The 43,971-nt window shown below is 56.5% G+C and carries 44 protein-coding genes (1 of these 44 cut by a window edge); 32 read left to right on the forward strand and 12 right to left on the reverse strand.

From position 1 onward, the window contains the following. Positions 1 to 23: the final stretch of a signal peptidase II gene (gene lspA / locus ACFO1S_RS26525; RefSeq protein ID WP_204604186.1), read on the forward strand. 436 nt of this gene lie to the left of the window's left edge; only the last 23 of its 459 coding nucleotides appear in the window; its start codon lies beyond the left edge, outside the window; it ends in the stop codon at positions 21 to 23. Between the two features lie 67 nt (positions 24 to 90). On the opposite strand, the gene katA is transcribed toward lspA, so the two are convergent. Further along, on the reverse strand, positions 91 to 1,548 hold the full coding sequence (katA, locus tag ACFO1S_RS26530; protein WP_204604187.1) for a catalase: 1,458 nt from the start codon (positions 1,546 to 1,548) through the stop codon (positions 91 to 93). A gap of 219 nt (positions 1,549 to 1,767) precedes the next feature. Between katA and ACFO1S_RS26535 the strand changes: the two genes are divergently transcribed. The 4 genes from ACFO1S_RS26535 (at position 1,768) to ACFO1S_RS26550 (ending at position 5,128) form a co-directional block, all read left to right on the forward strand. Continuing rightward, on the forward strand, positions 1,768 to 2,367 hold the full coding sequence (locus ACFO1S_RS26535; RefSeq protein ID WP_204604231.1) for a P-loop nucleotide/nucleoside kinase family protein: 600 nt from the start codon (positions 1,768 to 1,770) through the stop codon (positions 2,365 to 2,367). A gap of 176 nt (positions 2,368 to 2,543) precedes the next feature. Next, positions 2,544 to 3,179, forward strand: a complete 636-nt coding sequence (locus ACFO1S_RS26540; RefSeq protein WP_204604188.1) for a YqaA family protein — start codon at positions 2,544 to 2,546, stop codon at positions 3,177 to 3,179. A gap of 83 nt (positions 3,180 to 3,262) precedes the next feature. Beyond that, positions 3,263 to 3,469 (forward strand): hypothetical protein, encoded by a 207-nt coding sequence (locus ACFO1S_RS26545; protein ID WP_204604189.1) that lies wholly within the window; start codon positions 3,263 to 3,265, stop codon positions 3,467 to 3,469. 141 nt (positions 3,470 to 3,610) lie between these two features. Beyond that, the gene (locus ACFO1S_RS26550; protein WP_204604190.1) at positions 3,611 to 5,128 is read left to right on the forward strand and encodes a glycosyltransferase family 39 protein; all 1,518 of its coding nucleotides are present in this window, start codon (positions 3,611 to 3,613) and stop codon (positions 5,126 to 5,128) included. A gap of 85 nt (positions 5,129 to 5,213) precedes the next feature. On the opposite strand, the gene ACFO1S_RS26555 is transcribed toward ACFO1S_RS26550, so the two are convergent. Then, positions 5,214 to 6,068, reverse strand: a complete 855-nt coding sequence (locus ACFO1S_RS26555) for an aldo/keto reductase (protein WP_204604191.1) — start codon at positions 6,066 to 6,068, stop codon at positions 5,214 to 5,216. A 213-nt stretch (positions 6,069 to 6,281) separates the two neighbouring features. On the opposite strand from ACFO1S_RS26555, the gene ACFO1S_RS26560 reads away from it, so the two are divergent. From ACFO1S_RS26560 to ACFO1S_RS26580, 5 genes are all read left to right on the forward strand, one after another. Next, positions 6,282 to 7,496 carry an ROK family transcriptional regulator gene (locus ACFO1S_RS26560; protein ID WP_204604192.1) on the forward strand — a complete coding sequence of 405 codons (1,215 nt, stop codon included), beginning with the start codon at positions 6,282 to 6,284 and terminating at the stop codon, positions 7,494 to 7,496. Continuing rightward, positions 7,483 to 8,436 (forward strand): ROK family protein, encoded by a 954-nt coding sequence (locus ACFO1S_RS26565; RefSeq protein ID WP_204604193.1) that lies wholly within the window; start codon positions 7,483 to 7,485, stop codon positions 8,434 to 8,436. The genes ACFO1S_RS26560 and ACFO1S_RS26565 overlap by 14 nt, the downstream gene beginning before the upstream one ends. 364 nt (positions 8,437 to 8,800) lie before the next feature. Further along, positions 8,801 to 9,514, forward strand: a complete 714-nt coding sequence (locus ACFO1S_RS26570) for a polyphosphate polymerase domain-containing protein (RefSeq protein ID WP_204604194.1) — start codon at positions 8,801 to 8,803, stop codon at positions 9,512 to 9,514. Between the two features lies 1 nt (position 9,515). Further along, on the forward strand, positions 9,516 to 10,217 hold the full coding sequence (locus ACFO1S_RS26575; protein ID WP_204604195.1) for a DUF4956 domain-containing protein: 702 nt from the start codon (positions 9,516 to 9,518) through the stop codon (positions 10,215 to 10,217). A 15-nt stretch (positions 10,218 to 10,232) separates the two neighbouring features. Further along, positions 10,233 to 12,239, forward strand: coding sequence for a CotH kinase family protein (locus ACFO1S_RS26580; RefSeq protein ID WP_378127877.1), 2,007 nt, complete (start codon positions 10,233 to 10,235; stop codon positions 12,237 to 12,239). Between the two features lie 719 nt (positions 12,240 to 12,958). Here the strand turns inward: ACFO1S_RS26580 and ACFO1S_RS26585 are convergent. Then, positions 12,959 to 14,035, reverse strand: coding sequence for a phosphodiester glycosidase family protein (locus ACFO1S_RS26585; RefSeq protein WP_204604196.1), 1,077 nt, complete (start codon positions 14,033 to 14,035; stop codon positions 12,959 to 12,961). Continuing rightward, the gene (locus tag ACFO1S_RS26590) at positions 14,032 to 14,472 is read right to left on the reverse strand and encodes a hypothetical protein (RefSeq protein WP_204604197.1); all 441 of its coding nucleotides are present in this window, start codon (positions 14,470 to 14,472) and stop codon (positions 14,032 to 14,034) included. The genes ACFO1S_RS26585 and ACFO1S_RS26590 overlap by 4 nt, the downstream gene beginning before the upstream one ends. A 273-nt stretch (positions 14,473 to 14,745) precedes the next feature. Here ACFO1S_RS26590 and ACFO1S_RS26595 point away from each other — a divergent pair, with 273 nt between their 5' ends. From ACFO1S_RS26595 to phnE (ACFO1S_RS26630), 8 genes are all read left to right on the forward strand, one after another. After that, positions 14,746 to 15,609 (forward strand): DUF72 domain-containing protein, encoded by an 864-nt coding sequence (locus ACFO1S_RS26595; RefSeq protein WP_204604198.1) that lies wholly within the window; start codon positions 14,746 to 14,748, stop codon positions 15,607 to 15,609. A gap of 19 nt (positions 15,610 to 15,628) precedes the next feature. Next, positions 15,629 to 16,615 (forward strand): Gfo/Idh/MocA family protein, encoded by a 987-nt coding sequence (locus tag ACFO1S_RS26600; RefSeq protein WP_204604199.1) that lies wholly within the window; start codon positions 15,629 to 15,631, stop codon positions 16,613 to 16,615. Positions 16,616 to 16,969: 354 nt separating this feature from the next. Continuing rightward, the gene (locus tag ACFO1S_RS26605) at positions 16,970 to 17,308 is read left to right on the forward strand and encodes an ArsR/SmtB family transcription factor (RefSeq protein WP_204604200.1); all 339 of its coding nucleotides are present in this window, start codon (positions 16,970 to 16,972) and stop codon (positions 17,306 to 17,308) included. Positions 17,309 to 17,336: 28 nt separating this feature from the next. Beyond that, a complete protein-coding gene (locus ACFO1S_RS26610; RefSeq protein ID WP_204604201.1) occupies positions 17,337 to 17,852 on the forward strand; it encodes an SRPBCC domain-containing protein in 516 nt (171 codons plus the stop codon). Between the two features lie 27 nt (positions 17,853 to 17,879). Further along, positions 17,880 to 18,254 (forward strand): VOC family protein, encoded by a 375-nt coding sequence (locus ACFO1S_RS26615; RefSeq protein WP_204604233.1) that lies wholly within the window; start codon positions 17,880 to 17,882, stop codon positions 18,252 to 18,254. A gap of 289 nt (positions 18,255 to 18,543) precedes the next feature. Next, positions 18,544 to 19,326, forward strand: coding sequence for a phosphonate ABC transporter ATP-binding protein (phnC, locus tag ACFO1S_RS26620; RefSeq protein ID WP_204604202.1), 783 nt, complete (start codon positions 18,544 to 18,546; stop codon positions 19,324 to 19,326). Continuing rightward, positions 19,313 to 20,110 carry a phosphonate ABC transporter, permease protein PhnE gene (gene phnE, locus ACFO1S_RS26625; protein WP_204604203.1) on the forward strand — a complete coding sequence of 266 codons (798 nt, stop codon included), beginning with the start codon at positions 19,313 to 19,315 and terminating at the stop codon, positions 20,108 to 20,110. The genes phnC and phnE (ACFO1S_RS26625) overlap by 14 nt, the downstream gene beginning before the upstream one ends. Continuing rightward, positions 20,107 to 20,934, forward strand: a complete 828-nt coding sequence (gene phnE, locus ACFO1S_RS26630) for a phosphonate ABC transporter, permease protein PhnE (protein WP_204604204.1) — start codon at positions 20,107 to 20,109, stop codon at positions 20,932 to 20,934. The genes phnE (ACFO1S_RS26625) and phnE (ACFO1S_RS26630) overlap by 4 nt, the downstream gene beginning before the upstream one ends. A 95-nt stretch (positions 20,935 to 21,029) precedes the next feature. On the opposite strand, the gene ACFO1S_RS26635 is transcribed toward phnE (ACFO1S_RS26630), so the two are convergent. Next, positions 21,030 to 22,043 carry a phosphate/phosphite/phosphonate ABC transporter substrate-binding protein gene (locus ACFO1S_RS26635; protein ID WP_378127881.1) on the reverse strand — a complete coding sequence of 338 codons (1,014 nt, stop codon included), beginning with the start codon at positions 22,041 to 22,043 and terminating at the stop codon, positions 21,030 to 21,032. A gap of 160 nt (positions 22,044 to 22,203) precedes the next feature. Here ACFO1S_RS26635 and ACFO1S_RS26640 point away from each other — a divergent pair, with 160 nt between their 5' ends. Further along, complete coding sequence (locus ACFO1S_RS26640) at positions 22,204 to 23,799, forward strand: bifunctional metallophosphatase/5'-nucleotidase (protein ID WP_204604205.1); 1,596 nt, start codon at positions 22,204 to 22,206, stop codon at positions 23,797 to 23,799. An 18-nt stretch (positions 23,800 to 23,817) separates the two neighbouring features. Then, positions 23,818 to 24,456, forward strand: a complete 639-nt coding sequence (trhA, locus tag ACFO1S_RS26645) for a PAQR family membrane homeostasis protein TrhA (protein ID WP_204604206.1) — start codon at positions 23,818 to 23,820, stop codon at positions 24,454 to 24,456. Positions 24,457 to 24,461: 5 nt separating this feature from the next. Here the strand turns inward: trhA and ACFO1S_RS26650 are convergent, their stop codons facing one another. Beyond that, the gene (locus ACFO1S_RS26650) at positions 24,462 to 27,080 is read right to left on the reverse strand and encodes a winged helix-turn-helix domain-containing protein (RefSeq protein ID WP_204604207.1); all 2,619 of its coding nucleotides are present in this window, start codon (positions 27,078 to 27,080) and stop codon (positions 24,462 to 24,464) included. Between the two features lie 281 nt (positions 27,081 to 27,361). On the opposite strand from ACFO1S_RS26650, the gene ACFO1S_RS26655 reads away from it, so the two are divergent. From ACFO1S_RS26655 to ACFO1S_RS26705, 11 genes are all read left to right on the forward strand, one after another. After that, a complete protein-coding gene (locus ACFO1S_RS26655; protein WP_204604208.1) occupies positions 27,362 to 28,030 on the forward strand; it encodes a pentapeptide repeat-containing protein in 669 nt (222 codons plus the stop codon). 91 nt (positions 28,031 to 28,121) lie between these two features. Next, positions 28,122 to 29,138 carry an ABC transporter substrate-binding protein gene (locus ACFO1S_RS26660; protein ID WP_378127883.1) on the forward strand — a complete coding sequence of 339 codons (1,017 nt, stop codon included), beginning with the start codon at positions 28,122 to 28,124 and terminating at the stop codon, positions 29,136 to 29,138. A 4-nt stretch (positions 29,139 to 29,142) separates the two neighbouring features. After that, positions 29,143 to 29,922: an ABC transporter ATP-binding protein gene (locus ACFO1S_RS26665; protein WP_204604210.1), complete on the forward strand. Its 780-nt coding sequence runs from the start codon at positions 29,143 to 29,145 to the stop codon at positions 29,920 to 29,922. Continuing rightward, entirely contained in the window at positions 29,903 to 30,703 is an 801-nt protein-coding gene (locus tag ACFO1S_RS26670; RefSeq protein WP_204604211.1) for an ABC transporter permease, read from the forward strand. The genes ACFO1S_RS26665 and ACFO1S_RS26670 overlap by 20 nt, the downstream gene beginning before the upstream one ends. 142 nt (positions 30,704 to 30,845) lie before the next feature. Next, a complete protein-coding gene (locus tag ACFO1S_RS26675) occupies positions 30,846 to 31,148 on the forward strand; it encodes a hypothetical protein (RefSeq protein ID WP_204604212.1) in 303 nt (100 codons plus the stop codon). After that, positions 31,145 to 32,545 carry an aldehyde dehydrogenase gene (locus ACFO1S_RS26680; protein ID WP_378127886.1) on the forward strand — a complete coding sequence of 467 codons (1,401 nt, stop codon included), beginning with the start codon at positions 31,145 to 31,147 and terminating at the stop codon, positions 32,543 to 32,545. The genes ACFO1S_RS26675 and ACFO1S_RS26680 overlap by 4 nt, the downstream gene beginning before the upstream one ends. 69 nt (positions 32,546 to 32,614) lie before the next feature. Further along, positions 32,615 to 33,760, forward strand: a complete 1,146-nt coding sequence (locus tag ACFO1S_RS26685; protein WP_204604213.1) for an amino acid deaminase/aldolase — start codon at positions 32,615 to 32,617, stop codon at positions 33,758 to 33,760. Continuing rightward, entirely contained in the window at positions 33,757 to 35,061 is a 1,305-nt protein-coding gene (locus ACFO1S_RS26690; RefSeq protein ID WP_204604214.1) for a D-arabinono-1,4-lactone oxidase, read from the forward strand. Before ACFO1S_RS26685 ends, ACFO1S_RS26690 begins: the two co-directional genes overlap by 4 nt. Positions 35,062 to 35,103: 42 nt before the next feature. Next, complete coding sequence (locus tag ACFO1S_RS26695; RefSeq protein WP_204604215.1) at positions 35,104 to 35,589, forward strand: DUF1904 family protein; 486 nt, start codon at positions 35,104 to 35,106, stop codon at positions 35,587 to 35,589. Positions 35,590 to 35,612: 23 nt separating this feature from the next. Beyond that, complete coding sequence (locus ACFO1S_RS26700) at positions 35,613 to 36,551, forward strand: metallophosphoesterase family protein (protein ID WP_204604216.1); 939 nt, start codon at positions 35,613 to 35,615, stop codon at positions 36,549 to 36,551. A gap of 35 nt (positions 36,552 to 36,586) precedes the next feature. Then, complete coding sequence (locus ACFO1S_RS26705) at positions 36,587 to 36,850, forward strand: DUF1294 domain-containing protein (protein ID WP_204604217.1); 264 nt, start codon at positions 36,587 to 36,589, stop codon at positions 36,848 to 36,850. Between the two features lie 113 nt (positions 36,851 to 36,963). Here the strand turns inward: ACFO1S_RS26705 and ACFO1S_RS26710 are convergent, their stop codons facing one another. From ACFO1S_RS26710 to ACFO1S_RS26720, 3 genes are all read right to left on the reverse strand, one after another. After that, the gene (locus ACFO1S_RS26710; RefSeq protein ID WP_204604218.1) at positions 36,964 to 37,809 is read right to left on the reverse strand and encodes a hypothetical protein; all 846 of its coding nucleotides are present in this window, start codon (positions 37,807 to 37,809) and stop codon (positions 36,964 to 36,966) included. A 77-nt stretch (positions 37,810 to 37,886) separates the two neighbouring features. After that, complete coding sequence (locus ACFO1S_RS26715; RefSeq protein ID WP_204604219.1) at positions 37,887 to 38,390, reverse strand: bactofilin family protein; 504 nt, start codon at positions 38,388 to 38,390, stop codon at positions 37,887 to 37,889. A 1-nt stretch (position 38,391) separates the two neighbouring features. Next, complete coding sequence (locus tag ACFO1S_RS26720; protein WP_204604220.1) at positions 38,392 to 39,411, reverse strand: peptidoglycan DD-metalloendopeptidase family protein; 1,020 nt, start codon at positions 39,409 to 39,411, stop codon at positions 38,392 to 38,394. Positions 39,412 to 39,605: 194 nt separating this feature from the next. Between ACFO1S_RS26720 and ACFO1S_RS26725 the strand changes: the two genes are divergently transcribed. Then, entirely contained in the window at positions 39,606 to 40,706 is a 1,101-nt protein-coding gene (locus ACFO1S_RS26725; RefSeq protein ID WP_378127887.1) for a ParM/StbA family protein, read from the forward strand. 132 nt (positions 40,707 to 40,838) lie between these two features. On the opposite strand, the gene ACFO1S_RS26730 is transcribed toward ACFO1S_RS26725, so the two are convergent. From ACFO1S_RS26730 to ACFO1S_RS26740, 3 genes are read right to left on the reverse strand one after another with little or no spacing between them, the layout of a single operon-like run. Then, the gene (locus ACFO1S_RS26730; RefSeq protein WP_204604221.1) at positions 40,839 to 41,513 is read right to left on the reverse strand and encodes a TetR/AcrR family transcriptional regulator; all 675 of its coding nucleotides are present in this window, start codon (positions 41,511 to 41,513) and stop codon (positions 40,839 to 40,841) included. Between the two features lie 43 nt (positions 41,514 to 41,556). After that, on the reverse strand, positions 41,557 to 42,618 hold the full coding sequence (locus tag ACFO1S_RS26735; RefSeq protein ID WP_204604222.1) for an ABC transporter permease: 1,062 nt from the start codon (positions 42,616 to 42,618) through the stop codon (positions 41,557 to 41,559). Continuing rightward, positions 42,615 to 43,355: an ABC transporter ATP-binding protein gene (locus ACFO1S_RS26740; RefSeq protein WP_378127897.1), complete on the reverse strand. Its 741-nt coding sequence runs from the start codon at positions 43,353 to 43,355 to the stop codon at positions 42,615 to 42,617. Before ACFO1S_RS26740 ends, ACFO1S_RS26735 begins: the two co-directional genes overlap by 4 nt. Positions 43,356 to 43,971 lie beyond the last annotated feature (616 nt).

The following is a 43,971-nucleotide window of genomic DNA, read 5'->3' on the forward strand; positions in this document are numbered from 1 at the left end:
CGGCGAAACGCAGCGCCCCGTGAAATACGAACAGCCCGACATGGTCGGGCTGTTCGTATTTCAATTCTGTAGGCAAGCGAGGAGGGGCGGTCAATTCTCGGGTACGCTTAAGCCAAGCCCTTCCGCTACCCGCCTGCCGTACTCCGGATCGGCCTTATAGAAGTGGCCGATCTGCCGAAGCTTGATCTCGGCTTTCTCGACGGGCAACATGGCGCCGACGATGTTGCGAACGAGGCGCGCGCGCTCTTCCTCGCTTAACAGCCGGTACAAATCGCCCGCTTGGGTGTAGTGATCGTGGCTGTCGTAGTCGACGCTGTCGGCTTTGCCGGATACCTCGTATGCAGCCGGCTTGGCCGTCTCGGACTGCGCAGGGCCCCCGTAGCTGTTGGGCTCGTAATAGACGGAGCCTCCGCCGTTGCCGTCGGCACGCATTTGACCGTCGCGCTGGTAGTGGTTCACTTCCGATTGCGGCCGATTGATCGGTAGCGAATTATGGTTGGCGCCGACGCGGTAACGATGAGCGTCGGAATAGGCGAACAGGCGGCCCTGAAGCATTTTGTCGGGAGACGCCTCGATGCCCGGCACGAACGATCCCGGGGAGAACGTCGCTTGCTCGACCTCGGCGAAGTAATTGTCGGGATTGCGGTTGAGCACCATCTGTCCGACCTCGATCAGCGGATAGTCCTTCTGGGACCAGACCTTCGTAACGTCGAACGGATCGAACCGGTAGGTGTCGGCATCCTGAAGCGGCATGATCTGAACGTACAGCGTCCACGAAGGAAAATCCCCGGCCGCGATGGCGTTGAAGAGATCCTCGGTATGGTAGTCCGGATTCTCGCCGGCAAGCTTGGCCGCCACGTCGACATCCAAATTCCGGACGCCCTGATTCGTCTTGAAATGGTATTTCACCCAGACGGCCTCGCCGTGCGCATTGACCCATTTGAACGTGTGGCTGCCGAAGCCGTGCATATGCCGGAGAGTGGCGGGAATCCCCCGGTCGGACATCAGAATGGTCACCTGATGCAGGGATTCGGGAGATAGCGACCAGAAGTCCCATACGGCGTTCGGATTTTTCAGGTGGGTTTGGGGATGGCGCTTTTGCGTATGGATGAAGTCCGGGAACTTAATGGCGTCGCGGATGAAGAAGACAGGCGTATTGTTGCCGACCAGATCGTAATTTCCTTCGTCGGTATAGAATTTCACGGCGAAGCCGCGCGGATCGCGCACCGTGTCGGCCGAGCCCAGCTCGCCGGCCACCGTGGAGAAGCGAATGAACATGGGCGTGCGCTTGCCCGGCTTCGCCAAGAAGGAGGCTTTCGTATAGGAGGACAGATCGTTCGTCGCCTCGAAATAACCGTGCGCGCCTGCGCCTTTGGCGTGAACGACGCGCTCCGGCACACGCTCCCGATTGAAATGGGCGAGCTTCTCCAAGAGGTGCACGTCCTGAATGAGCGTAGGGCCGCGCGAGCCGGCCGTCATGGAGTTCTGGTTGTCTCCGACTGGAGCGCCCCAGCTGGTCGTCAATTTGTTGTGCGGTGAGTGTGTCATCGAATCACTCCTGATTTAGAATTAATCTAAATATAATAATAACGCCCAGAAATAAATAATCAATACTATTTTAGAATTATTATAATTTAATAATGATTTGATTGTAGTTCGTAATCGCAGGAGCTGAGGAAGATGAGCCGTATTCCAGCCTATGGGCTTGTTCGCCGGAATATACTTGCGGCTGCCGCAACATTTTCAAACAAGACGGGAGCATTCGATATGGCCAAGCTGGTTTTCTTTGTCGGAGGGGCGGGAGCGGGCAAAACAACGTTGGCCAAGGCGTTGGCCTCCAAGCGCCGCGCAGTCGTACTGGATATGGATACGCTGCTTCGACCGGCGGCGGTCGCGCTCATGACGCTCGCCGGACTCGATCCCGATGATCGGGATTCGCCGGAGTACAAGCGGCTTTGCCGCGATCTAGGGTATCGCATCACTATGGATGCTGCATGGGAGAATATCGGGGTGGGTAACGATACGTTCGTCATCGGTCCTTTTACGAAAGAAACGGACGATCCGGACTGGATAGAGAGGGAACTGGCCCGCAGCGGCGTGCCCGCGTCCGAGGTGGAAACGAAGCTCGTGCTCGTACATCTGCCAAGCCAGGAGGCCTACCGCCAACGGATTGAGCACAGGTCTACGGCAATAGACCTATGGAAGCTGGACAATTGGTCGGAATTCAGCCGTTCTCTGGCGCCCAGAACGCCGAAGTGGAGACTGCCCGCCTCGTGCATGCTCAGATACGACAATTCCCGGCCGTTTGATGAAACGCAGCTTTCTCTTCTGGAGGCATTCGTGTACGAGGAGCGGGATCGCGAATGAATCCTGCGATTTTTCGAGAAGAATGGGCAACCTTTACTGGGAAAAATACGGACTTTAGTCTAATATGAAACTAGACCTCAACAAATTGAGTATATAGTCATATGGAGTTAGCATGTAACCTAGGAGGAGAACATCTTAAATCGATAAACAGATCGTTTGGATAGGAGCAGTCATCTATGTTTCATGACATTATCGACGCTTTGATGGAATTCGGCATTTGGGGACTCTTCATACACTCTTTCGTCGATGCGGTCTTCTTTCCAATCCCGGCTTTTTTCTTGCAGGTGCCCTTAAGCTTGCTGGATCCGTCGAATGCGCTGTGGCTGGCTACTGTCGGCTATATTGCTTGTTTGCTTGGAACGCCGTTCGGATACCTCATTGGCAAGCTGCTCGGGCATTCCGTGCTTAACAAGCTGCTCAAAAAATCGTGGGTAGACGCGGCGACGCGGATGTTCAAGAAAAGCGGGGAAGCGGCCATATTGGTCGGCTCGTTCACGCCTATCCCCTTCAAGGTGTTTACGATTTTGTCCGGTTGCTTGAATTTCCCGCTATGGAGGCTGCTTATCTACGCAGCGGTAGGCCGCGCGGTGAAGTTTTATGCGGTAGGCCTGCTGTTCTATTACTATGGTCGTACGGCTGAGGGCATGGTGAAGGATGTTTCCCTCTACATCGCCGCAATCGCCATTCCTGTAGTCGTCATCTTTTTGCTGGTAAAGCGCAAGTACGGCAAGAAAAAGGAAAATCCAGAAGAGCTGCCCGTCGCCCCTAGTGAATCGGACCAACCGTTATCGGAGGAGCCGCGACGGGGATGAGCGATAGGGTACGGAAGGGCTGTCATAAGGGGCTCCGGATGTTGTAGAATAGACGGGAAGAGCCATAGATGGGGTGAATTTGGATGAGCGACAAAGATAGGAGCCCGGGCGATGCCGGCACGGGAGAAGCGAGCAAGCCGAGTCAGGCCGAGGCGATCAAGCGCATTCTTGAGCGAAAGAAGCAGGCCCAGCGTCAAGGCGGCAATTCCGCTTATTCCACTCAAACGAAACAAATGAAAACTCAAATCCATAAAGTGCAGAACAACCAGAAACGGCGCACGGGGGTTTAAGAGAACGGCCCGGGCCTGCGCAGAGGAGAATACCGGAGGGCTGCTCTATTCGGGCGCGCCTTCCGCATGAAGTGGAAGCTCCGATACAGGAGCTTCTTTTTTTGTTCATGATCAGAAGGGCGGAGAGGAGGCAACGATAAAATGAATGAAAAGCTGCCGGGGCCGACAGCCGTCGGGAGGCTACTCCTCTGGTGCGGCTTCGTGTTTTTTGCCGGGATCGTCCTGTTCTCGCTTGGCGCAAGCCTTACGAGAATGAACAACTTTGAGCCGGTTGTCGGGATAGCGCTGGGCATGACTCTGATGTTGATCCTGGGCTATCGCGCGCTGAATCGTCCGGCTTGGCGGCCAAGCTTTCCGGTATTTCTAATGATTGGCGCTTTCGGCTTGCGGGCGGCCTGGGTATGGATCACGCCTACGCAGCCGACTTCGGACTTCAAGATGATGTATGATTCTGCCGTTAAAGCGGCGGCGGGAGACTTCTCGTTCGCGGCTATGGATTATTATATCCGCTGGGTTTATCAGCTGGGTTATACGCTGTATCAGGGGGGAGTCGTCCGGCTGTTCGGGGAATCGCTGCTGCCGCTGAAGCTGGCCAACGCGGTGTGCGAGACGCTGACCGTGTGGCTCGTCTATCGGATGACGGCCAGCATGTTCGGAGAGACGAGCGGACGGATTGCGGGCTTGCTGTATGCGATCTACCTGCCGAACATCCTGATGTGCTCGGTGCTGACGAACCAGCATCTCTCCACGCTGTTTTTTGCGGCCGGATGCGCGGCAGCCGTAGCGCCTCGAAGAAGAAGCGGGATCGGAGGCGTGATCGCGGCGGCGCTTTGCTTCGCGCTTGGCTCCGCGTTTCGGCCGATGGGCGCTTTCTATGTTGCGGTATTTTTGATTTTTCTAGGGCTGCATGAAGCGGCGAGAAAGCGGAAGGAGGGGAGCGGCTCCTTCCGGAAGAGATTGGCCGTGAAAGGGACCGCCTTCGTAGCCGCCTATTTTCTCGCGCAGCAGCTCATTGCCTATTCGCTGATCGCTTCGGGGGTTACGGAGCTGAAGCTGCATGCCGGCCGGGAGCCGTATTGGAAGTTCATGGTCGGCCTGAACGCGGAATCGAATGGGCAATGGAACGCGAAGGACGCGAACCATGTCCTTGCCTTTCCATTGGGACCGGAGAGAGACCAGGTCGAGCGGGATATTCTGCTGGAGAGATTAGCCGACCCGCTGGAGATCGCGGCGCTAATGGTGAAAAAATGGGTCTTAATGTGGGCCGGTCCGGACGATTCGATTTATTGGAGCCTCGGGACGGTGGCGCATTCCTCGGACTGGAACATTCGCTTGGCTACAGTGGAGCGCGCTCAGTACGTCGTCTATGCTTTCTTCGGCAGCTTGGCAATGCTTGCTCTGCTTCTCCGGCGGCATGGCGGCAATGGAACCGGGGCCAGCGGCTTTGTCCCGGCGATGTATCTGCCAATGCTGGTGCTGCTCGCTTATGCAGCTTTGCATGGGCTCATCGAGATTCAAATCCGGTATCGGCTGGACGTCATGCCTTTCATGATTGCGCTTGCCGGCTTCGGCTGCGCGTGCGCGGGACATTGGTTTTCCACGAAGCGATCCTCCGCAATCGGCAGCAAGGCGGGGAATCCGCCCTCTGTCTCCGTCTAGCGAAACGGGAATAAACGGGAATAAGAAAGCTCCGCTTAACGGCTTGCAAGCCGCTAAACGGAGCTTTTGGCATAGGAAAAGGGCTTTAGAAATTAAAATTGTCCGGGTCCGCGCCAACCCGTTCGTTTTTGTTCAAATTGTCGATCAGGCTCATGTCCTCCGCGCTTAGCTCGAAGCCGAACAGATCGGCGTTCTGGATAATGCGCGGTTCTTGAATCGATTTCGGAATTGTGACGATGCCGCTTTGCAGATTCCAGCGCAAAACAATCTGGGCCGTCGTTCGGCCATATTTGGCGGCGAGGGACTGGATGACCGCATCGTTCAGCACGCGACCTTGAGCGAGCGGAGACCAGGCCTCGATCTGAATGCCTTTGGCCTGCGCGTACTCGCGCAGCTCGACCTGCGACAAGTAAGGATGAAGCTCCACCTGATCCACGGCCGGAATGAATTCCGCGTCCTCCAGTATATCCTCCAGATGATGGACGTGGAAGTTGCTGACTCCGATTGCGCGGACCTTGCCCGACTTGTAGAGCTGCTCCAGCGCTTTCCAGGTTTCTTTGTATTTTCCTTTGACGGGCCAGTGGACGAGATAGAGATCCAGGTAGTCGAGGCCCAGCTTCTTCAAGCTAAGGTCGAATGCGTCCAAGGTCGTCTGGAAGCCCTGATCGGCATTCCATACTTTCGAGGTGACGAAGATGTCCTCCCTCGGCACGGAATATTGTTGAATCGCTTCGGCCAAAGCTTGTCCGACGCCTTCCTCGTTCTTATAGACGGCGGCGGTATCGATGCTCCGATAGCCGTGCTTGATTGCGGTTTTTACGGAATCGATGACTTCCCGGCCTTCTTGTACCTTGAACACGCCGAGTCCGAACCACGGCATCTGAACGCCGTTGTTCAGCTTCACTGAATCTTGCAGATGTTGGGCAACCGTTGGGCTCATTTACATGCTCCTTTCGAATGCATAGCGTATTAAACAGATCAGACGGGGAATAAGACGATTATTCCTATCGCTTATTATAGAGCAATTGCTTCCCCGGTTCAAAAGCGACGGAAAAGACTTGTTCCCGGCCTTCCCATGCGGCTATAATAATCTTGAGATAATTATTTCAGTGAGTGAAATAATTCTGGGGAAAACCGGAGGGATGTCCTTATCGTGCGCTTGAAAGCGAATTTGCAGCTGATGAAAGAGATGAATCTGGCCACCGTCCTGCACCTGATCCACCGCGAGGGACGCCTCACTAGGGCCGAGCTGACGAAGCGAACGGGCTTCAGTCCGGCGACGGTGTCCGCCTTGGTAGAAGAGCTTATTGGGAGCGGCTACGTGCAGGAGGTTGGGGAGAAACCCTCGGCTGGAGCGGGACGGAAGGCCATCTCGCTGCAAATCGACAAGAATGGAGGCTGCGTCGCGGGGGTTGCCCTGGGCAAAGCGGAAATGGTTTGCACGGTGTTGAATCTGTATGGCGAGCCCGTCGCGGAGTATAGAACGCCTTATCGTCCGAATGACGAGCCTCTGGCGCAGCAAGTGCAGGCGGCGATCAAGAGCTGCATGCAACGGGTCGAGACCGTGAACCCGGCGCGGCTGAAAGGCATCGGCGTCTCCGTGCCCGGGATTGTCGACGAAAACGGGAAGACGGTGCTTTTCTCCAGCACGCTGCGGCTTGCCCAATTAAAGCTGGGAGAAGCGGTCGAAGCCGGCTTCCCGGGCGTTCCGGTCCGGATCGTCAACGATGCCAATGCCGCCGCTTTTGCGGAGCATTATTCGGGAGCGGGCAAGGATAAGGAGAGCCTGATTTATTTTACGATTCACGAAGGGGTCGGCGCGGGCATCATCGTACGCTCGCAGGTGCATTCGGGCTTTCGCGGAGGAGCCGGGGAGCTGGGCCATCTTGTCGTCGATCCGCAGGGCGAGCGCTGCAATTGCGGCCAACGAGGCTGCCTGGAGACCGTGCTGACCCGTCCGTATATTCTGGCGGATTGCCAAAGGAAGGCCGTAGAACAAGGCGTGAAGGCTCCCGGAGATTTCGAAGAGCTGCTTGTCCGCTATGAACGGGGCGAGCCGTGGCTGGAGCCGATCTTCGAACGGATCCTGCATGAGACGCTCCGAATGATCGCCGTTTCGGTCAGCCTCGCCAGTCCGGAGGTCGTCGTTCTCGCAGGCTGGCTTAATCGCTCCGCGAAGCTTACGAGTCGGCTTCGGGAGGCGCTGGATGCTTCTCCGTTCCCGCTGAGGTTCACGAGCGACAGGGTTCTGACGGCCAAGTACGGAGAGCAGGCGGCTTTGCGCGGAGCGGCGACCTTGATGCTTCATGATCTATTTCGCGCACCTGATCTGGGTGGGCCTGGAGGTTATTCGAATGGAGAAAAATAAGGTGTATGCCGGGATCGATCTGGGCGGCACGAAAATTCTTGCGGTCGTACTGAACGAGCAAGGCGCTGTCGTCAATCAGGCAGAGACTCCGACGCAAGCGCAGGAGGGCTCCGAGGCCGTTATCTCGAAGATCATCGGCTTGCTGCGGGATTGCTTGTCTTCATCCCATCAGTTGGAAAGTATCGGCGTTGCGACTGCGGGCACGTTAAACGCGCGCGACGGCATTGTCGCCTATGCTTCGAATCTGGGCTGGAGCGACGTCCCTCTCGGCAAGCGGCTGGAGGAGGCGTTCGGGGTTTCGGTTAATCTGGAGAACGACGCCAACGCGGCCGCCTACGGCGAATGGGCGGTCGGCGCGGGCAAGGGAACGCAGCATTGCGTTTATGTCACCGTATCCACCGGAATCGGAGCAGGCATCATCAGCTCCGGCCGATTAATTCGCGGCAGAGACAACAGCGCCGGCGAGTTGGGCCATATTACCGTCGATATGAACGGACCCCGCTGCCTATGCGGCAATGTCGGCTGCCTGGAGCTATACGCCTCCGGTACGGCGATCGGCCGAAGGGCGGCAGAGCTGGCTGCCGCATATCCGGCCAAGGCTTCGGCGCTGCTGGCGAAAGCGGCCGGGGGCGCAATGACGTCCCGCCACGCGGCGGAAGCGGCGACGGAGGGAGACGAGCTGGCCCTGCAAGCCCTCAGAGAGGCGGGGAGCGCTCTGGGCAACGGACTGGTCAGCATCATTCATGTTATGAATCCCGAGGTCATCGTGATCGGCGGGGGAGCGGCGGGGATCGGCGCGCCGTTGCTGGAGCCGATGAAGGAAGCGCTCGCCGATCGGGGCATCTCGTCCATGACGACGGGCGTTCGCTTCGCCAGCCCGATCCTGGGCAAGGAAGCGGGCGCGATCGGAGCGGCACTGCTGGTTGCGGACCAGCGCTAGCGGAAGATCCGGGAAAGGCTGCGTCAATGTCGTATATTCGACATTGATGCGGCCTTTTTTTGTTGGCCTCCTTCATCCTCATCCGATCGCGCGATACAAAACGTGTGCCGCCGTGCATAAGGCCGGGGGAGCCGTTTTTACTTGAACGATCAGACAGGAAAAGAATAAGACCTCCTTCATCCTCATCCGATCGCGCGATACAAAACGTGTGCCGCCGTGCCCAAGGCCGGCGAAGCCGTTTTTACTTGTTTTCAGCAAATCCTCAGCCCCGGTTCAGGTGCGTTTCATTAAATCTTAAGCAGATCATCATTAACGCTGTGTAAAGTGGTATCCGTAACGAAGAACGGACGGAGGGGGCATGGCTTTGAATGCCGGACTGAAATACCGCCACGAGCTCAAGTATTACATGAACCGGGGCCAATACGAGGTAATGAAGCGGCAGCTGAGAGGGCTCCTCGCGCAGGACAAGCATGCGGGCGCTTCGGGCGATTACCACATCCGAAGCCTGTACTTCGACGACATCGACAACAAGGCGCTGCACGAGAAGCTGGCCGGGGTACGGGATCGCGAGAAGTATCGGATTCGCATCTACAATCGCTCGGACAAGGTCATTCATCTGGAGAAAAAAATCAAGTTCAACGATTACGTCTCCAAGGTGAAGGAATCGTTAAGCCGGGAGCTGTACGATTCGATCATGGCGGGGAATTACGAGCCGCTGCACGATCCTTCGCGGCCGCTGCTGGCGGAGTTTTATTATCAGCTGAAAAACAGGCTGCTGCGGCCCAGGGTTATCGTCGACTATGAACGAGAGGCATACGTATGCGGCGCAGGCAATGTGCGGATTACGTTCGACAAGCAGCTGCGTACTGGCTTGAATCAGGTTGATATTTTCAATCCCGGACTGGCGACGATTCGCGCCTTCGATGACGATATCACCGTTTTCGAAGTGAAGTTCGACGAATATTTGCCCGAATACGTGCGCACGGCCATCCAAACCGGAGGGCTGGTCAGACAATCCAATTCCAAGTACGTCATATGCCGCAAGCTGATTAAATTCAATTCCTGGGAGGACCAATAACATGGATACGAATACGGAATCGAAAACCACCTTCACCGACGTCATCAAGAAGTCGGTGCTCGACAACTTCTCGACGGACATCGACTTGAGCAAAATCCTCATTACGCTGCTCATTTCTTTTTTTGTCGGCTTGTTTATTTACGTGCTGTATAGACGAATCTTCAGCGGCATTCTTTATTCGAAGAGCTTTAACGTGTCGCTGATCGGAATGACGCTCATTACGTCCATGGTCATCATTGCGATCAACTCGAATCTTGTACTGTCCCTCGGGATGGTGGGCGCGCTCAGTATCGTAAGGTTCAGGACGCCGATCAAGGACCCGACGGATCTGATCTTCCTTTTCTGGGCTGCGGCCGCCGGCATCGTGACAGGCGCGGGCTTCTATTCGCTGGCGATTGTCGGCTCGGCCATCGTGGGGCTTGTGCTGTTCGTCTTCGTGAAAAAGGCGACGTTCGAGACGCCGTACCTGATGGTCGTAAACTGCGACGGCGACGGGAGCGAGCAGGCGCTCGTCAAGAGCCTGCATAGCCTCGTGAAGCGATATAACGTAAAACAGAAGACGGTGACTCCCGGCAATATCGAGATGACGCTGGAGGTTCGTCTGCAGGGGCAAGAAACGCAGTTCGTCAACCAGATTGCAGAGCTCAGCGGGGTCAAGAATGCCGTGCTTATCAGCTACAGCGGCGATTATGTATCTCAATAACGGAAGGTGAGGAGTATGAGCTCTAAGGCCTATTTTCCCATGCTGGTCAGCTTCTTCGCCCTGGTGCTGGTCAGCGCTGTCCTCTGGGATGCCAGCGCTCCGGGAAGAGGGACATACCTGTTGTCCGTTTCCGCCGCAGGCGAAGAGAACGGGCTGGATCGGGAAGTGTTTCCGAAGGATAAGGTGGTCGACGTGAAGATAACGATCGACGAGGCCGACTTCCATGCGATGCTGGACAATGCTTCCGCCGAGGAAATGCACATGGCCTCGGTCGAATACAACGGAATCAAGCTCGACAATATCGGCATCCGCACGAAGGGCAACCTTTCGCTGCGCAGCGTCGTGAGCTCCGATTCGGACCGCTACAGCTTCAAGCTGAGCTTCGATGAATACATTTCGAGCCAGACGCTGCAGGGCATCAGCAAAATCAATTTGAACAACAACTACAGCGACGCGACTTATATGCACGAGTTTCTGACCTACGAGCTGGCGGAGGAGATGGGGCTTCCCACTCCCAAGTATTCATACGTGAACGTATACGTCAACGGCGAGCTGTGGGGCTTCTATCTGGCGATCGAGCAGGTCGGCGACGCTTACTTGGAGCGCAACTTCAGCAACGTATACGGTGCGTTGTACAAGGCGGAATTCGGAGGCGGCTTCGGCGGCGGAGGGAATGGGGCCGGCGCGGGAGGCCGCTCGTCGGGCGGCGGCGACCTCGTCTGGCAGGGCGACGATCTCGATTCTTACCCGAGCCTGGTGCAGAAGTCGAAAAAATCCAATGGCGACGTCCTGATCGACATGCTCGATGAATTGAACAACGGGACGGATTACGAGCGGGTGCTAGACGTCAACAATGCTTTGCAGTATATCGCGTTGAATGCGGTATTGGTGAATATGGACAGCTATCTGGGCTCGAATCAGCAAAACTATTATTTGTACGAGGATGACGGCGTTTTTTCGGTGTTGCCGTGGGACTACAATATGTCGTTTGGCGGGATGGGCGGTGGCATGGGCGGCGGCTCGGAGCAGATCATGATCGACGAGCCGACCCAAGGGGCGCTCGCGGAGCGGCCGCTCGCCGCCAAGCTGCTGGCAGTCGATGCGTATAAAGAGAAGTATCATGAAATCATTCGCGAGATGGTTGAAGGGTATTTGTCGGACGAGGCCTTCGCCAGTCGGGTGGGCGAGCTTCAGGAGATGATTTCGCCTTACGTGCAGTCGGACCCTAGGCCGTTTTACAGCTATTCGCAGTACGAGAGCGCGATCCCCGAGCTGTTGTCGTTCACGCAAAGCCGAGTCGCCAACGTGGCCGGACAGCTGGACGGCACCATCGCCTCCTCTGGGGACGGTAGCGGCAGCGGAGGCGGCATGGGAGGCGGCATGGGAGGAGGAAGAGGAGGCTTCGGCGGTTTTGGCGGGATGCAGGGGCAGAACCGCGTACAGGGGCTCCAGGACGAAGGTGCTTCAGGTCAAGGCTCGGAGCAGGGCGCGCGGCAGCCGCAGATTCCGGAAGGGCAGGCGAATCGGCAAGTGTCGCGAAGCGGCGGAGAAGTGGCCGCTTCTCAAGGGGGGATCGTGCTGGCCGCCGATACGAGCGGTGCCGCAACGAATCGGAACGGGGACGGACAGCAAGTCCCGCCGAATGGACAGGAAGGGCAAGCTCCCGAAGGTCGTAACGGCGCCGGTTCCGGCGGCAGAGGCGGTCAGGCGCCCAACGGCCAGACCGTCCCGGGCCAGAACGGCCAAGGCCAGAACGACGAGGGGATGAACGGCCAAGCTCAGAACGGTCAAGGCCAGAACGGCTTCGGCGGTCCGGGCGAAGGAGGAGGATTCCCCGGTGGGCAGGGCGGCTTCGATCGCGGGCCAGGCGGCTTCGGAGGCATGCCGGGCATGGGCACAGGCACAGCTTCCAATACGCAAGAGGCTGGAAGCTATAAGGCTGCGGCGACGACGGGGATCGCGCTTGTCGTTCTTCTACTGGCGGGCTTATTCATCGCATTGTACAAACGCAAGCGGCTCTAGCTGGACCAATAAAAGCCTAACTACGGAGCTGTTCCATAAGTGAACTTATGAGCAGCTCTTGCTTTTCTCACTCTATTAAGCTTTTAACGGGGTTGTATCTCCTTCGTATTCAGGTCAGCCAGATATTTCTGGTTGGCCTATTTTTATAGGCATTCTATGATGGCGGTAGCCGGGAGAACGCGTGTCTCCTTGGGGAGATTACCCCGTACCGGAATCAGTTCTCCCACTACTTCCAATGACCATGTTTGGGCGGGTTGGGGCTTGAGACCTCGTATAACAAGCGATGATATGGGTTTGGAACCATTGTGGGATTGCCGGCTATATTCACACTAGGAGGAGATGAGGCGGGACTTTACACAAAATTATTGACAGACCCTGGAGATCTGAGCATGGATAAATTATAAAACCAAATTCCGTTAGTTTGGCTTTGCAGCACTATTCCGCTCCTCACCTTCTCCGTGCGGGCAGTTAGTTTGGCTTTGCAACACTATTCTGCTCCTCACCTCCTCAGTGCGGGCAGTTAGTTCTACTTTGCATCACTATTCCGCTCCATTTTCCTTCGAAGTTCTACTAAATATGAAAGCAAAACTTCGGCTGCCTATCTTTTTTGGTGCCTTAAACAGGTGGAAAAATAAAAAATAGAAAATGAATGCCGATTCTGCCACATACGCAAAGAAGGAGATTTCCTATCGGATCTCCTTCTTTGCGTATGTACAGGTTTACTTGAAAAACAAAAAATTCGTCGGCAGCTTACGAAGCTGGCCGTCGGAGGGTTGATTGATGACGCGGCCGTTCCAGACGAGCGAGGTTGAGCCGCCGCCGTCGAGATTGTAGCCGTTAACCGCCCCGTAGCGCTGCAGCAGAATCTGCATCTCGGCGAGCGTCGCGCCGGAGCTGCCTTGCTCGTTGTAGCCGTCGACGACCAGGAACAGCAGCTGATCGTCCTTGTAGTTCGCGATTACCGTGCGGGGAGCGCGCTTCGGGCTTGTCTGCCATTTGGACGGAATTTCCGTCTTGCGCCCGTTCTGGAGCAGCACGGGCACGAAGGAGGCTCCGAACTTGGGGCTTTGCGCATCCAATTGCGATTTGTCCGTGTACTTGCCGCCGATCAGCTTGTTGCTCTGGCTCAGGCCGACGAAGAACAAATCCTTGAAGGTGGCCTGAAACCCGCTGACATAGTCGCCGTTCACGATCGTAGTGCTCAGCGGATAACGCTTGCCCCCGCTGTCCGCGAAGCCGCCGCCGTTCACGCCGATGGCCGCATTCGTGCGCTTGACGGCTTCGAGCGTCGTCTCCGAGCCGCCGTTCTCGTCCTTGCCGAGCACAAGCTGCATGGCGTCGTCTTGCTTCAGCTTGATTTTCAGCGCGTAGGAACGGAAGTTTTGGGTATTCACATAAAACAATTGCGCTTGAAGCCGATCCGACTGAATCGTAGAGGCGGGCTTGCCCAGCTTCGCCGTAATGCGCCGATCGTAGATAAGATGCGGCCTTGCGGCTTGCTTGGAGGCTATAGCGGCAATCTGGTTCATGTCGGCATTGGTTTTGTTGTATAGCGAGATTTGCTTGCGGATCGATTGCCCGGTTCCTTGCGCCAAGACTTCAGCGTGATCCAGCCCCTCCAGCGATTGCACGGCAGCCGCGTCCAGATCGACCGAATGGACGGAGGGACTCGGATAGGCCTCCTCTGACAGCTTCAGCGCGACCGTGTCCGAGAGCATCCAGATCAGCAGGCCAAGGAATGGAGTGCAGGCCAGCAGAAGCGTTCGGTTAAACAAGCGAATGGAGGCTGCGCTCATTTCAGCACGTCCAAATTGCGCTTAAGCTCGTTCAACTGTTTCTTGACCTCCGCGAGCTGCGTGTACAGCTTGTTGCTATTGTCTGTCTTGGAATCCGCGTTATCCTTGGCGAACGTCAGCAGCTCGTTTAAGGTTTGAATTTTGCTTTCCATCTGGGTCAGCTGCTCTTTGTAGTCGTTCTCCATCCAGGTCATCCGCGCATCGTAATCCTTCTGCATAGCGGCAATCTGACCGGCGGTCTGGCGTTCCAAATCAGCGGATACCTGCTCCTGTATACGATCGGAGTACCATTTGGCCCCGGTGATCCCGCCCGCGATCAGGATAAGCCATAATAGGGCAAAAAAGAGCATGGCGCCCCGGCGCTTCCGTCTGGGCGCTCTCTCCGGATAAGTGTCGTGTTGTACGGTTTGCGTCGTTTCCAGTCCGGTTTCTCTCATTTTCTCTACTTCCTACACCTCTCTTGTTGTCCATTGACATCCGCAGACATCAGATTAACTTGTCGAAATAAGAACGCAGGACAAGCGATAAAGTTGCACCTGTCATGGGATTGTAACATACTTTTCGGCGCTGCTGGCATGCGGGTTCCTATCCATCTTTTACAAGACTGAATCCTGCTTCGCAGATCGGCGAACACTTGCTGCGAGCGGCGGAAAGCAGTAGACTCGACGTTAAGACCTGTTGAAGCGCTAACGGAAGAAGGAGGCGTCGCGATGATTGCCGTCGGATTGGCAGGATGGGGAGATCACGACTCGCTGTATCCGGGCAGGACGGCGGCCAAGGACAAGCTGAAGGCTTATGCCGGGCAATTCTCCGTCGTGGAGATGGACAGCTCGTTCTACGCGGTGCAGCCGCCGGACCGAATGGCTCGTTATGCGGAGGAAACCCCTGCGGGGTTCCGATTTGTCGTGAAAGCCTATCAAGGGATGACCGGGCATTTGCGGGGCAAGCCTTATTACGAGAAGGACAGCGAGATGTACAGCGCTTTTCGGGACAGCCTCGCGCCGCTTCGGGAGGCCGGCAAGCTTGCGGCCGCCTTATTCCAATATCCGCCCTGGTTCGACTGCACGCTGGAGAACGTCCGCCTGCTGCGCGAGACGAAGAAGCGAATGGAAGGTTTTCCGTGCGCGATCGAGTTCCGGCACCAAAGCTGGTTCGAGGCCGAGTACAGGGAGAAAACGCTGGCCTTCATGAGAGACGCGGGCTGGATTCATAGCGTCTGCGACGAGCCGCAGGCGGGGATCGGATCGGTTCCGGTCGTTCCCGTGGCGACAACGGCGGATTTGACACTTGTTCGGATGCACGGGAGAAATGTTGGCGGGTGGAATCAGAGCGGCAACGCGAATTGGCGAGAGGTTCGGTACTTATACGATTACAGTCTGGACGAGCTGTCCGAATGGCAAGAGAGGGTAAGAGGGCTGCTCGGGCAATGCTCGGCCGTCGCCGTCATCTTCAATAACAATTCCGGCGGCCATGCGGCGGGCAACGCCAAGCAGTTCATGAAGCTTCTCGGGCTGCCGGTTCAAGAGCCGCCGCTCGAAGAGCATCCGGAACAGCTGGATTTGTTTAATTTATAGCGAGAAGGGGCGTTCATGCATGCTGAGATTCGGAATAGTAGGAACCAATTGGATTACGGAAGATTTTATAGATGCGGCAAGATCGGTCGAAGAGATCGGATTGGCCGCAGTATATTCCCGAACGCATGAGACGGGGCAGAGCTTCGCGAATAAGCACGGCATCCCCAAAGTATATACGAGCCTGGAGCAGTTCGCCGCCGATCCGGAGCTGGATGCGGTCTACATTGCGAGTCCGAATTCCTTGCACGCCGAGCAAGCGATCCTCTGCATGAATCAGGGCAAGCACGTGCTGTGCGAGAAGCCGCTCGCTTCCAACGCACAAGAGGTTCGGCGGATGACGGGTGCGGCTAAGGCTAACGACGTTCTGCTGCTGGAGGCGATGAAATCGACCTTTACGCCGAATTTCCTGGCGATTCGCGACAATCTGCATAAGATCGGAACGGTGCGGCGCTATTCCGGGAGCTATTGCCAATACTCCTCGCGCTACGACAAGTACAAACAAGGGGAGCTGCCTAATGCGTTTAATCCGGCATTCTCCAACGGCGCTTTGATGGATCTTGGCGTATATTGCCTCTATCCGCTGGTCGTTCTCTTCGGCGCTCCTCGAACGGTCCAGGCGAGCGCATTCCTGCTGTCTTCCGGCGCCGATGGCGGAGGCAGCTTGCTGCTGGGCTACGAGGGAATGGATGCGATCGTCCATTATTCGAAAATCGTGGATTCCCAGGCGAACACCGAAATCCAGGGAGAGAACGGGACCCTCGTCTTTGATAAAATCAGCCGGCCGGACAAGGCGTACATTCGTTACCGGGACGGTTCGATCGAGGATTTGACGCAGCCGCAGCACTCTAACGCGATGTATTACGAAGTACGCGAGTTCGCGGAGCTCTTGAGGAGCGGCCGGCGGGAATCCGACATGAACACCTACGATGTTTCCTTGAAGGTGATCGAAGTCATGGATGAAGCGCGCAGACAGACGGGGATCGTCTACCCTGCCGATAAGGAATAGAGCTTCATCGTTAATTGAATTAATCCAGTCTATAGCCACCTATTTAGAAGCAAATTAGAATTAATTGCTCTATTTAGGGGGTTTTATTTACGATACAGGCTTTATAAGTTTCACGTTTATCCTTCTCTGAATCGTCTCCGCAAAGCTTCTCCGGCTGTCGGAGGACGACGAAGGCGTTTTTTCTTGTTAAGCGATCTACGGCGTCAGCATGAAGCGACAAGAGAATTCCTAAGTTCTTTTTCATATTCCTTGACGGGAATATTCCCTTTTGTGTATATTATAAACATAGGATGAAAACAATCCTGATTCAAGGAGATGATTAAATAAGGAATCGACAGAGGTGAGTAACCTGTCATGAAAAGGTCCGAAATGGACATAACAACGCTGAGCGCTTTGGCTGAACCAAATCGTATGAATATCGTCCAACTGTTGCGCGACGGTCCTCTGACCGTGGGTGAAATCGCCGATCGTCTAGGGCTTCGTCAACCGCAAGCGTCGAAGCATTTGAAGGTACTTAGCGATAGCGGAATCGTAGAAGCGCAAGTCGATGCGAACCGCCGGATCTATAAGCTCCGGTCTGAGCCCTTCCAAGCGATGGATTATTGGGTGCAGTCGTTCCGGCACATTATGGAAGACCGCCTGGAGAGCTTGGACAATTACTTGCGCGAGCTGCAGAATAAGAAACAACGATAATCTCATTGAAGCAGGAGGAGGATTAACAATGTCTAACAACGCAATGGTTTCGAGAGTAGAGAACGATCGAGTGCTGGTGCTGGAACGCGTATTCGATGCGCCGCGCGACCTTGTATTTCAAATGTTCAAGGAAGCCGAGCATCTCAAGCGTTGGTGGGGACCGAAAGGCTGGGAGGTTCCTGCGTGCGCCATTGATTTCCGTCCGGACGGCGTGTGGCACTACTGCATGAAGTGCGTCGATCGGAATCAAGGTCAATTTTACGGCATGGAATCGTGGGGGAAAGGCATCTATAAAGAAATTGTCGAGCCGGAGAAAATCGTCTACAACGATTACTTCTCGGATGCCGAAGGAAATATAAACGAGTCCCTGCCAGCGACCCTGACCACGTTGGAGTTTATCGATCTGGGCGGCAAGACCAAATTGATTAACCGATCCGAATATGTGTCTGCCGAGGCCCTTAAAACCGTTATGGACATGGGCATGATGCAAGGAATCACCGAAACATGGGATCGCTTGGACGAGCTGTTGGAGTCGCTTAAGTAAAGTATTCCAAACGAGGAGTGTTTAATGATGATTAACAAAATTGGCCAAGTGATGTTGTACGTGAATAACCAAGACGAATCCAGAGATTATTGGACGGAAAAACTAGGCTTCGAGGTCATTGCGGAAGAAACCAATGGTCCGATGAGATGGATTGAAGTCGCGCCTAAGGGTGCAGCGACCAGTATTGTTCTTCATAGTAAAGAGCTCGTTGCCAAGATGAATCCCGGTATGAATCTCGGAACGCCATCTATCATGTATTACACGGATAATTTCGATGAGCTGTACAGCGATCTGAAGAACAAAAGCATTAAGGTCGGAGAAATTGTGGAGCTTCCCTCCGGCAGAGTCTTTAACTTCGCGGATAATGAAGAAAATTACTTTGCGGTCATGGAAAAGAAATAAGACGGTTCAACAAATTACGGCGGCAGTCTAGGACTTTATTGTCCATGGCTCCCGCCGTTTTTTGCAGTCGGGTTCTTACTTGTTCAAGCGATGCAGGATAAGGTTAACGCTATTCGAGAAATAACGGCGATTTGGATGAGCTTAATGTAAGCTTGTTATAAAAAATGTAAATGGAGCGTTAAATTTCTAAAAGCCATAGGATTGCTTCGCATCGCAACGAACTAAAGGAATGAGGGCGTTTGCGCCCGACAGCATCAGACATTCTTTTTATCGGAGGTTGCGGAAGCACATGATACGGTTTAATCAAGTCAGCAAGGTGTATCCCGGCGGCACGGTAGGGTTGAACAACATCGACCTGACAATCGGCAAAGGTGAATTCGTCGTCATCGTCGGACTGTCCGGCGCGGGCAAATCGACGCTGCTGCGTTCCATTAACCGGCTGCACGAGATCACGTCGGGAGAAATTCTTATAGATGGCCAATCCATCACTGCGGCTCAGGGGAAGCGCCTGCGCATGATGCGGCGGGGGATCGGCATGATTTTCCAAAGCTTTAATCTCGTCAAGCGTTCCACGGTGATCCGCAATGTGCTGGCCGGAAGGGTCGGCTACCACTCGACGCTGCGTACGATGCTTGGACTGTTTCCCAAGCCGGACATGGAGCTGGCTTTCGACGCGCTTCGACGCGTGAACATGCTGGAGAAAGCCTACCAACGCGCCGATCAGCTATCCGGAGGCCAGCAGCAGCGTGTTTCCATCGCGAGAGCGCTCGCTCAGGAGGCCAAGATCATTCTCGCGGACGAGCCGGTCGCCTCGCTGGATCCGCTCACCACCCGCCAAGTGATGGACGACCTGCGCCGGATCAACCGGGAGACGGGAATTACGACGGTCGTAAACCTGCACTATGTCGACCTTGCCCGGGAATACGCCACAAGAATTATCGGCGTAAGAGCGGGGGAGATCGTATTCGACGGCACGCCTATCCAGGCGACGGACGCCGCATTCTCGGAAATTTACGGCCGTCCGGTGTCGGGGGACGAACGGTTGGGAGGGCAAGCTCTTGAAGCGAACTAACGCAGAAGAGGCTTCTCCTCCCAAGCCGTCGCCCGACCTGAAAAAATGGCTGACCCTTGCCCTCCTCCTCGTTCTCCTGGGCTTAAGCGCCAGACAGACGGAGGCTTCGTTCGGAGAGCTCTTCGGCGGGCTTCCCGAGATGGGCAAGTTTTTTGCCAAAATGTTCCCGCCCGATTGGAGTTACTTTCGCGTAGTCGTCAAGCCCATGATCGAGACGGTGCAGATGGCGATCCTCGGCACGACGTTCGGAGCGCTTCTGGCGCTGCCGATCGCCTTCCTTGCCGCGAGCAACGTCACGAAGCTCCGGCTGCTTCGCACGCCGGCCAGGCTGGTGCTCAATCTATGCCGCACCATTCCGGACCTGCTGTTCGCGGCCTTGTTCGCGACCGTCTTCGGCTACGGCCCGATAGCGGGCATGCTGGCATTGACGTTTTTCTCCTTCGGCATCTTGTCCAAGTGGGCTTACGAAGCGATAGAGACCGTCGATAGCGGCCCGATGGAAGCGATGACCGCCGTCGGAGCCAACAAGCTGCAATGGATTCATTACGGCGTCGTGTCTCAGTTGACCGCCCAATTTATCGGTTTCATCCTCTACATGTTCGAGATCAATATCCGCGCGGCGGCTATTCTCGGCTTTGTAGGAGCGGGCGGCATCGGCATATACCTGAATCGGACGCTCGGTATGTTCCGCTACGATCAGACGCTGGTCATCATCTTGTTTACGCTCGCTATCGTGCTGATCATCGATGCGGCAAGCTCCAAAATCAGGGGGAAGCTCATATGAACAATTCTCGTACATCGGTTATGCCGAAGCCTCCCAAGCCTTTTTACGCCCGTCCGCGAACCTGGCTCATCCTCGCCGCGACAGCGGCCGTATATGTCTGGGCCTTCAGCGGCATCCCCTTCAAGGGCATCAAGGACACGGCCTGGCAGATTACGAAAGCCATCTTCAGCGGCCTGTTTCATCCCGACTGGGATTACGTCTACCTGGCGGAAGGGGAGGATCTGATTCGCGGCTTGGGCGAGACGCTGGCGATCGCGCTGCTCGGCACGGCGATCTCCGTCGTCCTGACCATTCCGTTCGCGCTCTGGGCCGCTCGCAACTTGGTCAAGCTTCGGATATTTTCGGGAATGTCGACGTTTATGCTCAGTCTGATCCGAACGTTTCCCGATATTATCATGGCGATTATTTTCATCAAGGCGGTAGGCCCGGGGGCGTTCGCGGGAGTACTGACCATCGGGATCAACTCGATAGGCATGCTGGGCAAGCTTAACGCGGAAGCGATCGAGGAGCTGGATATGGGGCCATCCGAAGCGCTGCAGGCTTGCGGAGCGACCCGTCTTCAGACGATCTGGCACGCGATTGTGCCGCAGGCGATTCCCGCCTATCTCTCGTTCGCCTTATTCCGGCTGGAGATCAACATTAGATCGGCGGCCATACTTGGCGCGGTCGGGGCCGGGGGGATCGGAACGCCGTTAATCTTCGCCATGGAGGGGCGCAGCTGGAGCCGGGTAGGCATTATCCTGATCGGAATTATCCTGCTTGTAACCGTCATCGACTGGATATCCGCCAAGCTGAGAAAGAGATTGATCGAAGGCAAGAGCTAATCTCCCGTCATCAGCGCATGAAGAAGCCCGGACGCTCCAAAGCCCATAAGGGGCTTCAGGCCGTCCGGGCCTCTTCTTCGCCTGTCGGCGCCGGTTTATTGCAGAGCCTTGGCGTACTCGCGCACGGAATCGAACTTGCTGTCGTCGCTTTTCGCGTAGCCTTGGTGAGAATAGATTTCGAAAATGATTTTGCGGCTGTCTTCGTTCGTTCCCAGGCTGATGAAGGCGTCCTGGATTTTCGCAATCCAATCCTTGTTCATATCCGAGCGAACGGAAATCGTATCGTTAGGAATCGGAATCGTGAAGTGCAACACTTTGGTTTTCTCGAAAATATCGGGCACGTCGTTCTTGACGATATTGCGAGCGTCCTGGAAAATCGCCGCCGCGTCGGCGTCGCCGTTCAGCACGGCAAGCACGCCTTTATCATGGCCTTTCATCTCAATGCTTGTAACATCGGTATTCGGGTCTACGCCCGCCTTCTTCAGCTCGACTGCGGGATACACGAATCCGGCCGAGGAGGTAACGCTTTGCCAAGCGATTGTCTTGCCCTTGAGATCGGCCAGCGTGTTGATGCCGGAGTCGGCCTTCACGATAAACATCGCCTTGTAGCTGTCGGCCAATTCCGTCGTCGGCGTGCCGTCCGCATCGTTCACTCCGAAGCGCTGCGCCTGCAGGATAACTTCAGCCGCGCCCATTTCCTTCGCTTGCACGTAAGTGTTCGGGGGCAGGAATCCGACGTCGACCTTTTTGGATTGCATGGCTTCGATAATGGTATTGAAATCGGTAGACACGCTGACTTTCACGGGAATACCGAGCGCGTCGGAAAGCAGCTTCTCCAGAGGTTTGGCTTTGGCTTCCAGCGTCTCCGCGTTCTGCGAAGGGACGAATTGAACGGTCAGCTCGGTCGGGACGTAACCCGTCGCTTCCGCGCTTGGACTTGCTTCCTGGCTCGGCGAGGCTTGCTCGCTTGCGGGAGCGGAGCTCTCCGCGCTGACGGAGGGCGATGCGTTCGAGCCCGAGTTGTTGTCCTTGCTGCCGCATGCGGCCAGGACGAGCATCATTGCGGCGAGGGCGATCCAGATACGAAATTTCGGCAAACGGTTAAGCATGGTTCTTGTTTCCTCCTCTATCTATTGGCAAGAATAGTCACTGCAAGCTCTAATCTATCACCCAACTATTCGATGAAATGGCTTGAAGTATTAAATGTGCGTTTACAATTCGTAAATTTTTGCTAGTACATCCAGATAGCGACGGAGAGGAAGAGAGAGAATGACAGAGATCAGAGAGACTGCAACAGAACGCTTTACCGTGTTATTTACGAGCGATATTCATGGACATATTCTGCCGATTCGCTATGTGGACAACAAGCCGGCGGATAACGGGCTGACCAGGCTGGCTACCCTCATTAAGGAAATTCGCGGGCAGCGGGACAACGTGCTGTATATCGACAACGGCGATCTGCTGCAGGGGACGCCGTTCGCTTATTACCACGCCTGCCTGGACCGGGAGACGCCCCATCCGATCGTAGGCATGATGAACGCGCTCGGGCTGGACGCTTTCGTGCCCGGCAATCACGAGTTTAATTACGGATTGTCCTTCGTCCGGCGAGCGCGAGACCAATCCCGGTATCCATGGCTTTCGGCGAATGTTCTGGATGCGGAGACGGGAGAGCCTTATTTCGGACGTCCCTATCGCCTGTTCGATTCGGCAAGCGGGGTTCGAATCGCGCTGCTCGGCTTGACGACGCCCTACATTCCCCACTGGGAGCAGCAAGCCCATATCGCAGGCCTTGCCTTCGAGTCGGCGGTCGATGCGGCGAAACGCTGGGTGCCTTTGCTTCGGGAGAAGGAAGGCGCTCATGTCGTCATCGTCTCCTATCACGGCGGCTTCGAGAGAGATCTGGATACGGGCGAGGAGGTCGAGGAGCAGACGGGAGAAAATGAGGGCTGGCAGTTGTGCCGCGAGGTGGAGGGGATAGACGTGCTGCTTACGGGCCACCAGCATAGAAGAATCGAGGGAGTGCGGATCGGCGGCACCTTGGCCGTGCAGCCCGGCCATCAGGCCAACGGCTTGGCGCAGATCGAGCTTGAGGTGCGGAAGGAAGGGAGCGGCGAATGGCATATCGCAGACGCCCGAGCGGTGTTTCGCGAAGCCGGAGAGGCCGAAGCCGATGCGGCGTTGCTGGATCGGGTGCAACAATGCGAGGCCCGCACCCAGCGCTGGCTGGATCAGCCTTTGTGCGAGGTAGAGGGGAATATGCGTATCGTGGACCCGATGGCCGCAAGGCTCCGCGAGCATCCGCTTATCGAGCTCGTTAACCGGATTCAGATGGATGCGGCGGGAGCGGATATTTCCTGTACCTCCTTGTTCGATAACCTCTCGCCGGGCTTCGGGCCGGAGGTCTCGATGCGAGAGGTGACCGCAAACTACCCTTTTCCGAATACGCTGAAGGTGCTGAGACTGACAGGCCAAGACATTCGGGAGGCGCTGGAACGGACGGCGGCTTATTTTACGCTTGCGGACGATGGAGAGATTGCGGTGAACCCCTTGTTTCTTTATCCGAAGCCGCAGCATTATAATTACGATATGTGGGAGGGCATTGCGTACGAGATTCGGGTATCCCGGCCGATCGGCAGCCGGATCGAGAGACTGACCTGCAAGGGCCGCCCCCTGTATCCCGATCGCGAGTACGAGGTGGTGATGAATCACTACCGCGCGTCGGGAGGAGGGGATTACCGCATGTTCAGAGACAAGCCCGTCGTGCGGGAGGTAACGGTCGACATGACCGAGATCATTGCCGAATACTTGGCGAAGGCAGGCCGTGTTCAGGCAAGCGCCGACGGGAATTGGGCAGTCTACAGTTGAGGAAAGGCGGTTATATCGATGGCCAATACTCATGTCTACACCAAAAGAGAGGAGATCGCGAACGCGATTACGCATGGAATCGGCACGCTGCTGAGCATAGCGGGGCTGGTGCTGCTCATCGTGTTTGCCAGCCTGGAGGGCACGGCGTGGCATGTGGTCAGCTTTACGATCTATGGCGTGACCATGCTGCTGCTCTATACGGCTTCGACGCTCGTGCATGCTTTTCCCGAAGGGAAGGCCAAGGATCTGTTCGAGACGTTCGATCATTCCTGCATTTATTTGTTCATCGCGGGAACGTACACGCCGCTGCTTCTGGTGACGCTGAGAAGCCCGCTCGGCTGGTCGCTGTTCGGAATCGTGTGGGGACTGGCGATTGCGGGCGTCGTATTCAAAGCGTTCTTTACAAAAAAGTATCTGGTTTTGTCCACGCTGTTTTACGTCTTCATGGGCTGGCTCATCGTATTCGCCTGGAAGCCGCTGCACGCGCTGCTTGTGCCGGAAGGCCTCAGACTGCTCGTAATCGGGGGCTTGCTCTATACGGCCGGCTCTGTATTCTATGTGTGGCGCGGCTTTCCTTATCATCATGCGGTGTGGCACTTATTCGTCGTTGCGGGCTCCGTCATGCACTTCTTCGCGATTCTTCTGTACGTTCTATAGCGGGCTTAAGCCTCTTGCAGCAGCCCCAGACGTTGAGCGGCAAGGACGGCTTGGGTTCGCGAAGAGACGCCAAGCTTGCCGTAGATCCGGGAGGTGTATACTTTCACCGAGCCCTCGGATAACGCCAGCTTCTCCGCGATTTTCTTGTTCGAGGCTCCTTGGCGGATTAAATCGAGCAGACGGATTTCCGCCCGCGTCAGCGGTTCAACCAGAACGGAGCGCGAGGGCGCTTCGTTTGCTTCCGTCTGCCGCTCCGCGTGCAAGGAGAGCAGCCGCTGCACATAGGCATCCGTTACGCCTGCCTCCTCAGGATGGCGAACGGGCTGCCACCGCTCCTGCTCGCGGTAGGCGCGATACTTGGCGAGCAGCTTGCTTGTCCGTTCCCCTCCGTCCAGAAAGCTTCTCGCGAAGCCGTTCGCTTCCCCGATCTCCAGCGCTTCATGGAGCGCTCTCATGGCCGCCTGGCGCTGTCCCATCCTGTCATACAACTCCGCTTGCAGCAGTCCGATCTCGACAAGGCCGATCAGGCTTTCCTCTCTGCCTGCCTGCGGCTTCATCAGCTCTAACAGCCGGAGGGCCTCGGCTTCCTTGCGCTGCGAGCCGAGCAGCTGCGCCAGCGTTAAATATTCGTATTCCCGATGATAGGTGGGCTTGTCCTTGGCGCTGATACGCAGCTTGGCCAGCTCCTTCTTCGCGGTAGGAACGCCCCCCTCCAGCAGAAGCAAACGCGCTTTGGCCGCATGAAGATAAGAGCTCCAGCGTCTCTCCGGCAGATGGGCGAGAAACCGGTTCGCTTCGTCCAGCGTCTCATAGGCCAGTGCGCGTTGCCCTGCCGCCCAGTACAGCTTCGCTTGCGTAATGCGGTTGGGAACGTAGAGTCCGGGAACGAGCTTCAGCCGCGAAGCCCGCTCGGTCTTGAACAGCAGCAGCTGGCAATCCTCCAGCCTGTTCCACTCGTAGAAGCCTTCGGCAAGCGATTGAACGACATAGAGGTTAATCAGCGAATCGCCCCAGCCGTGCTTCTCCAGAACGTCGGTGAACAGCTTGCCGATCCGCTCCGTATCTTGCGACATACTGCCCTTCAGCCCGAAGGCGGTGCGACGCACCAGCGGCTCGGAGAGGTTGTAGTTGAAGTTGTAGTAGAACGGATTGTGCGGCAGAATGTCATCCAGGATTCCGCTGGTGAACGCAAACCATTGCTCGAAGTCGCCCCCGGTGAACAGCAGATTCGACTTGACGAACAGCAGTCCGCTTTGCAACTGCTGGCGCGCCTCGCCGGGCTCCATGGCCAGGAAGCGCTTCTCCAATCCAAGAAGTCTGCGACCGGCGTTGTCTAGCTGGCCCTCAACGACGAGCAAGAAGGCATGAAGCAGCGACATTTCGGAAGAGAGCTCCGAAGGGGAAGGGAAGCTGTCGAGCCAGCGCAGCAGCGTCGGGAATTCCCCTCTCTTCAATACATTCGCGGCATGGCGCGCCAGCAGGCTTTCGGCCCAGTCGAAGGCCTCGGCCGCGAGGGCGTGGTCGATGGCTTCGTCCAGCAGCCCTCTGGTGGCGAGGCTGCGGCTTGCGGCAAGCTGGGCATCCCGCCATTGAGCCGGATCGTTCCTGCGTAGTCGTGCTCGCAGAAATTCGGCGAACAGAGGATGGTAGCGAAACCAGATGTCGTGATCGTCCAACGGCAGAAGGAACAGATTACGCGCTTTGATCCGCTCCAGCATGGCCGCCCCGTCAGTGCGGTCGGCAACGGCTTCGCAGGCTTTGGCATCCAATCTCTCCAGGATGGACGTGCGCTGAATGAACTGCCGGATGTCCTCCGGCAGCTTCGCCAAGACCTCCTGGAAGAGGTAATCCGCAACCTCGCGATGGGAGCCTTTGAAGTTGTCGATCAGCAGATCGAGGTTGGTTTCCGAGCGCAGCGAGATCGACACGAGCTGGAGCCCCGCGACCCAGCCCTCCGTCTGCCTGTACAGCTGCTCGATGTGGACAGGCTCAAGGGCGACGGAGTGAGCTCGGCAGAAGCTGTCCGCTTCTTCGAGCGTAAACTGGAGCTGAGCGGCCGTAATCACGGTAAGCTCCTCCTGCACCTTCCATCTGGAGGTCGGGAAGGGCGCTTCGGCCCGGCTGGCAATCAACAGATGAACGTGGCGGGGCTTATGCTCGGCGAAGTATACGAGGCTGTCATGAATTTTCTGTTCCGTCAGGGTATGATAATCATCCAGAATCAGTGCAACCGGATGGGGGATAGCCTGCAATTGATGGACGAACGCGTCGAGGAAAGCGCTTGTCGACATGCTGGGCAACGTGTATGAGAACTGCTTAAACGTCTCGGCGGAGGCCGGCTCCATCAGCGGAGCGAGCGCTTCCGCCGCGTATCTCCAGAAGCGGACGGGATCGTTGTCCATCTCGTCGAGAGACACCCAGACGACAGCCCGATCCGTGCGGCGCAGCCATTGGCTGAGCAGGGTCGTTTTGCCGAATCCGGCAGGCGCGCTGATCAAGGTTAGCCGGCCTTGCATGCTTCGCTGGAGAAGCTCGATCAGCCGTGGCCGTTCGACCCAATTCTCTCTGGCGACGGGGCGGCTTAATTTCGTATGCAGCAGCGTCGAGTCTAAATAAGGGTTCATAGTACCTCCGCGCAGAATAACGAATGTCGTTCAGTTCACTCTATTATACCCCCCCTATTCTCGCAGATCGACAGAAACCGTTAAACTCTCTTCATGTTAGACCGACACCCGGCCGGGGACGAGAACGCTATCGATCGAAAGGAGCGGCGGGCGTCGGCTTCCCATTCGAAAGCGAAACGTTCATAATAGAGAGAATCGGTCTCTAAGACCCGTGCAGGGCGGAGAGGAAGGGCCCGATATCATGTACCCGCAGCAGACGCTGCTGACCGGAGGAACCTAGGATGGCAGTGAAGAAAGGCAAGAATACATCGCCGGAGGCTCCCAGATTGCCGGCATCCGATCGGCTCGGGGAACTAACGATAGAGGACTACGCCATGCAAGACAGGCAACTGTTCGAGAACGGACGATTCTCCCAGGAGACGATCGCCAATCAAACGGCGGACAAGGCGACGTTCGACGCCGTTCTCTTCGACAGAGTCGTATTCGATAACGTTTCCTTGAAGCGGGCCGAGCTCGTTGACGTCGTGTTTCATCGCTGCGACCTGTCGAATGTCGACTTCCAGGATGCCGTTCTGCACCGCGTGCAATTCGATCGCTGCAAAATGCTGGGGCTTGATCTGTCCCATGCCACAATGAGAAATGTTACGTTCGAGGAATGCAATGGCCAATACTCCGTCTACCGGTTCGCGGATCTCAAGCTCGCCGGATTTCGCGAGTGCAGCCTGGACAAGGCCGATTTCTACGAGGCTCAGCTGGAGAAGACCGAATTCTCCCGATGCGAGCTTGATCAGGTGCAATTTACAGGCGTGAAGCTGGCGGGCATCGATCTGAGCAGTTGCGAGTTCCAAGCGCTCGGAGCTACGCTGGAAGGCTTGCAGGGCTGCATCATTCGAACCGACCAGCTCGCAGGGCTGGCCCATTTGCTTGGGCTGGTGCTGAAGGACGATTAGCTTGGCCGATCCATAGAGAAGAACGCCTGCCCTTGGCTTTGAATAGGATAATACCTATTCAAAGCTTTTTTTCATGAGGGAGAGAACGATAATGAACAGAAGGAGAAAATACGCCGCGCCGGTTCTCGTTGCCGCGCTTGCCCTGTTGATCGTGACGGGCTGCGGCAAGGACGGCAAGTCCGGTGAGCTGACCAAGGTCAAGTTTTCCGAGGTGATTCGCTCGATTTTCTATGCGCCGCACTATGTCGCCATGTCGCAAGGCTTCTTCAAGGACGAAGGGCTGGACGTTGACATGAATACGGCGCAGGGCTCGGACAAAGGAGCCGCGGCCCTCCTGGCCGGAACGGCGGACATCTCGATGGGCGGTCCGGAAACGACAATCTACATTCATAACCAGAAAGGGGAAAAGACGCTTAAGGTATTTCACCAGCTTACGGCAAAGGACGGCTCGTTCCTGCTGTCCCGCGAGAAGCTTGACGACTTTAAGTGGAGCGACCTGGAAGGCAAGACGGTGATCGGCTGGAGGCCGGGCAGCGCGCCTCAGATGGTGATGAACTCGACGCTGATCAAGGAAGGCGTCAAGGACGTCAACGTAATTACGAACATCGCTTCGCCGGCGATGGCGGGCGCGTTCACAAGCGGGCAGGGAGATTTCATCCAGCTGTTCGAGCCGATCGCCTCTACGCTCGTACGGGAGGGCAAAGCTTATTATGCCGCATCGCTCGGAGAAGCGTTCGGACCGTTCCCGGAAACGTCCTATGTAGCGACCTCCGACTATATCAAGAAAAACCCGGAGGTTATCCAGAGGTTCGTGAATGCGGTGGCTCAAGGGGCAAAGTGGCTGAACGCGGCATCGGACGAAGAGATTGCGACGGCGCTTGCCCCTTTCTTCGAGGGCACGTCGAAGGAGCTTATTCTGCAATCCGTCGAGCGCTATAAGAGCCAGGATACCTGGCCGACGAATCCCGAATTGACCCGGGAGCAATTCGATACCTTGCAAAACGTGCTGATCGAGAACGGCGTGTTGAAGGCGGAGGAACGAATTGCGAATATGGACGATGTAGTCGATATGAGCTTCGTGCGTCAAATCGGAAACGCGGACGAATAACCGTATGGCGCAGATCGAGCTGGAAGAGGTCGGATTAAGCTATTTTACGCCCAAGCAGGAAACCGAGGCGATCCGCCAAGTGAATCTGTCGATCCGCCGCGGAGAGTTCATCAGCATCGTCGGCCCGAGCGGCTGCGGCAAAAGCACGCTGCTCTCGCTCGTCTCCGGCATGCTGAAGCCGACGAAGGGCAGCGTTCGGATCGATGGGATCGAGGTGTCGGGCCCCTCTCCCAAGGTGGCTTATATGCTTCAGCATGACCATTTGTTCGAATGGCGGGACGTTCTGAGCAATCTGCTTGTGGGCGCGGAAATTCGACGAATGGATCGGTCGGCGGCGAAGCGAAAGGCGCTGGAGCTGCTGGAGCGCTACGGGCTGGGAGATTTCGCCCGGCACGGCCCGTCGCAGTTGTCCGGGGGCATGCGCCAGAGAGTCGCCCTTATTCGCACGCTCGTGGCCGAGCCGGATATTCTGCTGCTTGACGAGCCGTTCTCCGCCTTGGATTACCAGACGCGGCTGAAGCTGGCGGACGAAGTGTTCCGCATCATTAAGGAGCAGGGAAAGACGGCGGTGCTCGTGACGCACGATCTGTCGGAAGCGATCGGCATGGCCGACCGGGTGATGGTCATGTCGAAGCGGCCAAGCACGATATCGGCGGTTCACGACATTCGATTCGAGGAGGGGGAGAACCTGTCCCCCTGGCGGAAGAGGGAATCTGGACAGTACAACGGTTACTTTAACGCGATCTGGAAGGAGCTGGAGGCTCATGGCGACTCCGCTTTATGACCGATACCTCTCCGTCGAGAAGCGCAAGCGCCGGCTCGTCTCGTGGGCGAGGCTGTCCGTGCTGGCCGCGTTTCTGCTTCTGTGGGAGCTGGCCGCCCGCTGGGGCTGGATCGATTCCATGCTGACGAGCAAGCCCTCCCAGATCGTGACATCCTTTCGCGAGCTGGTTGTGGACGGGAATTTGTTCAAGCATGTCGGCATTACCAGTCTGGAGACGTTGGCGGGGATCGTCATTTCGATGACCCTGGGAACCTCCATAGCCGTGCTGTTCTGGTGGTCGAGCTTTGTCTCGAAGGTACTGGAGCCTTATATTGTCGTGTTGAACGCGCTGCCCAAAGTCGCGCTGGGGCCGATCTTTTACATTTGGCTGGGGGATCGGTACTCCATCTACGGAATGGCCGTGGCCATCTCCATCATTGTGACGATTATTATGGTGGAGAGCGGCTTTCGGGAAATCAGCAAAACAAAGCTGAAGCTGATGGAATCCTTCGGAGCGACGCGGTCGCAGATGCTCCGAATGGTGCTGCTGCCGGCCAGCATTCCGCACTTTATCGCTACCTTAAAGGTGAACGTAGGGCTGACGCTTGTCGGCGTCGTCATGGGCGAATTCCTGTCCTCCAAGGCCGGTCTCGGATATTTGATCATTTACGGCGGTCAGGTGTTCCAGATGACGCTGGTCATGGTCAGCATTACGATGCTGGCGCTGCTCTCCGCGATCCTGTACGGCTTCGTGAGTCTGCTGGAGCGGATGGCGCGCAGAAGGTACAGCCCCGAGGGATGAACGGCCGCGTTCGGATAAGCGGAGCGGCCAAAGAAGGCGAAGGCGCGTCCCGGCAGGCACCGCAGGGAGGGGCGGACTGCGCTGCGCTCAGGAACGCGCAAAAAAAATCAGCGCCCACGCGGCTGCCCTTGGTTCGGCGGCATTGCGTGCGGCGCTGTTCGGCTTTCTTGTTCAGAACGACTTGCGTTTGCGGCTTTCGGTGCCAGCGGATCCGGTCGATCCCCGGCTCGGGCTTTCCGGCCATTGCGGCTTTATGCCGCAGCTTCTTGGATATCGATTTTCCCATGTGATTGCTCCTTTCGTTGCTATCAAGATCATAGCGTATCCGAAACCGATTCCGCAAGATGAAGTTGTCAGAAAACTCTTTACATCAGGGTCTATTTACCTAGATAATCATAATGAAAACCGAAGCGGCATACTGCCGACGAAGGAGTGTCCGTCTTGAACGATACCGCGAAGACATCACTGCCTCTTGCAGAATACATAGAATCTATCGTCATAAAGCAGAAGCGATATTATTTGACGGGGCAAACCCGCAGCGTCGAGTTTCGCCGGGAGCAGCTGAGTCGGCTGCGCGGCGCGGTGAAGCGGTTTGAGCCGATGCTGATGGAAGCGCTGAAGCAGGACTTGAACAAGTCCGAGCTGGAGGCGTACACGACGGAGATCGGCATCGTCCTGGAGGAGCTTAGCTCCGCTTTGCGCCGTGTGCGGCGCTGGGCCAAGCCAAAGAGAGCCCCTACGCCGATGACTCACCTCGGGGCGAGCAGTCGCATCGTGCCGGAGCCGTATGGAACGACGCTCGTGATAGGACCTTGGAATTATCCGGTTAATCTGATGCTGGTGCCGGTTGTGTCGGCTATCGCTGCGGGCAATACGGTCGTGATGAAGCCCTCTGAGCTGGCGACGGCCACGACTCGTGCGCTGGCCGAGATGATCCGCGAGACGTTCCCGCCGGAGTACGTGACGGTCGTCGAGGGAGAGGCAAGCGTCAGCACGGAGCTGCTGAAGCAGCCGTTCGATCACCTCTTTTTTACCGGCAGTCCGGCAGTGGGCCGAATTGTTATGGAAGCGGCGGCGAAGCAGCTGATCCCGGTTACGCTGGAGCTGGGCGGCAAGAGCCCTTGTATCGTGCATAAGGATGCCGGCATTGCGCTGGCCGCCAAGAGGCTCGTCTTCGGCAAGCTGACGAATGCCGGGCAAACCTGCGTCGCACCCGATTATCTGCTCGTGCACAAGGAGATCAAGCCGCGGCTGCTTCAGGAAATCGTCCGTGCGGTGGAAGCCTTCTACGGCAAGGAGCCGATTCGGGACGAGGATTACGGACGAATCGTGAACGAGCGCCATTATCGCCGGCTGATCGGCTACCTGGAGGACGGACGCATCGTCTATGGCGGTCAGACGGACGAAGCGAAGCTGAAAATTTCGCCAACGCTGCTGGAGGGGGTTGCGCTCGACTCCAAGGTCATGCGCGACGAAATCTTCGGACCGATTCTGCCCGTGATCGAATACGAGACGACGGAGGAGCTGCTAGCGATCATCCGCGAGAATCCGAAGCCGCTGGCTTTGTATATTTTCTCGGAGAGCTCGGCGTTCCAGCGGCGCATCATTCAGGAGGTGCCGTTCGGAGGCGGCTGCATCAACGACACGCTCATGCACGTGGGCACGTCCCGCCTGCCGTTCGGCGGCGTGGGGCCGAGCGGGATCGGCAGCTATCACGGAGAATTCGGATTTAAAGCGTTTTCCCATTATAAAAGCATTCTTAAGCAAACGAGTCTTATCGATTTTCCTTTCCGTTACCCCAAATCCGGGTGGTTAAGCGTCATTCGCAAGCTGCTTCGATAACCGAACGAGAGGGCGATATTCCTGACTCCCGACTACGATATCTATAAGAAGGCTTTTGCCGACATTCCGATGCCGTTCGCATATGTGGACCGGGATCTGCTGGATCTCAATATTCGCGCGATCGCCCAAGCGGCCGGAACGAAGAAGATTCGAATCGCCAGCAAGTCGATTCGTTCGCTCGAGGTGCTGCGGCATATTCTCGACTCGGACCCGAGGTTTCAAGGGATCATGTGCTATACGGCGGCAGAGGCGGCATTCCTGGCCGGCCACGGCTTCGACGATCTGCTGCTGGGTTATCCGACCTGGGAGCCGAAGGGAATCGAACGGCTGGCCCGGCTAATCGGCGAAGGCCGACGAATTACCTTCATGGCGGATTGTATCGAGCATGTCGAGCAGCTGGAGCGGATCGGACGCCAATCGGGCGTTCGCATTCCGCTGTGTCTCGATATCGACATGTCCTCCGACTATCCCGGCTTGCGCTTCGGCGTCTGGCGCTCGCCGCTGAGCGGATGGGAGCAGGCGCGCCCGGTGGCCGAGCGAATTGCCCGATCCGAATGGGTGCTTCTGGACGGAGTGATGGGCTACGAAGCGCAGATTGCGGGAGTGGGCGACCTGGCTCCGCGCGCGGCGCTGAAAAACCGCATCGTGCGCCTGCTGAAACGGCGTTCGATTCCCGAGATCGCCAGACGGAGGGCGGAAGCCGTCTCCGGCCTCCATGCGCTAGGATTGACGCCGAGATTCGTCAATGCGGGAGGAACCGGCAGCTTCGCAAGCTCGCGGGAAGAGTCCTGCGTCACGGAGCTGACCGCCGGTTCGGGCTTCTATTCCCCGTGCCTGTTCGATTGCTATCGGGATTTCCGTTACGAGCCGGCTGCGGGCTTCGCGGTCGAGATCGTCAGACGGCCGCGCCGGGATATTGCGACGTGTTTGGGCGGGGGTTATACGGCCTCGGGGGCTGCGGATCGCTCCAAGCTCCCGCAGCCCTTCCTGCCGGAGGGGCTCAAGCTCTTCCCTCTGGAAGGGGCGGGCGAGGTGCAGACGCCCTTGTCGCTTCGCGGCTGCCGTTCGCAGCTTGCCCTGGGCGATCCGGTATTTTTCCGTCACGCCAAAGCCGGCGAGCTGTGCGAGAGATTCGATCGCCTCTACGTCATCTCGGGCGGAGCTATCGTAGATGAATTTTCAACCTACAGGGGCATGGGGGAAAGCTTCTTATGATCAAGAGCGGACGAAAATGGCGCAATTGGTCCGGCGTCGTCACCGCGACGCCGGAAACGGTCATCTATCCTCTCCATATCGACGAGGTTGCGGGAATCGTCAAGCGGTGCCGCGAGGAGGGCCTGAAGCTGCGCGTAGTCGGCTCGGGCCACTCGTTCACGGCGATTGCCGCGTCGAATAACGTCTTGCTGTCGCTCGACCGGATGCAAGGGGTGCTGCATGTCGATCACGAGGCTTGCACGGTTACGGTGTGGGCGGGAACGAAGCTGAGAATACTCGGCGAGCTGCTGCATTCGGAAGGGCTGGCGCAGGAAAATCTCGGCGATATCGACGTTCAGTCGATTGCGGGCGCAATCAGCACGGGGACGCACGGTACGGGTGTGGCCTTCGGCAATATTTCGACGCAGGTCATTGGCATGACAATCGTGACCGGGACCGGAGAAGTGGTGGATGTGACGGAGAAGGCGCAGCCGGAGCTGTTCAAGGCGCTGCAGATTTCGCTGGGTTCGCTGGGCATCATCGTTCAGGTCACCTTGCGCGTTCGGCCCGCTTACAAGCTTCGCTACGACAGCTCTCGGGTTCCGCTGTCCTCCTGCCTGGAGCAATTGGACAGTCTGGCTCGGGGCCATCGGAATTTCGAATTTTACTGGTTTCCTTATGCGGAGCCGTGCCAGCTGAAGATGCTGAACGAAACCGCGGAACCGGTTACCCCGAACAAGCTCGGGGGCTATGTAAGCGAGGTCGTACTGGAAAATGCCGTATTCGGAGCGCTGTCCGCGCTGTGCAGACGGCTCCCGCGGATCAGCCCTTCGGTGAGCAGGCTATGCGCCGCCGCGGTCCCGACCTCCAGCAAGGTGGACTACAGCCATCGGGTATACGCGACCAAACGACTTGTCCGATTTAACGAAATGGAGTACAATCTACCGATCGAAGCTATGGAGCCCGTCATCCGCGAGATGAGAGAGAGGATGGCAAGCGAGGGCTACCGGGTCCACTTTCCGATTGAATGCCGGTTCGCCAAAGGCGATCAAATCTGGTTAAGCCCGGCTTACGGAAGAGATTCCGCCTATATTGCGGTTCACATGTACCGGGGCATGCCCTTCGAGCGGTACTTCGCGGATATGGAACGCATCTTCCTGCAATACGGCGGCCGCCCGCATTGGGGCAAGCTCCATACTTTGAAGGCTCGCGAGCTTCGAGCCGCCTATCCGATGTGGAATCCGTTTCATGAAATGCGACGGAGGCTGGATCCGGACGGTGTTTTTCTTACTTCCTATTTGCAAGAGCTGTTCGTCGAATAATTCGTCGCCGAGGGAGCGACGGAATGAAGGAGTGCACTAACGATGCCGCATTTGCTCATTAGGGGCGTCTCGCCGGAGCGGATCCGCGGGATTAGCGCGCCTCTTGTCCGGGACCTGGCCGACGTCTGCCAATGCCCGGAGGATTACATTTTGCTGGAATGCTTGCACACAACGGCTGTATACGCGGGAGAGTTCGTGCCCTCTTATCCGTTCGTCGAGGTCAATTGGTTCGATCGGGGAAGAGAGGTCCGCGACCGCGCGGCGGCGCGCATCGATCATCATATCCGGTCGACGGGCGTGGAGGAAGTCGAGATCGCCTTCCGCTGCTACGAGAAGGAGAGCTACTACGCCAATGGGCAATCGTTCGGAGAGCCTGCCGAGGAGCCAGCCGAGGAGCCCGGAGAGCTGGAGAAGCTGAGGGCCGACAATCAGCGGTTGAAGGACGAGCTGCAGCGGGCAAGGAAGGCCTCTCAGGCCGGCGCGGGAACCTCGATGTCCAGCAAACTATACGACGCGTTAAGAGAGTAGACATGCGATAGCGAGGGATTGAAGTGAATCACAGCTTGAGGTTCCGCCCCGACGGGACGTTCACCATCGTGCAGTTTACCGATCTTCATTGGAAAAACGGGGATGAGAAGGACAGACGGACCGGGAAGCTGATGGAGAGCGTGCTGGCGCAGGAGCAGCCGGATTTGATCGTGCTGACGGGGGATGTTATCGACGGCGCGCACTGTACGGACGCGCGCAGCTCTTACCGGCAGGCGGTAGCCGCGGCCGAGCGCAGCGGCATCCCTTGGGCGGCGGTGTTCGGCAATCATGACGATGAAGGCGACGCTTCCAGGGAGCAGCTCATGGGCGTGCAGCTGGAGCATGCGGGCACGATTGCCGAAGCGGGACCCGCGAGCCTCGCAGGCATCGGCAACTTCGTCGTTCGGGTCGAATCTGTCCATGACGGGGCGAGGGCTCTGTATTTTCTGGATAGCGGAACCTATACGCAATTGCCCGAGGTTCCAGGGTACGATTGGTTAAGGCCTAGCCAGATCGAATGGTACCGGGAGCAGGCTCGCCTGCTGCAGGAGAGCAACGGAGGGAAGCCCGTTCCGTCGCTTGTGTTCCAGCACATTCCGCTTCCCGAATATCGGGACGTGTGGAATACGCAGCCATGCGACGGCCGGCGCTACGAGAAGGTTCAGGCTCCGCTGCTGAATACGGGGATGCTCGCTGCGATGGTGGAGACGGGAGGCGTTCAAGGCGTCTTCTGCGGGCACGACCACATTAACGATTACACCGGTAATCTGTATGGCATCCAGCTCTGCTACGGCAGGGCTACCGGATACAATACTTACGGGAGATGGCGCTTTCCGAGAGGAGCAAGGATCATTCGGCTCCGGGAAGGGAAGCCCGGCTTCGAGACATGGATTCGCCTGGCCGGAGGCAAAAAAATCGAAAGCCCGCGAAGGCATTCTCCCCATCGCTTCTCCCAAGCGTAGTCGGCGGAGGAGAACGAAGACGGAGGGAAATCGGGATGTACGTTCTTATTGGTTATTTGCTTATTGCGAACGCCGTATCGCTGTATTTAATGGGTCACGACAAAGCGCAGGCAAGGAAGCGCGGGAGAAGAGTGCCCGAAAGAACGCTGTTTCTCTGGGCTTTGATCGGAGGCTCGATAGGCGCGGTTGCGGGAATGAGAATATGGAGGCATAAGACGAAGCATCCGTCGTTCGTGATCGGTATGCCTGCGATTGTCGTTGCCCAGCTTCTGCTGATCGTCTGGCTTTTCCGGCCGTAAGGTCTGCCTGCAATAGGCCATATCGAAAAAAATGGCGACGAGGGGAGAATTATTCCCTCGTCGCCATTGTCGTTTATTCGATTCGGAAGCCTTCCTTCAAGCAGCGCCTCGCTTCAAGGCCGGATAAGCTTGTCCAGCAGCAGACGGGAGTCCGCCCACTTGTCCTCGGATGCGCGAATGCTGACGATCAGACGCTCGCCGGACGTTTCAATTCCTCTGAATACGAGGCTCCCGGTAATGTCGATGCCGTAAGCCGCGTCGGCGGGATCCTCTTCCGTTCGGGCGAAGAGAAGCTTGTCCTGAGGGAGCTGCAGCCCCGTCTTGGCGGCGAATTCCTCCAGCTTGACGAATGCGCCCTGCGAGGCAAGGCTTTCGAAGTTTTTGGCATCCATCACGTATAGCTCGTCTTTCTCGGTCATCAGCATAAGTACGCTTTTCTGCTGCAGCGCCATGTCCTGCTGGCTTTTGATCTCCGGAGGATTGAAGACAAGCGTCGTGGCGATGCGCTGCCACTCGGGGATTTGCTTGAGCATATTCTGCTCCAGCAAGTCGACGTCGGCAAAATAAAAATTGCCGAACAGACTTACGCTAAGATTGGCCGGGGGCGTATTGGCGGCTTCCCGTCTCTTGTCGATGCCTTCTTTCACCATGTAACCCGCAATAAGCAATACGATGATGCCGATAATGACATGAAACTTGTAGTAGTAGAAGAAGTGTCCGAGCTTCGTCGGCTTCTCGACGGTGCTGGATTTCTCCGACTCGATGCCGAGCACGAGATTGTAGGCCTGATTAATTTCCGTGAGGTCCAGCGGCTCGCCGTCGTCCTCCCCGGCTTCCGAGCGGGATTTCTCGGCCCGGGCCCTTTTCATCAAAATATAATAGCGGTTTTCTACCTGTTCGCGAGTCGCGTCCTCGGTTAAGCCGAGCAAAGCGTAGGCCTTCTTTAATTCTTCATTCATTTCGGTCACTCCAGTCCGCCTTCCGTACGGTTTGTCTACTTAAGAATGATACACGAATAGCGGAAGCTTAAGCAAACTTACCATGTTTTTAGAACGGCAACGGCGTCGCCTTCCGTAGACAAGGGCTTGGATTCCGGCTCTTTGATCGCAGCTTGGGCATCCTTCGGACCCGGAGATGCCGCGGCGCCCGCATTCGAGGCTTCGGAGGAAGCAGCATCGGCGTTGGCCGCATGGGCATCCATCGTGCTTGTCCCTTGGAAAACGCCGCCCGACTCGATCGAAAGCTCCAGCGCCGACAGATTGCCGTGCAGCTGACCCGTCGCCTTGATGGTGAGCTTGGTCGACGCCGCGACGTTGCCGACGACCTTGCCCGCAATGACAACGTTGCGGGCTTTAATGTGGGAACGGGCAATTCCGTTCTCGCCGACGGTCACGTCGCCCGCGCAATCGATGTCGCCATCCATCTGACCCTCTATGCGCAGCCCGGCCTCCGATTTGATGCGGCCTTCGAACGCGGTTCCTTCGCCGATCAGCGTATCCGTCATGTTGGGATCGAACTTCGTTTTCTTGGATTTAAACATGCTATTCGCTCCTTCTTGTTGCCTTCAGATAGGGGTGGGGATCGACATTCTCGCCTTTAAGTATAACTTCGTAATGAAGGTGCGGGCCGGTGCTGCGTCCTGTCGAGCCAAGCTCCCCGATAACGTCTCCCTTGCTAACCTTCGAGCCGACCGTGGCGGTGATTTTACTCATATGGGAATAGTGCGTTTTAACTGCGCTTGTATGGCTGATCATGACGTTATTGCCATGGGAAGTGCTGTATCCGGCTTCCAGGACAACCCCGTCAGCTGCGGCGTAGATCGGATCGCCGGTATTGCCGCCGATATCCAGGCCGGCATGATACGTGGCGCGGCGCGTGAAGGGATCCTTGCGAATGCCGAACGCCGAGGTGATTCTTCTGGAATCGGTAGGCCAGATCGTCGGCGTCACTGCGAGCAGCTTCTGTTGCTTCGCCACGGCTTCCTTCGTCATCTCAAGCTCGGGCTTCATGAATTCGATCTGTTCTCCGAGCGACAGAAACGCTTCCCGCGTCCGGTCGACGAGCAGCTCCATCTCCGCTTCGGTTATCGGAAGCTCTTCTCCTCCCGTCCCCCCGTCCATCGCGAATTGTTCGCTGTCGTCTCCGGAGCTTGCATCAGGCCGCTTGCTGGCGGGGGTGGAGGAGTCGCTGTCGGAGTCATCGATTCCGACCATTTCTTTGAGCTGGGATTCCAGATTGCGGATCGCCTTCATTCGGTTGTTGATGCTCTTGGCTTGCTCGGACAAGTCGGCCAGGTCGGTCTGAAGCTCGTTGATGTGCTCGTTCTTGTCCTCTATAACTTTCTCGTATCCGCCGGAAGCGGACGACAATTCTTGTTTGAGCTGTCCGATCTGGCTGGCATTCGCCCGGTAGAGGAGAAATATCGTCACGCTGGCGGCCAGCAGGACGATGAGGAAGGCTGCGGCTGCAACGAGAAGAACGGCCGAGAGCTGGAAGCGTCGGACCGTGCTGTTCGCGTCGGGGATGACCATGAAAGTGAACTTTTTGTTTCTCCATTTCATGACTTATGACTTTCCTCCTGCTTCGATTTCCATCATTTTCTGTTGGAAGGTATTTCGACCTAAATGTCCGATATTCCTTTTTTTTGCGCAAAAAAATGATCGCAAGAGAGGGAAATAAAGGAGGAATCTGTCGAACTGAGGCGAATCCAATAAAAAAACCAAGAAAACGGATATGGTTAGAAACCGGGAGGGCTATGATGATCAAGTTAGCGGGAATCGATATTGGCAACGACAGCGTAAAGCTGGTCGTAAACGAATCGCACGAGCCTGTCATTATTCCGAATATTGTGTCTCCGGGATACGAGCGGCACATTTTGCAGGAAGAGGACGCGCCGCTTAAGGCGCTGGACGTGATGGTGTACAGTCCTAAGCTGAAGAGGAAAGGCCAGCGGTATTTCGTCGGACAGCTGGCTACCGAGGATCAGGACAACGCGGAGCTGGAGGAAACGGACAACAAGGCGACAAGCGACCAATCGTTGATCGTTGCCCTTACCGCGCTTGCTTATGCCAGCATTATGAATGTGGCGAATTCGCTCCATCCGGGCCAAACGATCGACCAGGTGGAGTACATTATCGGAACCGGGTTGCCTGTGCGGACCTACTCCCGTTATCATCAGGCGTTCGAGGAGAGGCTGGTCGGCGAGCATGAGGTTACGTTCCTGTCCACGCCGAAGCTGAAAGGTCGTACGGTGCGGGTGAGCATTCGCAGGGCCATCGTGTCGATCGAGGGCGCGGCGGCGTTGTTCCACATGGCTACGCACGACAATCTGCAGGTGAGGGACGAGGAGCTATACTACGGCTGTATCGGCATATGCGAGATGGGAGCGCTGACGACGGACTTTCCCGTTGTCAAACGGATGAGCATCGACAACCAGTTCAGCACAGGCGAGCAGTTGGGCCTTGCGTCTTACTTGGACTCGATTATTCGGGAGGTCGAGGATCAGTACGGGTATCGCTTCCCGAGCCGGGCGAAGCTCATTCAGCGAATTCGCAAGCAGGATTTCAGCATTCAGCGCGTGGGAGAGGGACAGGGGGATATACGCTCGATCGTCGACAATTATTTCGGTCGGGCGGCTCAGAAGATCGTCGATCTTATTCGCAAGCGCTGGAAGAAGTACCCGGACATTCAGTGCTTCTACGTGCTGGGGGGCGGGGCTTCGGCGTTGCGGCCTTACATTCTCGATGCTGCGGAGAATATGCGTCTGCGCTTCGTGGAGAACAGCGAGTTGCAAAATGTCTACGGCTACCTGAAGCTGGCGAAAAACAAAACGTCGCATTCTTCGGAAGCGATGTAACAAGCGGGGTTTCGTCGGTATTGGCATGCAGCTATTGTGCCTGAGACGGGTAAGCTCTGGTTTAACGAAGAAACGGAGACGCGGGAGATTCCCGCGCCTCCGTTTTTTTGTTGTGCGATCCGAGAGGAATATTTATACCCGCGGCTTTGGGGAAAGGCCATGCATCAGCAGGTCGATCGTCCGCTCGATTTCCTCGTCTTCGTCAATGGGATCGTCAGGCAAAATGAGCAATCGCGTGACGACCATGCCGACGAACAGGCTTACTGCGGTCCGCAGCACGCGCCAAGGCGGCGCTTCAATAATTTGCCCTTGCTCCTGGAAGTGCAGAATGATTTTCTCCATGCGCTGGAACACGATTTCCTTGAATAATGTCTGCACCTGTGCCATAAGCTCCGGATGAAACGGGATTTCATGGATCAGAATGCGAAGCAGCTTGTAATGCTTCCGAGCGAATGCCAGCCGATCTTTGGCAATCATCCGAAACAAATCCTCGACCCGTTCATGGCGAATGTCCAACACTTTGGCGGCAAACTCCCTCATGATGAAGGGGGCCGCGAGCTTGGTAGCTATCGGTCCGGCAATCGACAGCAGCAAATCTTTTTTTGTTTTGTAGTGCCTGAATATCGTTCCCTCTGCGACCCCGGCTTTTTGGGCAATTTCGCTTGTTGAAGCTGCGGCAAATCCCTTTTCGGAAAAAATTTCGACTGCCGCCTCCAAAATGCGCACTTGTTTTTCGGTTTTTTTGCCGTCGTCCCCTTCCGCCAGCCGCAGCAGTTCGGTTACCCATTTCTCGTTTTGATCAGGCATGAAGGGACCCCCTCTCTGACATTGCCTCGTTCCTGACAGATTACTATATTTTTCGATGCTTGCGCAATGCCAGCACATTGGCTGCCATGAACAGAAGCGATAACCCGATTAGAATGTAAATATTGAATTGGATTGCGCTCCAGCCTTCGCCGCGAATCATCACGCTGCGCATGGCATCCGCCCCGTATTTGAGCGGCATGAGATAGGCGAGCCAGCGCAGCCAGGGCGACATAGCCTCCAAGTCAAACAGGCCGGAAAAGAACACCTGCGGCACGATGACAAGCGGGATAAACTGAATCATCTGAAATTCGGTGTTGGCAAAAGCGGACAGAAAGGTTCCGAAGCTTAACGCTGTTATAGATAAGAGAAGGGTTATCAGCAGTACATACCAGATGGATCCGGCCAGCATCAGCCCCAGTACCTGGATGGAGTAACCTGCGATAAGAACAGCCTGTATACCGGTGAACAGGCCGAAGCCGAGAATATAGCCGGCCACAATTTCCCAGCGCCTAAGCGGGGTGGCAAGGAGGCGCTCCAGCGTGCCGCTCGTCCGTTCCTTCAGGAAGGAGACGCCGGCAATCAGGAAGACGAAGAAGAAAGCAAAAACGCCAATCAGTACGGGACCCAAGCTGTCAAAAGTCGTCATGCCGACCCCGCCGTGCAAATATTCCGTTATAGGCGCAGCTGAAGCGGCACTCACAGTAGTATCCGGTGAAGTGAATGCCATGTCACTTGGTGCCGAGGCCAGCGTTTCCGATACAAGAAGCATCACCGCCCGGTTTCTGGCAGGATCGCTGCCCTCCAGCCGAATGACCGGGGAGCCGCCGCGAAGCGAAAGGTAAGCGTCGATGTCGCGCGCCTGCAAGGCGGCTTCCGCAGCTTCGGGCGTAGAATAGGCGAACACTTCGGCATCCTGGGCAGCGAATCGCTGCACGAGGGCTTCAGGCAATTCGACCGTCCCGAGCTTGGGTTGATAAGTATCGCCGTTGAAGACGAGATACATGAGCGACAGGACGAGCAGCGGAGCGGCGATGAGCAGAGCCAGCGTCCTGCGGTCGCGGGCAAACTGCCGAAAAATGCGGATGAACAGCGCTCTCACTCTCATTGGCGCGCACCTCCGTAATAGAGAAATGCTTCTTCTATTGTGGCGCTGCCCGTCTCCCTTTTCAGGTCGGCGGGGGTGCCCGCTGCGATCAGGCGGCCTTCGCGGATCATGCCCAGCCTGTGGCATTTGTCCGCCTCATCCATGACATGTGTGGTGACAATAATGGTCGTGCCTTGGCGGCTTAACTCATGCAACTCGCTCCAGATCGACTGGCGCAGCACCGGATCAATGCCAACCGTCGGCTCGTCAAGTATCAGCACCTCCGGCTCATGCAGGAGCGCAATGGCCAGCGACAAGCGGCGTTTCATACCGCCGGAGAAGGAGGCTACCGGCTGCTTCAAATGTTCGGATAATCCGACCAATTCCATGCTATATCGCATTCGATTGTACAGCTTCTCTCCACGGAGACCGAACAGCATGCCGAAAAACTCCAGGTTTTCCTTGGCGGAAAGCTCGGTATATAGCGCATCGGATTGCGCCATATACCCAATACGGCCCATCATCGGCAAATGCGGCAAACGCGTCCCCAGCAATTCGATTTCCCCTGCTGTCGCCTCATCAATGCCGGCAATCATTTTGACCAGCGTTGTTTTGCCGGAGCCGGAAGGGCCGAGAAAGCCGAATATTTCATGACGGCCGACCTGCAACGTAATATTCCGCAGCACTTCCTTCGTGCCGAAGCTGCGGCTAACGCCGCGTACCTCAAGGCAAATGCTTTTGTTGTGAGTCACGGTTATCTCCTCCCCATTATAAAAGTGAGTAATCACTCATTTTTATAAGTTTAGCTTAAGTACTCTTGCTAATTTTGTCAAGGGGCCGCACTCGGCCCGAGCGAGTATGTGTTCGGAAAACATTAATTGCTCAGAGTCAGAGTTTGCACGGAGCAGGTGAGGAGAGGAATAGTGCTGCAAAGTGGAACTAATGGCCAGCACGGAGCAGGTGAGGAGCAGAATAGTGCTGCAAAGTCGAACTAAAGGCCAGACGGAGCAGGTGAGGCGCAGAGTAGTGCTGCAAAGTCGAACTAGCGGCCAGCACGGAGCAGGTGAGGAGAAGAGTAGTGCTGCAAAGTCGAACTAACGACCAGACGGAGCAGGTGAGGCCAGAGTAGTGCTGCAAAGTCGAACTAAAGGCCAGACGGAGCAGGTGAGGAGAAGAGTAGTGCTGCAAAGTCGAACTAGCGGCCAGAACGGAGCAGGTGAGGAGCAGAATAGTGCTGCAAAGTCGAACTAAAGGCCAGACGGAGCAGGTGAGGAGGCGACGTAAAATAGTCTGTGTACCAACATCTGGAGTCTTACCAGAACACAAAAAAGTAGGGTATCCTCGGGATTGCGACACCACCAAGAAGGAGCCCTA

It is taken from the genome of Cohnella boryungensis (genome assembly GCF_042651945.1).
Classification (GTDB): domain Bacteria; phylum Bacillota; class Bacilli; order Paenibacillales; family Paenibacillaceae; genus Cohnella; species Cohnella boryungensis.

Bases quoted from the DNA above. Each gene is read 5' to 3' on its own strand.
- phnC (WP_204604202.1), top strand. From the start codon at position 18,544: ATGATACGGTTTAATCAAGTCAGCAAGGTGTATCCCGGCGGCACGGTA.
- ACFO1S_RS26665 (WP_204604210.1), top strand. From the start codon at position 29,143: ATGGCGCAGATCGAGCTGGAAGAGGTCGGATTAAGCTATTTTACGCCC.
- ACFO1S_RS26650 (WP_204604207.1), bottom strand. From the start codon at position 27,080: ATGAACCCTTATTTAGACTCGACGCTGCTGCATACGAAATTAAGCCGC.
- ACFO1S_RS26695 (WP_204604215.1), top strand. From the start codon at position 35,104: ATGCCGCATTTGCTCATTAGGGGCGTCTCGCCGGAGCGGATCCGCGGG.
- ACFO1S_RS26550 (WP_204604190.1), top strand. From the start codon at position 3,611: ATGAATGAAAAGCTGCCGGGGCCGACAGCCGTCGGGAGGCTACTCCTC.
- katA (WP_204604187.1), bottom strand. From the start codon at position 1,548: ATGACACACTCACCGCACAACAAATTGACGACCAGCTGGGGCGCTCCA.
- ACFO1S_RS26725 (WP_378127887.1), top strand. From the start codon at position 39,606: ATGATGATCAAGTTAGCGGGAATCGATATTGGCAACGACAGCGTAAAG.
- ACFO1S_RS26735 (WP_204604222.1), bottom strand. From the start codon at position 42,618: ATGAGAGTGAGAGCGCTGTTCATCCGCATTTTTCGGCAGTTTGCCCGC.
- ACFO1S_RS26640 (WP_204604205.1), top strand. From the start codon at position 22,204: ATGACAGAGATCAGAGAGACTGCAACAGAACGCTTTACCGTGTTATTT.
- ACFO1S_RS26660 (WP_378127883.1), top strand. From the start codon at position 28,122: ATGAACAGAAGGAGAAAATACGCCGCGCCGGTTCTCGTTGCCGCGCTT.
- ACFO1S_RS26655 (WP_204604208.1), top strand. From the start codon at position 27,362: ATGGCAGTGAAGAAAGGCAAGAATACATCGCCGGAGGCTCCCAGATTG.
- phnE (WP_204604204.1), top strand. From the start codon at position 20,107: ATGAACAATTCTCGTACATCGGTTATGCCGAAGCCTCCCAAGCCTTTT.
- ACFO1S_RS26710 (WP_204604218.1), bottom strand. From the start codon at position 37,809: ATGAATGAAGAATTAAAGAAGGCCTACGCTTTGCTCGGCTTAACCGAG.
- ACFO1S_RS26635 (WP_378127881.1), bottom strand. From the start codon at position 22,043: ATGCTTAACCGTTTGCCGAAATTTCGTATCTGGATCGCCCTCGCCGCA.
- ACFO1S_RS26565 (WP_204604193.1), top strand. From the start codon at position 7,483: ATGGAGAAAAATAAGGTGTATGCCGGGATCGATCTGGGCGGCACGAAA.
- ACFO1S_RS26685 (WP_204604213.1), top strand. From the start codon at position 32,615: ATGCCGTTCGCATATGTGGACCGGGATCTGCTGGATCTCAATATTCGC.
- ACFO1S_RS26590 (WP_204604197.1), bottom strand. From the start codon at position 14,472: ATGAGAGAAACCGGACTGGAAACGACGCAAACCGTACAACACGACACT.
- ACFO1S_RS26720 (WP_204604220.1), bottom strand. From the start codon at position 39,411: ATGAAATGGAGAAACAAAAAGTTCACTTTCATGGTCATCCCCGACGCG.
- ACFO1S_RS26730 (WP_204604221.1), bottom strand. From the start codon at position 41,513: ATGCCTGATCAAAACGAGAAATGGGTAACCGAACTGCTGCGGCTGGCG.
- ACFO1S_RS26705 (WP_204604217.1), top strand. From the start codon at position 36,587: ATGTACGTTCTTATTGGTTATTTGCTTATTGCGAACGCCGTATCGCTG.
- ACFO1S_RS26690 (WP_204604214.1), top strand. From the start codon at position 33,757: ATGATCAAGAGCGGACGAAAATGGCGCAATTGGTCCGGCGTCGTCACC.
- ACFO1S_RS26670 (WP_204604211.1), top strand. From the start codon at position 29,903: ATGGCGACTCCGCTTTATGACCGATACCTCTCCGTCGAGAAGCGCAAG.
- ACFO1S_RS26715 (WP_204604219.1), bottom strand. From the start codon at position 38,390: ATGTTTAAATCCAAGAAAACGAAGTTCGATCCCAACATGACGGATACG.
- ACFO1S_RS26575 (WP_204604195.1), top strand. From the start codon at position 9,516: ATGGATACGAATACGGAATCGAAAACCACCTTCACCGACGTCATCAAG.
- ACFO1S_RS26605 (WP_204604200.1), top strand. From the start codon at position 16,970: ATGAAAAGGTCCGAAATGGACATAACAACGCTGAGCGCTTTGGCTGAA.
- trhA (WP_204604206.1), top strand. From the start codon at position 23,818: ATGGCCAATACTCATGTCTACACCAAAAGAGAGGAGATCGCGAACGCG.
- ACFO1S_RS26540 (WP_204604188.1), top strand. From the start codon at position 2,544: ATGTTTCATGACATTATCGACGCTTTGATGGAATTCGGCATTTGGGGA.
- ACFO1S_RS26615 (WP_204604233.1), top strand. From the start codon at position 17,880: ATGATTAACAAAATTGGCCAAGTGATGTTGTACGTGAATAACCAAGAC.
- ACFO1S_RS26535 (WP_204604231.1), top strand. From the start codon at position 1,768: ATGGCCAAGCTGGTTTTCTTTGTCGGAGGGGCGGGAGCGGGCAAAACA.
- ACFO1S_RS26545 (WP_204604189.1), top strand. From the start codon at position 3,263: ATGAGCGACAAAGATAGGAGCCCGGGCGATGCCGGCACGGGAGAAGCG.
- ACFO1S_RS26595 (WP_204604198.1), top strand. From the start codon at position 14,746: ATGATTGCCGTCGGATTGGCAGGATGGGGAGATCACGACTCGCTGTAT.
- ACFO1S_RS26555 (WP_204604191.1), bottom strand. From the start codon at position 6,068: ATGAGCCCAACGGTTGCCCAACATCTGCAAGATTCAGTGAAGCTGAAC.
- ACFO1S_RS26600 (WP_204604199.1), top strand. From the start codon at position 15,629: ATGCTGAGATTCGGAATAGTAGGAACCAATTGGATTACGGAAGATTTT.
- ACFO1S_RS26580 (WP_378127877.1), top strand. From the start codon at position 10,233: ATGAGCTCTAAGGCCTATTTTCCCATGCTGGTCAGCTTCTTCGCCCTG.
- ACFO1S_RS26610 (WP_204604201.1), top strand. From the start codon at position 17,337: ATGTCTAACAACGCAATGGTTTCGAGAGTAGAGAACGATCGAGTGCTG.
- ACFO1S_RS26585 (WP_204604196.1), bottom strand. From the start codon at position 14,035: ATGAGCGCAGCCTCCATTCGCTTGTTTAACCGAACGCTTCTGCTGGCC.